At 31.7% G+C, this 57,671-nt stretch carries 54 protein-coding genes and 1 pseudogene (2 of these 55 only partly in view); 30 read left to right on the top strand and 25 right to left on the bottom strand.

Annotated features, from left to right (window positions below):
• Positions 1 to 407 carry the 5' portion of a glutathione peroxidase gene (locus A4F88_RS01075; RefSeq protein ID WP_068840692.1) on the bottom strand. 181 nt of this gene lie to the left of the window's left edge, so the window shows 407 of its 588 coding nt (coding positions 1-407); it begins with the start codon at positions 405 to 407; its stop codon lies beyond the left edge, outside the window.
• A 417-nt stretch (positions 408 to 824) separates the two neighbouring features.
• Entirely contained in the window at positions 825 to 947 is a 123-nt protein-coding gene (locus tag A4F88_RS25825; protein ID WP_262494445.1) for a hypothetical protein, read from the bottom strand.
• A 342-nt stretch (positions 948 to 1,289) separates the two neighbouring features.
• Here A4F88_RS25825 and A4F88_RS01070 point away from each other — a divergent pair, with 342 nt between their 5' ends.
• From A4F88_RS01070 to A4F88_RS01060, 3 genes are all read left to right on the top strand, one after another.
• Positions 1,290 to 1,820: an RNA polymerase sigma factor gene (locus tag A4F88_RS01070; protein WP_068840691.1), complete on the top strand. Its 531-nt coding sequence runs from the start codon at positions 1,290 to 1,292 to the stop codon at positions 1,818 to 1,820.
• Positions 1,820 to 2,608, top strand: coding sequence for an anti-sigma factor (locus A4F88_RS01065; protein ID WP_068840690.1), 789 nt, complete (start codon positions 1,820 to 1,822; stop codon positions 2,606 to 2,608). Before A4F88_RS01070 ends, A4F88_RS01065 begins: the two co-directional genes overlap by 1 nt.
• 105 nt (positions 2,609 to 2,713) lie before the next feature.
• A complete protein-coding gene (locus A4F88_RS01060) occupies positions 2,714 to 3,094 on the top strand; it encodes a DoxX family protein (protein ID WP_068840689.1) in 381 nt (126 codons plus the stop codon).
• A gap of 102 nt (positions 3,095 to 3,196) precedes the next feature.
• Here A4F88_RS01060 and A4F88_RS01055 read toward each other — a convergent pair whose 3' ends face one another.
• From A4F88_RS01055 to A4F88_RS01040, 4 genes are all read right to left on the bottom strand, one after another.
• Entirely contained in the window at positions 3,197 to 6,403 is a 3,207-nt protein-coding gene (locus tag A4F88_RS01055; protein WP_068840688.1) for a cytochrome c biogenesis protein CcsA, read from the bottom strand.
• 293 nt (positions 6,404 to 6,696) lie between these two features.
• Complete coding sequence (locus A4F88_RS01050) at positions 6,697 to 7,656, bottom strand: hypothetical protein (RefSeq protein ID WP_068840687.1); 960 nt, start codon at positions 7,654 to 7,656, stop codon at positions 6,697 to 6,699.
• Complete coding sequence (locus A4F88_RS25650; RefSeq protein ID WP_178368479.1) at positions 7,656 to 8,735, bottom strand: hypothetical protein; 1,080 nt, start codon at positions 8,733 to 8,735, stop codon at positions 7,656 to 7,658. Before A4F88_RS25650 ends, A4F88_RS01050 begins: the two co-directional genes overlap by 1 nt.
• A complete protein-coding gene (locus tag A4F88_RS01040) occupies positions 8,735 to 9,694 on the bottom strand; it encodes a hypothetical protein (protein WP_068840686.1) in 960 nt (319 codons plus the stop codon). Before A4F88_RS01040 ends, A4F88_RS25650 begins: the two co-directional genes overlap by 1 nt.
• Positions 9,695 to 9,883: 189 nt before the next feature.
• Between A4F88_RS01040 and A4F88_RS01035 the strand changes: the two genes are divergently transcribed.
• The 13 genes from A4F88_RS01035 to A4F88_RS00975 all read left to right on the top strand — a co-directional run bounded on the left by A4F88_RS01035 (position 9,884) and on the right by A4F88_RS00975 (position 23,490).
• Entirely contained in the window at positions 9,884 to 10,636 is a 753-nt protein-coding gene (locus tag A4F88_RS01035; protein ID WP_068840685.1) for a Rossmann-like and DUF2520 domain-containing protein, read from the top strand.
• Positions 10,629 to 11,156 (top strand): KdsC family phosphatase, encoded by a 528-nt coding sequence (locus tag A4F88_RS01030; protein WP_068840684.1) that lies wholly within the window; start codon positions 10,629 to 10,631, stop codon positions 11,154 to 11,156. The genes A4F88_RS01035 and A4F88_RS01030 overlap by 8 nt, the downstream gene beginning before the upstream one ends.
• Before the next feature lie 110 nt (positions 11,157 to 11,266).
• On the top strand, positions 11,267 to 12,193 hold the full coding sequence (locus A4F88_RS01025) for a geranylgeranylglycerol-phosphate geranylgeranyltransferase (RefSeq protein WP_073075418.1): 927 nt from the start codon (positions 11,267 to 11,269) through the stop codon (positions 12,191 to 12,193).
• Positions 12,186 to 12,770, top strand: a complete 585-nt coding sequence (locus A4F88_RS01020) for a Maf-like protein (protein ID WP_068840682.1) — start codon at positions 12,186 to 12,188, stop codon at positions 12,768 to 12,770. Before A4F88_RS01025 ends, A4F88_RS01020 begins: the two co-directional genes overlap by 8 nt.
• Before the next feature lie 10 nt (positions 12,771 to 12,780).
• Positions 12,781 to 13,311: a mechanosensitive ion channel domain-containing protein gene (locus tag A4F88_RS01015; RefSeq protein WP_068840681.1), complete on the top strand. Its 531-nt coding sequence runs from the start codon at positions 12,781 to 12,783 to the stop codon at positions 13,309 to 13,311.
• A 113-nt stretch (positions 13,312 to 13,424) separates the two neighbouring features.
• Complete coding sequence (locus A4F88_RS01010; protein ID WP_068840680.1) at positions 13,425 to 14,525, top strand: AI-2E family transporter; 1,101 nt, start codon at positions 13,425 to 13,427, stop codon at positions 14,523 to 14,525.
• A gap of 87 nt (positions 14,526 to 14,612) precedes the next feature.
• Complete coding sequence (locus A4F88_RS01005) at positions 14,613 to 16,442, top strand: BamA/TamA family outer membrane protein (protein ID WP_068840679.1); 1,830 nt, start codon at positions 14,613 to 14,615, stop codon at positions 16,440 to 16,442.
• A gap of 198 nt (positions 16,443 to 16,640) precedes the next feature.
• Positions 16,641 to 17,150 carry a hypothetical protein gene (locus A4F88_RS01000; protein WP_068840678.1) on the top strand — a complete coding sequence of 170 codons (510 nt, stop codon included), beginning with the start codon at positions 16,641 to 16,643 and terminating at the stop codon, positions 17,148 to 17,150.
• A 179-nt stretch (positions 17,151 to 17,329) separates the two neighbouring features.
• Entirely contained in the window at positions 17,330 to 19,861 is a 2,532-nt protein-coding gene (locus A4F88_RS00995) for a PIG-L family deacetylase (protein ID WP_068840677.1), read from the top strand.
• Positions 19,862 to 19,985: 124 nt separating this feature from the next.
• Positions 19,986 to 21,710 (top strand): sodium:solute symporter family protein, encoded by a 1,725-nt coding sequence (locus tag A4F88_RS00990; protein WP_068840676.1) that lies wholly within the window; start codon positions 19,986 to 19,988, stop codon positions 21,708 to 21,710.
• A gap of 15 nt (positions 21,711 to 21,725) precedes the next feature.
• Positions 21,726 to 22,103: a VOC family protein gene (locus A4F88_RS00985; RefSeq protein ID WP_068840675.1), complete on the top strand. Its 378-nt coding sequence runs from the start codon at positions 21,726 to 21,728 to the stop codon at positions 22,101 to 22,103.
• 53 nt (positions 22,104 to 22,156) lie between these two features.
• Positions 22,157 to 22,645: a hypothetical protein gene (locus A4F88_RS00980; RefSeq protein WP_068840674.1), complete on the top strand. Its 489-nt coding sequence runs from the start codon at positions 22,157 to 22,159 to the stop codon at positions 22,643 to 22,645.
• Between the two features lie 215 nt (positions 22,646 to 22,860).
• Positions 22,861 to 23,490 (top strand): MCP four helix bundle domain-containing protein, encoded by a 630-nt coding sequence (locus A4F88_RS00975; protein ID WP_068840673.1) that lies wholly within the window; start codon positions 22,861 to 22,863, stop codon positions 23,488 to 23,490.
• Positions 23,491 to 23,506: 16 nt separating this feature from the next.
• Here the strand turns inward: A4F88_RS00975 and A4F88_RS25095 are convergent.
• The 7 genes and pseudogenes from A4F88_RS25095 to A4F88_RS00945 form a co-directional block, all read right to left on the bottom strand.
• A pseudogene (locus A4F88_RS25095) lies at positions 23,507 to 23,920 on the bottom strand (DUF1348 family protein).
• Between the two features lies 1 nt (position 23,921).
• Positions 23,922 to 24,446, bottom strand: a complete 525-nt coding sequence (locus A4F88_RS00970) for a TetR/AcrR family transcriptional regulator (RefSeq protein ID WP_068840672.1) — start codon at positions 24,444 to 24,446, stop codon at positions 23,922 to 23,924.
• Between the two features lie 146 nt (positions 24,447 to 24,592).
• Positions 24,593 to 25,435, bottom strand: coding sequence for a DUF2911 domain-containing protein (locus A4F88_RS00965; RefSeq protein WP_068840671.1), 843 nt, complete (start codon positions 25,433 to 25,435; stop codon positions 24,593 to 24,595).
• 70 nt (positions 25,436 to 25,505) lie between these two features.
• A complete protein-coding gene (locus tag A4F88_RS00960; protein WP_068840670.1) occupies positions 25,506 to 26,168 on the bottom strand; it encodes an HAD family hydrolase in 663 nt (220 codons plus the stop codon).
• 96 nt (positions 26,169 to 26,264) lie between these two features.
• On the bottom strand, positions 26,265 to 26,978 hold the full coding sequence (locus A4F88_RS00955) for a tRNA threonylcarbamoyladenosine dehydratase (protein WP_068840669.1): 714 nt from the start codon (positions 26,976 to 26,978) through the stop codon (positions 26,265 to 26,267).
• Between the two features lie 62 nt (positions 26,979 to 27,040).
• Positions 27,041 to 27,697 carry a TatD family hydrolase gene (locus tag A4F88_RS00950; RefSeq protein WP_068840668.1) on the bottom strand — a complete coding sequence of 219 codons (657 nt, stop codon included), beginning with the start codon at positions 27,695 to 27,697 and terminating at the stop codon, positions 27,041 to 27,043.
• Positions 27,697 to 28,296, bottom strand: coding sequence for a DUF1684 domain-containing protein (locus A4F88_RS00945; protein WP_068840667.1), 600 nt, complete (start codon positions 28,294 to 28,296; stop codon positions 27,697 to 27,699). The genes A4F88_RS00950 and A4F88_RS00945 overlap by 1 nt, the downstream gene beginning before the upstream one ends.
• Before the next feature lie 97 nt (positions 28,297 to 28,393).
• Between A4F88_RS00945 and A4F88_RS00940 the strand changes: the two genes are divergently transcribed.
• The 7 genes from A4F88_RS00940 (at position 28,394) to A4F88_RS00910 (ending at position 35,387) form a co-directional block, all read left to right on the top strand.
• Positions 28,394 to 29,611, top strand: coding sequence for an MDR family MFS transporter (locus A4F88_RS00940; protein WP_068841423.1), 1,218 nt, complete (start codon positions 28,394 to 28,396; stop codon positions 29,609 to 29,611).
• A 166-nt stretch (positions 29,612 to 29,777) separates the two neighbouring features.
• Positions 29,778 to 30,146 (top strand): BlaI/MecI/CopY family transcriptional regulator, encoded by a 369-nt coding sequence (locus tag A4F88_RS00935; RefSeq protein WP_068840666.1) that lies wholly within the window; start codon positions 29,778 to 29,780, stop codon positions 30,144 to 30,146.
• A 5-nt stretch (positions 30,147 to 30,151) separates the two neighbouring features.
• Positions 30,152 to 31,801 carry a M56 family metallopeptidase gene (locus tag A4F88_RS00930; protein ID WP_068840665.1) on the top strand — a complete coding sequence of 550 codons (1,650 nt, stop codon included), beginning with the start codon at positions 30,152 to 30,154 and terminating at the stop codon, positions 31,799 to 31,801.
• 28 nt (positions 31,802 to 31,829) lie between these two features.
• The gene (locus A4F88_RS00925; protein WP_068840664.1) at positions 31,830 to 32,198 is read left to right on the top strand and encodes a BlaI/MecI/CopY family transcriptional regulator; all 369 of its coding nucleotides are present in this window, start codon (positions 31,830 to 31,832) and stop codon (positions 32,196 to 32,198) included.
• 5 nt (positions 32,199 to 32,203) lie between these two features.
• The gene (locus tag A4F88_RS00920; protein ID WP_068840663.1) at positions 32,204 to 34,006 is read left to right on the top strand and encodes a M56 family metallopeptidase; all 1,803 of its coding nucleotides are present in this window, start codon (positions 32,204 to 32,206) and stop codon (positions 34,004 to 34,006) included.
• Between the two features lie 288 nt (positions 34,007 to 34,294).
• Entirely contained in the window at positions 34,295 to 34,435 is a 141-nt protein-coding gene (locus A4F88_RS00915) for an SsrA-binding protein (RefSeq protein WP_068840662.1), read from the top strand.
• Between the two features lie 106 nt (positions 34,436 to 34,541).
• Positions 34,542 to 35,387 (top strand): EamA family transporter, encoded by an 846-nt coding sequence (locus tag A4F88_RS00910; RefSeq protein WP_068840661.1) that lies wholly within the window; start codon positions 34,542 to 34,544, stop codon positions 35,385 to 35,387.
• 69 nt (positions 35,388 to 35,456) lie between these two features.
• Here the strand turns inward: A4F88_RS00910 and A4F88_RS00905 are convergent, their stop codons facing one another.
• A complete protein-coding gene (locus A4F88_RS00905) occupies positions 35,457 to 36,011 on the bottom strand; it encodes a fasciclin domain-containing protein (RefSeq protein ID WP_068840660.1) in 555 nt (184 codons plus the stop codon).
• A 213-nt stretch (positions 36,012 to 36,224) separates the two neighbouring features.
• On the opposite strand from A4F88_RS00905, the gene A4F88_RS00900 reads away from it, so the two are divergent.
• Genes A4F88_RS00900 through A4F88_RS00890 form a run of 3 tightly spaced genes read left to right on the top strand, consistent with a single transcriptional unit; the run spans position 36,225 to position 37,870 of the window.
• Positions 36,225 to 36,758: an ExbD/TolR family protein gene (locus A4F88_RS00900; RefSeq protein WP_068840659.1), complete on the top strand. Its 534-nt coding sequence runs from the start codon at positions 36,225 to 36,227 to the stop codon at positions 36,756 to 36,758.
• Positions 36,759 to 36,771: 13 nt separating this feature from the next.
• A complete protein-coding gene (locus A4F88_RS00895) occupies positions 36,772 to 37,311 on the top strand; it encodes an ExbD/TolR family protein (protein ID WP_068840658.1) in 540 nt (179 codons plus the stop codon).
• A gap of 25 nt (positions 37,312 to 37,336) precedes the next feature.
• Positions 37,337 to 37,870, top strand: coding sequence for an ExbD/TolR family protein (locus A4F88_RS00890; protein ID WP_068840657.1), 534 nt, complete (start codon positions 37,337 to 37,339; stop codon positions 37,868 to 37,870).
• Positions 37,871 to 38,054: 184 nt separating this feature from the next.
• On the opposite strand, the gene A4F88_RS00885 is transcribed toward A4F88_RS00890, so the two are convergent.
• The 8 genes from A4F88_RS00885 to lon form a co-directional block, all read right to left on the bottom strand.
• On the bottom strand, positions 38,055 to 40,655 hold the full coding sequence (locus A4F88_RS00885; protein ID WP_245178994.1) for a DUF7619 domain-containing protein: 2,601 nt from the start codon (positions 40,653 to 40,655) through the stop codon (positions 38,055 to 38,057).
• Positions 40,656 to 40,777: 122 nt separating this feature from the next.
• Positions 40,778 to 42,556 (bottom strand): 30S ribosomal protein S1, encoded by a 1,779-nt coding sequence (rpsA, locus tag A4F88_RS00880; protein ID WP_068840655.1) that lies wholly within the window; start codon positions 42,554 to 42,556, stop codon positions 40,778 to 40,780.
• A 1,027-nt stretch (positions 42,557 to 43,583) separates the two neighbouring features.
• Positions 43,584 to 44,960 (bottom strand): nucleoside permease, encoded by a 1,377-nt coding sequence (locus A4F88_RS00875; RefSeq protein WP_068840654.1) that lies wholly within the window; start codon positions 44,958 to 44,960, stop codon positions 43,584 to 43,586.
• A 69-nt stretch (positions 44,961 to 45,029) separates the two neighbouring features.
• Positions 45,030 to 45,722, bottom strand: coding sequence for a (d)CMP kinase (cmk, locus tag A4F88_RS00870; RefSeq protein WP_068840653.1), 693 nt, complete (start codon positions 45,720 to 45,722; stop codon positions 45,030 to 45,032).
• A 47-nt stretch (positions 45,723 to 45,769) separates the two neighbouring features.
• On the bottom strand, positions 45,770 to 46,372 hold the full coding sequence (locus tag A4F88_RS00865) for a murein L,D-transpeptidase catalytic domain-containing protein (RefSeq protein WP_068840652.1): 603 nt from the start codon (positions 46,370 to 46,372) through the stop codon (positions 45,770 to 45,772).
• A gap of 134 nt (positions 46,373 to 46,506) precedes the next feature.
• The gene (locus tag A4F88_RS00860) at positions 46,507 to 47,109 is read right to left on the bottom strand and encodes a murein L,D-transpeptidase catalytic domain-containing protein (RefSeq protein ID WP_068840651.1); all 603 of its coding nucleotides are present in this window, start codon (positions 47,107 to 47,109) and stop codon (positions 46,507 to 46,509) included.
• Between the two features lie 4 nt (positions 47,110 to 47,113).
• A complete protein-coding gene (gene porQ / locus A4F88_RS00855) occupies positions 47,114 to 48,133 on the bottom strand; it encodes a type IX secretion system protein PorQ (RefSeq protein ID WP_068840650.1) in 1,020 nt (339 codons plus the stop codon).
• 165 nt (positions 48,134 to 48,298) lie between these two features.
• The gene (gene lon / locus A4F88_RS00850; RefSeq protein WP_068840649.1) at positions 48,299 to 50,752 is read right to left on the bottom strand and encodes an endopeptidase La; all 2,454 of its coding nucleotides are present in this window, start codon (positions 50,750 to 50,752) and stop codon (positions 48,299 to 48,301) included.
• Positions 50,753 to 51,036: 284 nt separating this feature from the next.
• Between lon and A4F88_RS00845 the strand changes: the two genes are divergently transcribed.
• The 4 genes from A4F88_RS00845 (at position 51,037) to A4F88_RS00830 (ending at position 54,013) form a co-directional block, all read left to right on the top strand.
• Positions 51,037 to 51,591, top strand: a complete 555-nt coding sequence (locus A4F88_RS00845) for an RNA polymerase sigma factor (protein WP_068840648.1) — start codon at positions 51,037 to 51,039, stop codon at positions 51,589 to 51,591.
• A gap of 87 nt (positions 51,592 to 51,678) precedes the next feature.
• Entirely contained in the window at positions 51,679 to 52,215 is a 537-nt protein-coding gene (locus A4F88_RS00840; RefSeq protein ID WP_068840647.1) for an anti-sigma factor, read from the top strand.
• Positions 52,199 to 53,257 (top strand): DUF4097 family beta strand repeat-containing protein, encoded by a 1,059-nt coding sequence (locus A4F88_RS00835; protein WP_068841422.1) that lies wholly within the window; start codon positions 52,199 to 52,201, stop codon positions 53,255 to 53,257. Before A4F88_RS00840 ends, A4F88_RS00835 begins: the two co-directional genes overlap by 17 nt.
• Positions 53,258 to 53,278: 21 nt before the next feature.
• Positions 53,279 to 54,013 (top strand): head GIN domain-containing protein, encoded by a 735-nt coding sequence (locus A4F88_RS00830; protein ID WP_068840646.1) that lies wholly within the window; start codon positions 53,279 to 53,281, stop codon positions 54,011 to 54,013.
• Positions 54,014 to 54,095: 82 nt separating this feature from the next.
• Here A4F88_RS00830 and A4F88_RS00825 read toward each other — a convergent pair whose 3' ends face one another.
• From A4F88_RS00825 to A4F88_RS00815, 3 genes are all read right to left on the bottom strand, one after another.
• The gene (locus A4F88_RS00825; protein ID WP_068840645.1) at positions 54,096 to 55,424 is read right to left on the bottom strand and encodes an MFS transporter; all 1,329 of its coding nucleotides are present in this window, start codon (positions 55,422 to 55,424) and stop codon (positions 54,096 to 54,098) included.
• 178 nt (positions 55,425 to 55,602) lie between these two features.
• Complete coding sequence (locus tag A4F88_RS00820) at positions 55,603 to 56,415, bottom strand: M48 family metallopeptidase (RefSeq protein ID WP_068840644.1); 813 nt, start codon at positions 56,413 to 56,415, stop codon at positions 55,603 to 55,605.
• An 86-nt stretch (positions 56,416 to 56,501) separates the two neighbouring features.
• Positions 56,502 to 57,671 carry the end of a glycoside hydrolase family 31 protein gene (locus tag A4F88_RS00815; RefSeq protein WP_068840643.1) on the bottom strand. 1,230 nt of this gene lie beyond the right edge of the window, so only the last 1,170 of its 2,400 coding nucleotides appear in the window; the start codon falls outside the window, past its right edge — the gene reads right to left on this strand; it ends in the stop codon at positions 56,502 to 56,504.

The raw sequence follows: 57,671 nt of genomic DNA, 5'->3' as shown, positions 1-57,671 counted from the left end.
CCTTTTACAGAAACTTTATCCATCATAGGAAAAGTTACACCATAGTTTTGCTGGCAAAATGTTTCAATTTCTTTGTTTGTTCCTGGTTCCTGTGAAGCAAAATTGTTAGCAGGAAAACCTACAATTACAAAACCTTTATCTTTATATTGTTTGTAAATTGCTTCAAGATCTTTGTATTGAGGTGTTAGTCCGCATTTTGAAGCGGTATTTACAATCATTACTTTCTTTCCTTTTAGAGAAGCAAAATCAAAAGTGTCTCCTGATAAATCTTCAACTTTAAATTGATAAATGGTTTCTTTTGCCATGACTTTATCTGTTTTAGATAATTTATTTTTACTGGTTTGAGCCTGAATTTGTGTACCGGCTAATAGTACAAGGCTACATGCTATAAATGCTATTTTTTTCATTGGATAATTTTTTATAAAATTAGTTAAAATCTGTTTTACAGCATGATTTGAAGGTCTTTATTTTTATTAAACATAAGTTAAATAAAAAATTGAAGCCTAGCGTTAATCAGACGCTAGGCTTCCCCCCATACAAACAAATCAAACCATGAATTAATTGTTATATTATTTTATATTTTTATTTTAAAATATAGCTGATGCCCCGGTTATATTGAAAATCTTACTTGGAATTATAATACCTTCTAAGTTCTATATTTTATTTCTGGCGTTTATATCTTAAAATTTACTAATTCTAATAATAAGATGAATCTGGTATTTTAATTTCTTATTTAAACTTTCTGATTGGAAGTCCAAGGACATCAACTATTCTTTATTTAAATGGAATTATATTTATACGCTAATCAAATATTTCAATACTATCTAAAATCTCAATTCCTGATTTCGGGCAAGTTCTTTGGTAAAATCACTTTTGCTAAAGCTTGCCAATGCTAAAACTGTTGTTAAACCCACAATCAATATTTTCAAATTATATGTGTTATTCATAATATCAACTTTTAATTTATTGAGATTTATTTTACAGTATTTTAGAAATCAATTGTTAAAATTTAATTTTCTTTAAATTTTAAATATCAGAATTTTCATTTCGTTTTAAGGCTTACTGCTATTTTACGGCCTTATCATCTGATGTTATAATAGCATATACGAAACTGGATTACTTTTGGTTTTAAAAAATTGAAAAAAAATCATATTTTTTTTAAAACCCCTTATTTTACTAGGTTTTAGCCTGTTAAAAAAAATGCAATTTTCACAAAAAAATAAATTACCTTTATCTTCAGGCATGAAAATGTTTCCAAAAAATTAGTTTAAGCTTAAAAATCCCAATCTATGAGTCAAGAAGAATTATTAGTATTAATTTACAAGAAAGACGAAAGAGCTTTTACCCATTTGTACGATATGTACTCAAAAAGTTTATTTTCAGTTATTAATGTTCTTATAAAAAATCGAGAAGAGGCTGAAGATGTTTTGCAGGAAGTTTTTGTCAAAATCTGGAAAAACATCGATTCTTATAACGAAAGTAAAGGTCGATTTTATACATGGATCCTTAATATTGCTAGGAATACCTCAATAGACAAATTAAGATCCAAAAATTTTAATAACAGCCAAAAAAACCTTTCTTCAGATAATTTCGTAAATCTGTTAGACGACAGTAATAAATTAACTAATAGAATTGATACCATTGGTATTCAGGAATTCGTCAAAAAACTGAAACCAAAATGTATCGAAATTATTGATTTATTATTTTTTAAAGGATATACCCAACAAGAAGCTTCAGAAGAACTGGCAATGCCATTGGGAACTATCAAAACGCAAAACAGAAACTGTATTAACGATTTAAGAAATTATCTAAAAATATAATGGAAGCACAAGAATATATAGAATCAGGAATTCTGGAATTATACGTTTATGGTTTATTAACCGAAACTGAAAATCTGGAAATAGCAGAATTGGCCAAGAAGAATCCGGATGTTGATCAGGAAATTATTTCGATAGAAAAAGCTATTGTTGCTTTATCATCAAGTTTTTCACCTTTTCACTCGGTAGCCAATTTCGAAAAGATAAAAGCCCGTTTAGAACTTAAACATGGCAAAGTAGTCGAAATGAAACCGGCTTCAAGCTGGACTCAATATGTGGGCTGGGCTGCTGCAGTACTTTTACTTTTAGGTCTTGGGTATCAAACTTTAGAACTTACAAAAACAAAAGAAACTATTGCAACTGTTGGTAACGAGAAAAACAAAATCCAAAGAGATTATGCTTTCTTAGATCAACAAAATAAAGAAACCCAGAAAAATCTAAGTATCGTTAGGGATATTAAAAACACTGGTGTTACGCTTGGCGGACAGGCAGTTTCTCCAAGTTCATTTGCAAAAGTGTACTGGAACAAAGACACAAAAACAACTTATATTGATGCTGCTGGTTTACCAACACCTCCAAAAGGAATGGTTTATCAAGTGTGGTCTTTAAAATTAAGTCCGGTACTTACTCCAACAAGTATAGGTTTACTGGATAATTTTGAAGCAAACAGTCAAAAAATCTTTGCTGTAAGTCAGACAGATTCGGCAGAAGCTTTTGGAATCACACTGGAACCAGCCGGAGGAAGTTTAACGCCTACAATGACACAATTATATACTTTAGGAAAAGTTTAAAAGTAAACTTGTTATAGAACCCAAAAACGCATATTAATCTATTTAATGTGCGTTTTTTATTATTTTTAATTTGAATAACCCAGCTATAAATCAAAACACTAAACCATGAACGGAACTTTACTCTTGCGACTCGCTGTTGCCCTTATCCTCCTCACCCATTCTGTTTTTGGAATGTTTGATAACGGAATTAATGATTTTGGAAATTTATATTTAAATCAAATTGGATTTGCGCCTTTTGGTGTTCTTCTGGCCTGGCTCATTAAACTATCTCATATTATTGCTGCTATACTTTTAATTCTTAACAAATACATCAAGCTTGCAGGATTTGTAACCATTTTTGTTTTGATTATGGGAATTGTATTAGTTCATTTTAAAGAAGGTTGGTTTGTTGTAGGCGGCGGAAGAAATGGCGTAGAATATAATTTCTTACTCATTATCGTGCTTCTGGCAATTATGTTCCCAAATGGATTAAAAAAAAGTAAATAATTAAAGAAAGCTTATTGACTTATTTTATTCGAGAATTTAAATACAAAAGGTTCAACCGTAAAGTTGAACCTTTTGTATGAATTAATAAAACTATATATCTTATTATTTTTTCTTTTTATAGTACTTACGATACTTTGGATATGTTATAGCACCAATTGCGGTAATTGTTCCTAATGTATACCAGATCCAACTTAATGAATGTGCTTCTCCGGTTGCATAAGAATGTAAACCTACTAAATGGAAGTTTACTCCGTAATACGTAAATAAAATCGAAACAAAAGCGTACATACTCATTAAATTAAAGAACCATTGTCCTCTTAATGAAGGTACAAAACGAGCGTGAATTACAAAGGCATAGACCATAATAGAGATTAAAGCCCAGGTTTCTTTTGGATCCCATCCCCAGTAACGTCCCCAGCTCTCATTTGCCCATTGCCCTCCTAAGAAGTTACCAATAGTTAACATGATCAAACCAATTGTAAGGGCCATTTCATTGATATATGTAATTTCTTTTATGTTCAGATCCATTTTGACTTTGTTCTTTTCGGTAGTAAAGAAAGTTAATACCAATCCCACAAAGCCTAAAATCATACCCAGTGCAAAAGGACCGTAACTTCCAACAATTACAGCTACGTGAATCATTAACCAATAAGAATTAAGAACCGGTTGTAAATTTGCAATTTCAGGATCGATCCAGTTCATATAAGCTGCCATCAAAATCATAGCCGTAACAAAGGCAGATGAAGCAACAGTAAGTTTTGATTTTCTATCAAATGCTAATCCAAAGAACATGGTTGCCCAGGCTACATATATAATCGATTCATAAGCATTACTCCATGGTGCGTGACCTGAAATGTACCAGCGTGCTATTAATCCTAAAGTATGAAGTGCGAATAGCAAACCTACAAGAATATGAAAGCCATTTACTGTAATACGAAGCCATTTTTTCTCAAAGAAGATATTTAAAATCGTAAATAACAACATTAATAAAGAAACTGTTAAGTACCAATACGGAAGTTTCATGAAAACATCGTATTTGTTGTAGGCGATTTCAGCATCAATTTTTTGTTCACTTGGGTGCACTTTGCTTCCAAATTTCTTTTGAAATCCATTAATGCTTTCAACCAGGTGGTCTGCAGTATCAAAGTTTTTAGAAATTGAACCGTTATTTAATGCACTAAAATACATTGGTAGAATTTGTGCCACATAAGTAGAATCCATTCCTTTAAAACCTCCGTTTTGTCTTTCTAAGAAAGAAACCCATTTGTTGCCCGGGTCATTCGGAATAGGGAATATTTTTAATATACTTCCGCTTAAAGCAGATTCCATTAAGTTTACTCTTTTATCTGTTTCGATAAAATCTTTTTCAAACTGATTTGGATTTCCGGCTTTATATGCTGCATCTAAATAAGGAGAAAGTTTGTAGTTTCCATTTGCATCGAAAAACTGAATAAACGGAGCACGTTTTGCTTCTTTATCTACACCAATAATTTTACGAATACTATCATTTCCTGCTCTTAAATGAATAAGCGGAATCTGTATCCAAACCTGAGCGTATTGAGTCATAGACAGAAATACCTGATCAGAATTCATTCCGTTATAAGTATCACTTTGGCTAACTTTTCTTAATAACTCTGATGAGAAAGTATTAATAGGTTTCATTCTGCCTCCGGCATCCTGAATAATCAAACGTCCAAATTTAGCAGCATGAGCTTCCGGAGCTTTATAAATAGTCAATAAAGAATCCAGTTGTTTTTGGCTTGGCGGAGCTGTAACATGATTCGCATGATCGTTTGGATCTGCTGAATGTGCGTGATCATGATCGTGTGAATGAACATGTGGGTTTTGTTGTGCAAAACCACTTAAACCAATCATTAATACCAGAATGGTAATCAGTTTTTCTTTTTTCTTTTTAACGTTTTCCAATTTACGTTTCAAATCACCAAAACGAGAATGTTTTGTAAACATAATTGCCATTAAACCTAAATAAAGCATAAAATATCCAAAATAAGTAATGTTAGTTCCCCAGAAATCATGGTTCACTGATAATACAGTTCCTTTTTCGTCCGGATCAAATGAAGATTGAAAAAATCGGTATCCTTTATGATCTAAAACGTGATTCATATAAATATCAGCATTAAAAGTTTCTGTTGAATCCAAAACGGTTACTTTACTTTCAAAAGCAGAATAACTTTTATCGGTTCCCGGATATTTTGTAGCAATAAAATCGTTTAGTTTTATTTTAAACGGTAATATGTAGGCTTTACTTCCATAGAATAAACTATATTCAATTTTACCAATTTTCACCGTTTGAGCCTCCCCTACACTACCTTTGGAACCTAAAAGTCTTACTTCTTTTTCCTGTCCATCAGCTTTAACTTTTACAACCAGGGCATCATGATGCGATTTGGCTTTGTAATCATTATTAGACTCGTAATCTACCACCCCTTTTACAGCAGGATCCGGAAATACAATTCTGATATCACCAATGCTATATAAGGAACGCATCATAAGAGGCTGAACATTATCTTTGGTTACAGTTCCTTTGAGTTTATCTGCCATTCGCATAAACTCTCCTTCAAAAGGGGTCTGAATCGTATATTTTTCGCCAGTTGTATTGATGTTAATAGCACCTTCAGTTTGTTTATTCAAAGCAAACAGTACATTATGAATGTTCTGAACTTCTCCTTCTTTTAGGAAATGCTCTTCACGTCCGCCTGCTCCTGCTTCGACTAATTTAAGATATAAAGCTCCGTTTGCAGCCGGTTTGATAGTTTCTTTTGCTCCCATGATGTAGTTTACATAGGTAACTTCAAAAGGAGTTTCGTCAAATTTACCAGAAAGTGTAAAATCATTATTAGTAACAGGTGAAAACAATACGTTTTTTTCAAAAACTCTGCGTTTCATTTCGCCCTTATATTCACCATCTGCAAAAACAGTTAAGAATGTCTTATCTGAATAGACTTGGTTTTCGGCAGCACCTTCACGAATTGGCATCATCCCTTCGTAACTAATGTAACGTGTAATAAATGCTCCTAAAAGAATAAAAATAAAGGCAATATGAAGTATAAGTGTTGCCCATTTTTCTTTTTTATGTAATTGATAACGTTTAATATTTCCGAAGAAATTGATCATAAAAAAGACCATAATCGCTTCAAACCACCAGGTGTTATAAATTAAAATTCGGGCTGTGTCTGTATTGTATTTACTTTCGATAAAAGTACCAACACCCATGGTGATTGCAAATGTTAAAAAAAGAACAGACATTAATCGTGTAGAAAACAAAAAAGAGAATATTTTTTTATCCATTTTTGAGGAATTACATTGTATAAAAGTGGCACAAAAATACTTAAAAATGTTGATTCGAGATAGGTGTTATTTGTTAATAAAAACCAAATAAGGAATACTAAAACTGATCAATTTATCAAAAATGTAGACTTAATTTTACAAAAACATAATTATATAATTTTATGAAATTTATTTTTGATGACAATAGATTGTAGTGTTTAAAACATTTTTTTGTGCACCCGAACACTATAAATTAATATTATGAGTAAAAATGCAAATACTTGTAATCTGTTGTCAAATTTTATGCAGTAAAACTAATTAAGCTTTTCCTCAATTTTAGCAAGCCTTTCAGATAGTTTTTTAAAGGATTTATTCTCTTCTTTTAATGATTCTATTTCTTTAGCTTGTTGTATAGAGTATAATGTTAGCTCTTCTATTTTTTGTAATAATTTAGCGTTCATTTCTCCTAGGTTAATGCCATTTTTTAATACCTCTTCTTCACTTGGTATATTTTCCAAATGTCCTTTTTCAGCAATATGCTTTTCAACTTCCGTAAGAGATGGCAAATTATATTCTTTTTTAAAAACAAAATCTGACCATCCAAGCATGTCGACTTTAACCTCTTGGGAATGAATCACTCCTTTTACCTCTAGTTTATTTTTGGGATTGGTTATACCAATACCAATATTTCCATTACTTAAAATATTAAAATAATCTGTAGAATTGTATCTTAGACTAAACATATAATCAAAAGCTACTGGATATCTTATTATTGACCATTGTCCTACTCCCGTTCCTGAATCACCTGCAACAGCACCTAATACAATCGATGAAAAATCTCCTGTAGTTGAAGGCAATAATCGCAAATTTTCGTTATAATTAGCATTTGCTGATTGAATTTTAAGAGTACCTATCATATTCTGACTACCTATAAAATTATTTGCGCCTCTTGTTGCTAATTCAGTCCAAGTAGGATTTGATGGAGTTAAATCACTTGCGATTTTTCGAAAAAAGATTCTATCATTTTCAGAAAATGAACTTGCTATCTGTAATTGGTGATTATTATTTGGATTTCCATGTCTAATTACAAATATATGATTCCAACCATGGCTAGCGTCAGGAATCCCACCTATAGCATTTGTACCACTATAAACTCCTGATGTAAGAGGAATTGTATAATCGCCTATACCAGGTGCATAACCATCACTGATTTGTTGTGAAAATGAGTTTGATATTGCGAGTAGGTTTAAAATTATTATAACAATCTTTTTCATTACTTTAACTTATTTGTAAGTTCTTTAACTTTGTTTTCTAATTGTATTTGTTTATTTTTTATTTCAGTATTTTCCTTTTTCATTTCTATATTTTCCTTTTTCATCTCTATCATATAAAGCGTTAGTTCTTCTATTTTTTGCAACAATTTAGCGTTCATTTCTCCTAAGTTAATGCCGTTTTTCAACACTTCTTCTTCACTTGGTATGTTTTCTAAATGTCCTTTTTCGGCAATATGTTTTTCAACTTCTGCGAGAGATGGTAAATTATATTCTTTCTTAAACACAAAATCAGACCAGCCAAGCATATCTACTTTTACTTCTTTAGAATGAATTGTTCCATTCACGTCTAATTTATTATTTGGGTTTATAAGACCTATGCCCACATTACCTAAGCTATTAATTATCATTTGTTCACTCCAAAAATCATTAGTTGCACTTCTAGTTGCAAAAACCATTGCTGTTGCTGGTTTTGAACTTGTTGATGAATTCTCTGTTCTCATAACTAAATAACCTGCTCCTTTAAAGTTAGAAGTTGTATTTGGTAATGCCCATGTCATAGTTCCTATAGAACTATTAGGAAGATTTGCTCCTGACGACAAAATAATATGTGATTGAGAATGTACAGTCGTGTTTGAATTATATATCTCTAAAAATTTATTATTCCCACCATGTTCATAAGAAGATGGTGTTATTGTTCCAAGACCAACATTTCCATTAATAACCTGGTCTCCTATAAAAGTATTAGTCCCTCTTGTTGCAACTTCAAACCATTTAGAATTAGAAGGTGTTAAATCATTAGCAATTTTTCTAAAAAAAAATCTATCGTTTTCTGTATAGGACGATGAAAGTTGTAATTGATGATTATTATTTGAATCTATATGTCTTATTAAAAATAGATATTGTCTAGGGCTACTAGTATCCGGTCCTGCTCCTAAAGCATTTAGACCTGTATAAAGTCCTGACTTAAGAGGAATATTGAACTCATTTATAAATGGTGCGTATCCATAATCTCCAATTTGCTGAGAAAAAGAATATGAAGCAGTAAAAAATACAGCAACAAGTGTAATTATTTTTTTCATTATTTTAATTTACTATTAAGTTCTCTAACTGTATTTTCAAGCTCTACTTGTTTATTCTTCATTTCAGTATTCTCTTTTTTTATTTCTATCATATAAAGTGTTAACTCTTCTATTTTTTGCAATAATTTAGCGTTCATTTCTCCCAAGTTAATGCCATTCTTCAACACTTCTTCTTCACTTGGTATATTTGCTAAATGTCCTTTTTCAGCAATATGCTTTTCAACTTCTGTAAGAGATGGTAAATTATATTCTTTTTTAAAAACAAAATCTGACCAGCCAAGCATATCTACTTTTACTTCCTGAGAATGAATTGATCCATTTACATCTAATTTATTTTTAGGGTTTGTTATGCCAATACCAATATTTCCATTGTTAAGAATATTAAAATAATCCGTAGAATTATATCTTAAGCTAAACATATAATTACTGATAGCAGGATATCTAACTATTGTCCATTGCCCTATTCCGGTTCCTGAATCACCTGCAACTGCTCCTAATGCAATGCTTGAATAATCTCCTGTAGTTGAAGGTAGTAAACGTAGATTTTCATCATAATTTGAATTAGCAGATTGAATTTTAACAAATCCATTTATTTGTTGTTTTCCAGTAAATTCATTAGCCCCTCTTGTTGCCAATTCTATCCATGTAGAATTTCTTGATAATAATCCTGTCGCAGCAATTTTTCTGAAAAATAATCTATCATTTTCTGAAAAAGAAGAAGCTATTTGCAATTGATAATTATTATTTTCGTTGCCATGCCTAATAACAAATAAATGGTTCCAATCATTGGAAACATCCGGAACTTTTCCTGCAATTTGCCCATATCCGCCATATGTTCCTGATTTTAATACTCCTGAAAAGTCTGTGATATAAAAAGGTGCAAATCCATCTCCAATTTGTTGGGCAAAGCCAATTGCTGTAATTAAAAATAAAGCAATGCTGATAATACTTTTTTTCATTTTAAATTTCTTGTTTTTAAATATAGAATTTCATTTTAATTGCAAATATATAGGAAAAAACATAACAATATTAACAATTCTTTATTTACAAAAAATATTATTCATCATTTATAAATTAGAACCAGATTCATTTTATTTCTCTTAAATTAAAAGACAATACTTTAAAAAAAATAATGCTAATTTTGCGCTATGATTCGAATAACCCTAATTGGTTCCGGAAATGTTGCCCAGCATTTGATAAAAGCTTTCGCGAAAAGTGAACTTGTCGAAATTGTACAGGTATATGCCAGAAAAAAGGAAACTTTAGCTTCTCTAGTTGATTTTGATAAAATTGTAAATGATTTTGAAGACTTAAAAGAAGCTGATATCTATATTATTGCAGTGTCGGACAAAGCGATCTCAGAAGTAGCGAAAAAATTACCTTTTCAAAATCGGGTCGTTGTTCATACTTCAGGAGCAGCTTCCCTTGATGTTTTGGATTCTAAAAACAGAAAAGGAGTTTTTTACCCGCTTCAGACATTTTCAAAAAATAAAGAAATAGATTTCTCTACCATCCCAATGTGTCTGGAGGCTGAAAATACGTTTGATTTTCGTGTTTTAGAAAGTCTGGCCAAAAGTATCTCAAATGCAGTTTATCCAATCAATTCAAATCAAAGAAAGGCTTTGCATGTTGCTGCTGTTTTTGTAAATAATTTTACAAATCATTTATACCAAATCGGACAGGAAATTTGCGAAGAACATCAGGTTCCTTTTGATGTTTTAAAGCCTTTAATTCAGGAAACTTCAGAAAAAATAAAAACTCTCAATCCGGTTGATGCACAAACCGGACCTGCGAAACGTCATGATGCAACAACAATTGAGGCGCATTTAGAGTATTTAACCAATGAAAATCAAAAAAACATATATAAAATTCTAACCCAATCTATACAAAATAATGGCTAAACATTTTAAAGAAATAATGAACGACATCACAACTTTTGTTTTTGATGTTGATGGCGTACTTACAGACAGTTCGGTTTTTGTAACCAATGAAGGAGAAATTCTTCGTACCATGAATATTCGTGACGGTTATGCAATGAAAGCAGCAGTTGAAAGCGGCTATAATGTATGTATTATTTCTGGCGGAAGTAATGAAGGCGTTCGTGTACGTTTACGTAATCTTGGAATTAAAGATATTCATTTAGGAACTCCTGACAAAGTTGTAACCTTTAAGGAATATACTGATTTATATAACATTAATCCGGAGCAGGTATTGTATATGGGTGATGATATTCCTGATTTCCATGTAATGAAACTGGTTGGATTGCCAACTTGTCCGCAAGATGCAAGTCCGGAAATTAAAAATATTTGCCGTTACATTTCGCACGTAAAAGGCGGAAAAGGCGCTGCACGTGATGTTATCGAGCAAGTAATGAAGGTTCAGGGGAAATGGATGGAACATTTTAGTGGAAAACACGATTAAATTAATTGTGAATCATGAGTTATGAATTTGGTCCTTAATTTTAATTAAATTTCAGAAACTCAAATAGACTTAGAACCTTAGTAACTTAGCCACTCAGAACCTTTAAAAAAATGAAATTCCTCAAACTCATTCGATACAAGAACCTGCTTATGCTTGCTTTTATGCAGCTATTATTTCGTTATGCTTTTTTAAAACAAAAAGATATTCCATTAGCCTTAACAGACTGGCAATATGGATTATTAGTTTTAAGTACTGTTTTAATAGCAGCAGCGGGTTATGTAATTAATAATATCTATGATGTTGCCACAGATTCAATTAATAAACCGGAAGATGTGGTAATAGGAAAAGGAATTTCTGAAACTGCAGGATACAATATCTATATCGGACTTAATATAACAGGGGTTGCAATTGGGTTTATTTTATCTAATATTATATCAAAGCCTGGTTTTGCTTCACTTTTTATTTTGATTGCGTCGCTACTTTACTTTTACGCCACAACCCTGAAACAAATCATGATTTTAGGAAATTTTGTAGTGGCTTTATTGCTTTCTGTAAGTGTCATCATAATTGGGGTTTTTGATCTTTTTCCAGTAACTAATTCAGAGAATCAGGCTCAAATGGCAAGTCTTTTTTCTATTTTAACAGATTATGCTTTGTTTGCCTTTATGATTAACTTCGTTCGTGAAATAGTTAAAGACATCGAAGATGTAAATGGAGATTACAATCAAGGAATGAGTACTTTACCAATTGCAATTGGAATTAGCAGAGCATCTAAAATAGCTTTAGGATTTGCTATAATTCCGTTTATTTTATGTTTGCTGTATATTAATACTTATTTTGTTCAGAATAGTCTTTTTATCGTAACATTTTATGCTTTTGCTTTTGTTTTGGCTCCTCTTTTGTATTTTATTGTAAAAATATTTACAGCAAAATCTAAAAAAGATTATCATCATTTGAGTACTGTTTTAAAACTGATTTTGTTTTTCGGAATTTTATCTATTCTGGTTATTACCTTAAATATCAAATACAATGCTTAAAGAAAAACTAAAAAAATATACTTTAATTCTGGCATCGGGATCACCACGCAGACAGCAGTTTTTTAAGGATTTAGATCTTGATTTTGAGATCAGACTAAAAGAGATTGAAGAAATCTATCCTCCGGAATTAAAAGCAGTTGAAATTACCGATTATTTGGCAGAATTAAAAGGAAATGCGTTTGAGGGAGAATTAAAAGAAAATGAAATTTTAATTACCAGCGATACAATTGTCTGGCACCAGAATAAAGCCTTAGGAAAGCCAAAAAATGCCCAAGAAGCCTTTGATATGATCAAATCAATGTCGAATACTACTCATGAAGTATTCACATCGGTTTGCTTTAGAACAAACAATACTTCTACCCTTATCAATGATGTTACAAAAGTAACTTTCAAGGATTTATCAGACGAAGCAATTTTATATTATATCGAAAACTATAAACCTTATGACAAAGCCGGGGCATATGGCATACAGGAATGGTTTGGTTTTATGGCAGTTGCAAAAGTCGAAGGCTCTTATACAAACGTTATGGGATTGCCAACAGCTAAAGTTTACGAATATTTGAGTACTTTAGTGTAAAAATTTATTTATGTTTTCTTTTAAAGAATATACTCAGGAAATCTTAAGCACTTTAGTCATTCTTATTGTATTACTGGCCTTAAGAGTGATCGTAGCAAAATTAATTCGTCGTTTTGCCAGTACAAGTCATTTGTTAGAGCATCGTACTAATTTAGCAATTAAATATATTCATGTATTAATGAATATATTGGTCGCAATTACTTTAATTGTAATCTGGGGAGTTCAAACCAAAGATATTTTTATTACAATTTCTTCAATTGCAACTGTTATTGGTGTTGCAATGTTTGCACAATGGTCTATTTTGAGTAATATTACTGCTGGGATGATATTATTTTTTTCATTTCCTTTTAGAATTGGCGATACGATCAAAATTCATGATAAAGATTTTCCAATTGAAGGAGAAATTGAAGATATAAGTGCTTTTCATGTTAATTTAAGAACTAAAGAAGGAGAACGCATTATCTTTCCAAATAATCTTTTACTACAAAAAGGAATCTCAATTATGCCGCCGCAATACGAGGACAAGGAATTTTTCGATTAAAAATCATAATGGGAATTTTATAAACTATTAAGAAAAAGCTAAAACGCTATTTTTCGAATATAATATCATATTTGTTTAACCAAATTCTAGTTTTTACTAAATCACTAAACAAAATGATCAATTCCATAAAATTACCGTTTTATGCTAAACTTGCCTTTATATTAGTTAGCTTTATTAGTTTTGCTTTTATTTTCTGTATTGGAAAAGATGTTATTACTCCCGTATTAATGGCATTTTTATTTGCGGTATTATTAGTACCTATATTTACCTTTTTGCATTCCAGATTAAAATTTCCCAGACACCTTGCCGCAGCTTGTTGTATTTTGGTTTTTGCTTTGTGTATTGTAGGCATTCTGGTATTTATCTCCTATCAGGTTAGTGATATCGCCAACGATTTTGATACGATAAAAAAAAATGCAAACTCTTTTATAAATGATATTCAAAAATTTATAAAAGAATATTTTCATGTAAGTATTGGCGAGCAGAAAAAATATCTTGATAATATCACAAAAGATTCCGTTCAAAACGGAAAAGCTACGATAGGCTCTGCAATCATATCTATCACAGATCTTTTATTAGATTGTACCCTTATTCCTATTTATACCTTTTTATTTCTTTTATATAAAGATCACTTTATTTTATTTCTGGCTAAATTAATCAACAAAGAAGATCATCCAGCTTTAAAAGATATTTTATCCCAAATAAAAGTTTCAATCAATAATTACATCCTGGGTTTAATATTTGAGATGATTGTCGTTTCAATTCTAACCAGTTTAGGGCTTTTGATTATAGGAATTAAGTATTTTATTTTATTAGGACTCATCACAGGAATATTAAACATGGTTCCTTATATTGGTATTTTAATTGCCGGAATCATTACCGTTTTAGCTTCTTTAACAGGAACACCGGAAGCCTCAATTATTTTAGGAATTCTAATTGTAAATATTGTGGTTCAGTTTATTGATAATAACATCCTTGTGCCTTTAATTATTAATTCAAAAGTCGAAATCAATGCTTTTGTTTCTATTATAGGAATCATTATTGGAGGTGCGGCCGCCGGAATTTCAGGAATGTTTTTAGCTATTCCGCTTCTGGCAATTCTCAAAATCATCTTTGAAAGAATAGAATCATTAGAACCCTGGGGATATTTAATGGGAAATCATATGCCTAAAAAGTTTACCTGGAGAATTAGAAAACTAAAGGTCGAAAACTAAATACTATATTATTTTAAGAAAATAGTCCTATTAATTCCTTATATTCATAGTACATAATCAATTTTTAAGCCTGTCATTTAAATTCTAATGTTTATAAACAAAAAAATAGTCGTTTTAATCTTATGCTGCTTTTGCTTACAAAGCACCTATGCTCAGATCAATAAGTCAAAAACGGCTCCAAAAGAAAAAAAAGACAGTACAGAGGTTTACACCAAAATTAAAAATTATTCAAAAAAGAATAAGTTTACACAAACACTCCACAAACTACTCTTTAGAACCAATAAACCCAGAAAAAAAGAAGAAATTCTGGTACAAAATGATACCACTGATTTTAGTGGAAAAATCATCCGAAACATCAATATCATAACTTTGGATCCTTTTGGGCATTCGGTTACAGACACGACCCAAATGCCAAGAAACTGGGGTGAAAGAACAGGAAACAGGTTGCATTTAAAAACAAAAAGAATAGCCATTCTGAATTTATTGCTTTTTAAAAAGAATGCGCCTTACGATACTTATAAAGTACAGGAATCGGAACGTTTGATACGATCTCAAAAATATGTAACAGCGGTACGAATAACCAACAAACTTGCCGGAGTAGCTTCAGATTCTGTTGATGTTACTATTCGGGTTTTAGACTCATGGAGCACTATTCCAAAATTTTCTATTTCCAGCAATCAGTTTTCTTTAGGAGTAAAAGAAAAAGACTTCTTTGGTTCCGGACAGCAGCTTGAATACCGATATACGAGTAGGTTTGATGATGGGCGAAACGCAAATGAGGTAACTTACACCATTCCGAACATTAAAAACACTTATATCGGAACCACTTTATATTACAAAATGGATCTGGACAATAATTACACGAAAAGTATTAATATTGAACGACTCTTCTACTCTCCTTTAACCAAATGGGCCGGAGGTGTTTTAGTTGGTCAGAATTTTAGAAAAGATACCCTCCAGGCACCTGATATGACGTATGCTTTTCAGCCCTTTAAAAATAACTTCCAGGATTTCTGGGCCGGACATGCCAGTAAAGTATTTGAAGACGAAAACGGTATTACAAATTTAGTAGCTACCGGACGTTTTTTGAATCTTGATTATACTGAAGCGCCAACGGATCTCTACGATCCAACCCATTTTTATTCTGATGAAAAACTTATTTTAACCGGAATCGGACTTAACAGACGTAAATTTATCAAGGATAACTACATTTTCAGAAACGGACAAACTGAAGATGTACCCATTGGAAGAATATACGGAATAACACTAGGCTATCAATACAAAAATACCTTTTGGCGGCCGTATGTTGGAGCACAGTTTTCTTTTGGAAATTACTATAGATTAGGATTTTTAAGTATGAATTTTGAAGCAGGAACCTTCTTTCATCAGTCTAAAACCTATCAAACAGCGTTTTCGATGGAAACCAACTACTTTACAAAATTATATAGTATAGGAAGATGGAAATTAAGACAATTCGTTAATCCGCAATTAATCATTGGTGTCAATCGTGAAAATATCATTGGCGATCAGCTTAATATAAATCAACAAAATGGTTTAGCCGGTTTTAATAGTGCGGTTTACGGTACCAATAAAATGGTATTATCACTTCAAACCCAAACGTACTCTCCTTATGCACTTTTAGGTTTTCGTATAAATCCATTTTTTAATTATGCCATTGCCGGATTAGGAAGTCCGCATAATACAATGGAAAAAAACAAAGCCTATCAAAAAATAACATTAGGCCTATTAATTAGCAATGACTACTTAGTATTCAGTTCATTTCAGCTTTCTGTTTCTTATTATCCAACAATTCCGTATCAGGGAGATAATGTATTTAAAACAAATACTTTTGAAACTACAGATTTTGGTCTTCAAAGTTTTGAACTGGCCAAACCAAGAATCGTAGATTATAAATAATTGAAAATAACTTCTCATTTTTTTTTTAATCGTAATATTTTTAAAACGTTTTAAAAATCAAATATTTACGCTAAAATATATTTTTATTTTAATCGTTAAAATACTTATTTATCCGATGAAATGCATTTGCTTTTTATTTTTGGCACAGTATATGAATATCCCTAATCAGGAATAACATTAATATTAAAACTAAAAAAAATGAAAACAATAAAAATAGCAATCGTAGGATTATTTCTGATCGTTGCAAACGCCACACAAGCCCAAATATCTGTAAATGTAAATATAGGAACACCTCCGGCTTGGGGACCTGCAGGATATTCTCAAATGGAATATTATTATTTACCAGACATTGAAGCTTATTATGATGTGAGAGCTTCTCAGTTTATTTATTTTGGAGGAGGAAGATGGATTAGAACGACTTATTTACCAAGACAATATAGAAACTATGATTTATACGGAGGTTACAAAGTAGTTTTAACTGATTATCACGGAAGAACTCCTTATACCTATTTTGAACGTGACAGAGTAAGATATTATAAAGGATATCACGGAGCTCCTCAAAGACCATACAGACCTAGAGAAGTTTACGGTTACAATGAGCGTCGTTATGATCGTAGAGATTACAAACATTATGACAACAGAGGTCATGATAAACACGACAAACACGACAAGCACGACCATGATGATCATCGTGGTGGAAGAAGATAAATTTATAAAATCGCAATTTTCAACACGAGAGAGTATCAGAAATAATGATACTCTCTTTTTTTTGAATCAATTTTCTTAAAAAAGGAAATCAATAACCAAACATTAACATTTCATTTAAACATTGTTCAAAGATATAATTAGTATTTTTGAAGCTCTTTCAAAAAACATTTAACCAGACCATGCGAAAAATTCAGATCCAGATTCTTCTTATTTTTTTAACAGGGATTTCCATTTCTTTTGCACAACAACCACAAAAACTAAGTTCCGTTGAAATTTACAATCAAATCAAAAAATTAAATTTTTTAGGTTCTGTTTTGTATGTTGCAGCACATCCTGACGACGAAAATACCCGTTTAATATCTTATATGGCCAATGAACTGAATGCCAGAACAGGATATTTATCCTTAACTCGTGGCGACGGAGGTCAAAACTTAATTGGTCCGCAATTACGTGAATTATTGGGTGTAATAAGAACTCAGGAATTAATCGAAGCCAGAAAAATCGATGGCGGCGAACAGTTTTTTTCAAGAGCAAATGATTTTGGTTATTCAAAAAATCCAAATGAAACTTTAGACATCTGGAACAAAGACAAAGTGCTTGCTGATGTCGTATGGACTATTAGAAAATTTCAACCGGACGTTATTATAAACCGATTTGATCACCGTTCTCCGGGTACAACTCATGGACATCATACATCATCGGCAATGTTGAGTGTTGAAAGTTTTAAATTAACAAATGATCCTAAAATATATCCTGAACAATTAAAATATGTAAAACCATGGCAGGTAAAACGTTTGTTTTTCAATCCTTCATGGTGGTTTTACGGAAGTCAGGAAAAATTTGATGCTGCCAATAAATCAAAATTTACCAAACTGGAAACAGGAGTTTATTATACCGGAATAGGCAAATCGAATCAGGAAATTGCGGCATTGAGCCGAAGCCGACACCAGTCACAAGGTTTTGGAAGTACCGGAGCCCGTGGTGAAGAAACAGAATATTTAGAGCTTATTAATGGAGACAGTCCTATTGAACGTGACAATTTGTTTGATGGAATTGATACTTCATGGAACCGCGTTAAAAACGGAAAACCAATTGGAGATTTAATTTCTACAATCATTGCAAAATATGATTTTAGCAACCCTTCAGCCAGTATTGCGGATTTGATAAAAGCATACACTATGATTGAAGCTTTAGAAGATGATCACTGGAAAACCTTAAAATCAGCCGCTATAAAAAATATAATAGCGTCTTGTACCGGATTGTATCTTGAAGCAGCTGCAAGCGAACAGGAAGCAACTCCCGGAAGCACAATCAAATTAAGTATCGAAGCCATTAACAGGTCTCCTGTTGATATGCAATTGACCAGTATTACTTCTTTACCTGATAATAAAAACTCGGTTCAGAATATTCCTTTAAAGAATAACAATGATCAGAAACTGGTTCTAAATGTCCAGCTTCCAAACTCGATTGAATATACACAGCCTTATTGGTTAAAAGAAAAAGCAAGCGTAGGAATGTATACCGTTTCGAATCAGGAAAACATTGGAATTCCTGATATTATCAGAGAAGTAAAAGTGGTATTTAATATCAAAATAAATGGTGTTGAAATTCCGTTTGAGCGAATTGTGGTTTACAAATACAACGATGGTGTAAAAGGCGAAATGTATAATTTTCTGGATATTGTTCCGGAAGTTACCACTTCAATCCTTGAAAAAGTTTTAATTTTTGGAAGTACAAAAAGTAAAATGATTCCGGTAAAAGTTCGTGCAGGAAAAGACGGTATTAAAGGGAATCTACAATTGGAATTACCAAATAGCTGGAATGTTTCTCCAAAAGAAATCCCTTTTGCTTTAGATAAAAAAGGAAACGAACAAATCTTTTATTTTGAAGTAACACCACCTGTAAATCCGGAAGAAGCTGTTGTAAAAAGCATTGCAATTGTAGACAACAAACGTTTTGATAAAGACCAGACTATTATTGATTACAGTCATATTACTAAACAAATGGTTTTAAAACCGGCTGAATCAAAATGCATTCGAATAGATTTAAAAACAAACGGAGATTCTATAGCTTACATTATGGGTGCCGGCGACGAAGTTCCGGAGAGTCTGGCTCAAATGGGATATAAAGTAACCATTATAAAACCTGAAGAAATCACTCCGGAAAAACTGGATTCTTTTAATGTTGTAATTACGGGAGTTCGTGCTTACAACACCGTAAACGCTTTGGCGCACAAGCAAAATATTCTTTTCAACTTTGTTAAAAGCGGAAAAAACATGATTGTACAATACAACACTTACGGTAAAACGGTAACGGATCAGATTGCTCCGTATTCGTTAAAAATATCAAACGATCGTGTGACTGAAGAAAACGCAAAAGTTACTTTTTTGGCTCCAAATCACCCTATTTTAAACACACCAAACAAAATTAGTACTAAAGATTTTGAAGGCTGGACACAAGAACAAGGATTGTATTATCCTGATCAGTATGATCCTGCTTTTACCCCTATTATATCATCGCATGACAAAGGTGAGTCTCCTAAAAATGGCGCATTGTTAGTAGCTCCATACGGAAAAGGATATTATATTTACACAGGTTTAAGCTTCTTTAGGGAATTACCTGAAGGTGTTGCAGGAGCTTATCGATTATTATCGAATATGATTTCCTTAAAACAGCCTGTAGAAGCTCCAAAACAAGAAATAAAGAAATAAAAACATTCAGAATATGGAAGCTAAAAAAGTAAAAAAATGGAAAAAAAGCTATACCTACGTTTTGATAGCTAATGCTATTTATATTTTGATTTTTTTCTTAATCATGCAATTATACTCATAACCTATGCAACTATTTGATTGGATCGTACTGATTGTTACACTTTTATTTATTGTTGGGTATGGATCCTGGAAAACTAAAGGAAGTAAAAACGTCGAAGATTTTATTTTAGGAAATAACGAAACACCCTGGTATACTGTTGGACTTTCGGTAATGGCCACACAAGCCAGTGCCATTACTTTTTTATCTACTCCGGGACAAGCTTATCATGACGGAATGGGCTTTGTGCAATTCTATTTTGGATTGCCTATCGCGATGATTGTGATTTGTTTGACTTTTATTCCGTTATATCATAAAAACAAGGTGTTTACGGCCTATGAATTTTTAGAAAAACGATTTGATCTTAAAACACGTTCTCTTGCAGCAATCCTTTTCTTAGTGCAAAGAGGTTTAGGAACCGGACTTACGATTTATGCTCCGGCAATCATTTTATCAGCGCTTTTGGGATGGAATTTAACCCTAATGAACATTATTATTGGTGTTCTTGTAATTATATACACTTTCTCAGGAGGTACAAAAGCGGTAAACGTAACACAGAAACAGCAAATGTTTGTAATCATGTCCGGAATGTTTATTACATTTTTCCTGATTTTACATTATTTGCCAAATGATATGACTTTTACAAGTGCGCTTCATATTGCAGGTGCCAATGATAAAATGAATATTGTAAACTTCTCTTTTGATCCCGAAGAAAAATATACTTTCTGGAGCGGAATCACCGGTGGTTTTTTCCTTGCCCTCGCCTATTTTGGTACAGATCAGTCTCAGGTTGGACGTTATTTATCCGGAAAATCAATCCGTGAAAGTCAGATGGGATTAATCATGAACGGTCTTTTAAAAGTACCTATGCAGTTTTTCATTCTGTTAACCGGAGTTATGGTTTTTGTGTTTTTTCAATTCAATCCGGTTCCTTTAAATTTTAATCCGAATAACAAGATTATTATCGAAAAGTCGGCTTATAAAGAAGAATATCATGCATTAGAGAAAAAATTAAGTACTCTTTCTGAGGACAAAAAAGTAATTAATTTATTATATATCGATCAGTTAAATCAGGATTTCGACAATCCTATTTTACGAAAAGAATTGGTCACATTATCCAATAAAGAAAAAGACTTGCGTGACCGTGCTAAAGAAATTATTTCAAGGGCAGATAGTACCAGCGAAACAAACGATAAAGATTATGTGTTTTTTCACTTTATCCTGCATTATTTACCAAAAGGTCTTATTGGTTTATTATTAGCCGTAATTCTTTCGGCTGCAATGTCATCAACAGCTTCCGGGCTAAATGCATTAGCTTCTACAACAGCGATAGATATTTATAAACGAAATTTAAAGACTGAAAAATCAGAGAAACATTACCTGAATGCAACGAAATTTTTTACCTTGTTTTGGGGAGTTGTAGCAATACTTTTTGCCTGTGTGGGAACTTTATTTGAAAATTTAATTCAGTTGGTTAATATTATTGGTTCTATTTTTTACGGAACTGTTTTAGGTATCTTTTTGGTTGGTTTTTATCTTCGTCGTGTAAAAGCAAAAGCAATGTTTTTTAGTGCTATAATCAGTCAGACTACAATTTTTGTTATTTACTATTTCATGATTTACAGACAGGAAAAATTAGGTTATTTATGGCTGAATTTCATTGGTGCGATATTGACTATCCTGCTGGCATTTTTTATACAGATTTTATTTTTTAGAAAAGAACCGGATACTGATAATGTAATTTTAGAGTAATTTAAACCAAAAGAAATGAAGCTGATTTTAGATACAATTATCCTATATGTTCAGGATGTAAACAGATTAAAATCTTTTTATACTACAACTTTTGGTTTTGAAATACTTGAAGAATACGAAGCAGAATGGGTGCTTTTGAATGCCGGTAATGGTAAAATAGGACTTCATAAAATTGGCGGGCAATATTTAGCTCAAATTAAATCCGGTCATAAATTTGACAATAATACCAAAGTCGTTTTTGAAATTAATGAAGATATTTACGAAACGAGACAATTACTTCTCGATCAAAAGGTATTGATGAGAGAGGTGAAAACTTTTGATCATTATGATTACTGGCTTTGCGACGGAGAAGATCCTGAAGGGAATATGTTTCAGTTGAAGCAAAAGAAATAAAGGTTAGAAAAGCTTTTTTATTAAAACTATGTAACTGATTCTCATAAAAAATTATGTTTAAAAATTTAATTTTAGTCTTATCTTTTTTTCTTTGGTTTCAGGTTGAAAGTCAAAATACTACTGAAAATAATGAAATCATAGACAATTCAATTTCAGAACAGCTATATACCAAATGTTTTGAAAATTTAAATCAGGGAGCTGAGATTTTTGAAAAATATCCCACACTAAAAGAAAACCTTTTTTGCTCTATCATTAGATGTAGCATTTTGCTGACATACAATGAAAAAGATATACAATTTGCCGGAGAGAATAGATTAATCGGAATTGCAACTCAATTGTTTAAAGAAGGAAATCCAGTCTATTTAACTGCAGGAATGGAAAATTATTTGTGGGTTGAAAAAGAAAATAAAAATCTGGAAGACGATAATCATATCGTTTATATCAGTTACGGAGAATGTACAAATCCTTATTATTTAAACAAAGCTGCAGAAATTGTCAATAAGCAAACTAAGTTACTAATTAATCAAGCTTATTCTAAATAATATTTTTCTTCTAAGTCGAAATGTTTTAGCCTTGATGGAAGCGGCATCCTTTTGTGCCGGGGTTCGGCATAAAAGATATAGCGGACAGCAGGAATAGCTACAAAAAACGAAACCATGAAATTCTAATCTATGGTCTTAAAATTTGAGTTTTTAAAAGACTGGGAATTCTTTTCAAATTCTCTATCTTTGAAAAAGTTACCTCTTAAATAAGCACCATGAAAGACCTTAAAAAATACAGCAATAAAACTAAAGCTGCTTTTATTTTACTTATTGTAATGCTGGTAATTTTATTGGGTAATTTTAATACTTTGCTTAATTCTAAAAATGTAAACGAAAATATCAATGCCATATACAATGACAGATTGGTTGTGGCTCATTATATTTTTCAATACTCTAAAGAACTTCATTTTATAAAAGCAGAAGCTGAAAAACTGGATTTAAGCGACAACATCAAAAAAGATGAAATCATTCATACACTGGACATTATTCATAACATTGATGATTTGTATGCAAAAACGGTTTTAACCAATAAAGAAAAGCAATATTTCGATCTTTTTTTGAGTTCCTGTAAAGAGATCAACAGACAGGTTGAAAATAAAAACTGGAACAAAATTGCTGCTTCGAGTGCCAATGCGCTTAAAACTTTAGAATCATTGTCTCAAATTCAGATTGAAGAAGGAAAATCAAAACTGGCAAATGCTAATGCTATGTACAGCAAAAACAATAGTTTAGGGCAATTGCAAATTGCATTACTGATTATTTTGGGCGGTATTACTTTTTATTTGCTGATTGTCAAAAAAATAAAAAGGAATATCAAAATTCCGGAACCGCCAAGTATGAATTAACTTTCTATTCCTCTATTTAGCTCAGTTTTCTTTCTGCTTCACTAATTGAAAGGTCGTTAATACTGGCAAACCTTTTTTGCATTAAGCCATTAGAATCAAATTCCCAGTTTTCGTTTCCGTAAGCTCTAAACCAATCTCCATTAGAATTTTGATATTCGTATTCAAATCGAACCGCAATTCTGTTTTCGGTATGTGCCCAATATTCTTTTTTTAATTTATAGTTGTGTTCTTTCTTCCATTTTTGAGTTAAAAAACGAACGATTTCCTCTCTTCCGTTTACAAATTCATTTCGGTTTCTCCATTCACTGTCAATCGTATACGCTTTTGAGATACGTTCAGGATCCTGACTGTTCTAGGCATCGTCTGCTAACTGAATTTTTTCTAATGCCGTTTCATACGTGAAAGGTGGCAAAGGTAGTTTCTGCTCCATTTTAAAAAATTAAAGTTTGAATGATTTTTTTTGATTGTTCGATAAGCTGATTGGATTTAAATAACTGACTTTCTATGATACTGCTTTCAAATAGTAAATAAACATGATCAGCTAAAAGATCATCAGCAAGTATATTTTTAAAATAATTGCGTAAATCTGCTTTATGACTTTGAATAACCTGAAGTATTTTAATATTATCCGAAGAAATTTCAGAAAGAATATTTAAGAAACTACAGCCTCTAAAGTTTTCCTTTTGATTCATAAAAACCAAAAAATTAAATGACGCCAAAACTTTTGATTTTGGATCTTTTTCATTTGATGTGAATTTTTCTAATGCATCAAACCAGAATGAATGTCGCTGGGTTAAAAAAGCAATACATAAATCTTCTTTGGACTTAAAGTGTTGGTAAAAGCTTGCTTTTGCCACTTTTGCCTCTTCAATAATCTGGTTAATTCCTGTAGAATTATATCCTTGATTATGAAACAAAACAGAGACTATATCTAAAATTCTTTCTTTGGGTTGCATTGGTAAATTGTATTGATATGCCAAAGATATAAAAAACAGACAAGTCTGTCTATATTATATTCTAAAAAAAATCCAAATTCTCAAACTTTAATAAAGCTTTGAAATTTGGATTTTTTTTATTTGTAATTTAATACTTCAGTGAATTATTATCTGCTCCACTCAGCGATACTATCTTTATTTAATTTTACGTAATCCTGATTTTTGGCAGCTTCGGCAGCAGCAAGTGAAGCTTTTGCAGTTTCTATAGCTCCTTTTTTATCTCCTTGTTTTGCTTGAATTTGTGATTTTAATCTTAAAATAAAATAAGGCTTATCAGTACTCATGTCTAGAGATTTATCTACATAAACTCTCGCTGTTTCGATATTTCCGTTTGATTGAAATAAATACGTTGCAGCGGCAAAATAATCATTTGAAGATGGTCCGCCTAAAACTTTTTCGATACTTGCTGTAGCAATTTTAGCTGTTGGAACTTCAAATTTTAAAGCAATATGAGAGTTTTCCCAAGCCATATCTAAGTAAGCAAAATTAGGATCTATACCACTAATTCCAATTGTAAATGTTTCTACCGGAGTTGGTAAAGCATCTTCTTTTACCGTAGTTCTTAAAGCTACATATGCATCGCTCCAGTTTTCAGGCAATCCCCAGTTGTCAGTAGAAAGGTAAAAAATCACTTCCCAGCTTTCGATTTTTGGAATGGTATAAATTGCATATTTTCCTTTTTTCAATGTTTTACCATCGATTACTACATCATCACTAAAATTAATGATAGTGTTTTCGTTAGCTCCGGTTCTCCATAATTTTCCAAACGGAACTAAATTTCCAAATACCGCTCTGCCTCTAGCACCAGGTCTTGAATAAGTTACTTCGACATCTGTTAGTCCAACTGTTTGTTTGATATAAGCTTTAGGACTCGCTTGTGGTGTTTTTATTTGTGCTTCTGTAGCAAACGGCGCCAAAATAATAGCGAATGCAATAAGTAGTTTTTTCATTATTAGAGTTTATTTGTTTTGTTCAAATTTACAAATTCAATTACCGAACAAATGTTAAATTTTATATAATTCAGCCCTTTAGCTGTGATATTTTTTGAGCGTTTAATTCCTTAAAATGATTGATAATCATATCAGCATCTGATAAATCCTGTAATTTAGAATGCAGGCTATTGTAACCAACACAATATATTCCGGCCGCTTTTGCAGCTTTTACACCATTTGTACTGTCCTCAATGATAATGCAATTTTCCTTTGGAGCAATCGACAAAGAAGCTGCATGAAGAAAAATAGCAGGATTTGGTTTTGATTGCGGAAAATCTTCACCACTTACAATATCCGTAAAATATTGATGCAGATTAAATCTGGTGAAGACACGTTCAATTGTTACTTTTGAAGCCGACGAAGCCAAAATCAATTGTATTCCGTTAGCGTACAAATCCTTAATCAAATCTTCAACACCTTCTAATAGATACAAATCTTCTTTGGTATCGAAGGCATCGTTAAAAATATTTCTTTTTCGTTGGATCAAATCTTCTACTCCATACTCTATTTTTGGAAAAAATCCTTTCAGGCTTTGAAACGTATTTCGGGTAGAAAACCCTGTAAACGAAGTGTACATTTCCTCGCTTACTTCGATATTTAATTCTGAAAATTGTTTGTAATAAGCATTACGGTGAACTGGTTCAGTGTCTACAATTACACCATCCATATCAAAAATTACTGTTTTTATCATTTTTTTTCTTTTAAGGTACTAAGGTTCTGAGGGACAAATGTTCTAAGGTTTAGTTTTAAAAAACTTAGAACCTTAGAGACTTAGTGTCTTAGATCCTTATTTTGTAAGTAAATGTCTTATCACAGTTTCGGCTACATGAAGACCAAATAAACCTGGCATATAACTATTTGTTCCGTAGAATGATTTTTTAAAGTTTTTCCCATCGGTTAATTTTAAGCTTTTTTCGTCCTGAATTTCAGATGAGAAAACTACTTTCAGTTTATTGATTTTTTCAGCTTTCAGACGTTTTCTAATGGTTTTAGAAAAGTAACAGTTGATTGTTTTAGAAATATCAGTCACTTTTACTTTTGAAGCCAGCATTTTTCCGCCTGCACCCATAGAGCTTATAATTTTAACTCTTTTACGCTTGGCTGCAATAATTAAATTTAGTTTTGGAGTAATACTATCAATACAATCCAGTACATAATCAAACTCCGGAGAAACAATTTCAAAAGCTCTTTCAGGAGATAAAAATTCCTGTACACGTGTTAGTTTCAATTCCGGATTAATATCCATCAAACGATCGCCAACAATTTTAATCTTTGGTTGTCCAACAGTTGAATGCAAGGCTGGCAATTGCCTGTTAATATTAGTAATATCTACAACATCTCCATCTACAATAGTCATGTTCCCTACTCCTGCTCTTGCCAAAAACTCAGCTGCAAAAGATCCAACTCCACCTAAACCTACTACTAAAACATTTGAGTTTTGTAAATTTTGTAATCCTTCTTTTGTAAATAAAAGCTCGGCTCTTTCTGTCCACTCTGCCATATTATATTTTTTGTTTATTTTAATTTTTAATGTTTTTCAGATTCACATATTGAAAAACCTATTTATATTTCTCTCTGCTTAAAAACATCTTTATAATTACTTGATATAATTTCCTGTAATTCTTTAAGTGTTATTCTTTTATATTGGGTTGCTACATCATAAACCTGTTGAATATTCTCTTCAATTGTATCTGTTTCTAAGAAAAAACGATCGTTTGGGATGCTCTGAAAAACAGTTTTTAATTCGGGATTTTTGAGCAGGTATTTTCCAAACGAAACATACAATCCTGATTTAATTAACTGATTCGCAATTTGACTGTTTTTTGAAAAACCATGAATAATCATGGGAACAGAAATCTTCAGTTTCTTTTTTATTGCAATGACTTCCTGAAAAGCAGCAACACAATGTATAACCACTGGTTTTTTATATTTTTCGGCCAAAGCCAATTGTTTTTCAAAAACAATAATTTGTTGTTCCAGAGGAATTTCAATGCGTTTATCTAAACCACATTCTCCAATTGCCAGGCAATTATTGGTTTGCAATTTTTCTTCGATAATTTTCAAATCACTATCAATTTGATCTTCCTTTATATACCAGGGATGAATACCAATTGAATAGAACGGGATTAAAGCATCAAATTCTTGTGGATATTGATTCACCAATTCCAGAATACCGGATTGATTTGTAAATTGATGGGTATGAAAATTAAAGAATTCCATTAATGAAATGTTTTAACCCCAGCTTTGATTTCTACATTCAAATCATTTTCTAATGGAACCAAAGGACAAGAATACTTATGATTGTAAGCACAATACGGATTATATGCCTGATTAAAATCGACTGCAATAGTATTTCCTTTTGGGATTTTTAAATCGATATATCTTCCGCCAATATAACTTTCTTTACCTGAAGTTAAATCTGAGAAAGGCAGGAATAAATGATCTTTGTATTCCTTGGTTTTTGAAAGTTCAATATTACGGTATACATTCAGTTTTAGTGCAACGCCATCAATTGTAAAATATAAGGTTCCGTATTTAATATATTTTGGCGTTCTTGTTCCGGTAGTTTTCATTTCGAAAACTTTTTCGTTTTGCGCTTTTTCGAATTTTGCATTTACAAAATACTTCCCGTTAACAGGATAAAAATCTAAACTTTTGAAAGTTTTCAGATCTTCTTCCATTAGCGGACTTGTCTTAGGATCAGCATATTCACTATTAATTGTCTTTTGAAATTTTTCAGTTGCTGCCTGGTCAAACTTATTTTGACTAAACCCGAAATTAACTAATAACAATATTAGAAAAGTAATAACATTTTTCATCTTGGAAATTTTGAGCAAAAATAGTTTAAAAGAAACAAAGCAGCAACCGCTGATCCGTACAAAGTTCCTTAACTTTGTTGCAAATAACTTATTTATAATGCTCAAAGCTGCTTTTAGCCACTACATCAATAATTTTAAAGGATTTTCGAGAGAAATTTGGATACTTACAATCGTAACATTCATTAATCGGGCGGGTACAATGGTACTTCCTTTTTTATCTAAATACTTAAAAGAAGACCTTCAATTTACTTATAATCAGGTTGGCTGGATTATGGTTGCTTTTGGTTTAGGATCGATGCTGGGTTCATGGCTGGGCGGAAAACTATCAGACAAAATTGGATTTTACAAAATCATGATTTTTAGTTTATTTACCAGTGGAGTTTCTCTTTTCTTTATCCAGTATATCACAACTTTTTGGGCATTGTGCATTGCCATGTTTATTTTGATGGTTATTGCTGATATGTTCAGACCTGCAATGTTTGTTTCTCTGGGAGCTTACGCCAAACCAGAAAACAGAACCCGCGCTTTGACTCTGGTACGTTTAGCAGTAAATTTAGGTTTTGCTGCAGGACCTGCTCTGGGCGGTTTGATCATTATGGGAATTGGATATTCTGGTTTATTCTGGATCGATGGTGCTTCCTGTATTGTTTCTATCTCTATTTTTGCTCTATTAGTTAAGGAAAAGAAAAAATTAATTCATGAAGATAAAACTGAAAGCGCAACAGATACAAAATCAGTTTTTCATGATCGGATCTTTTGGGTTTTCTTATTTGTGAGCTTTGTAACCGCTATGATTTTCTTTCAGCTTTTTACAACTTTACCTTTATATCATAATGAAAAGTTTGGTCTGACTGAATTTCAAACGGGTTTACTAATGACTCTAAACGGACTTTTGATCTTTGCTCTTGAAATGCCTACTGTGGGATTTTTAGAACGAAAGGCTTTTCCCAAAATCAGAATCATTATTTTGGGGTCATTTGTAATGGCTTCCAGTTTCTTTTTGCTATTAATTAATATTTGGGCAGGAATGTTGGTTATTAGTATGATCTGTATTTCAATTGGCGAAATCCTAACTTTTCCTTTTTCGAATGCATTTGCTTTAAGCCGTGCTCCTCGTGGTCAGGAAGGACGATATATGGCACTTTATACCATGAGTTTTAGTCTCGCTCATATTATTAGTTCAAAAATAGGATTCGAAATCATCTCTCGTTTTGGCTACCAAATCAATTGGTTTTTTATGGCATCTATAGGAGTTGTTGCTACACTTTGCTGCTTCTGGATCAAAAAAGCTCTGTTAGACGAAAAAGTTTCTTAAATTCTTTCATACATACAAAAACACTGTATTTCAATTACTTATATTTATAATCGAATCGATTTTCTATGCTATTAATTCAATTCAAACTTGTTTTTTAGTTAAATAACTATTTTTATAGTTGCGTAACTAGAAAAATAGTTGTAGGTTTGAATTAAAATTAGAAAACATGCAAAAGTTAACGAACAAGGAAGAGGAAATAATGCACATTTTATGGAAATTAAAAAAAGCATTTGTAAAAGAAGTTCAGGCAGAAATTACAGAAGACCAGCCGCATTACAATACTTTATCTACTATTGTGCGCAATCTTGAAGAAAAGGGTTTTGTGGGGCATCATGCATTTGGAAATACGCATCAATATTACCCAATCATTACTTTAGAAGCGTACAGCAAAAAATACATGAAAACCGCTATTGACAACTACTTTAATAGTTCTTATAAAAATATGGTTTCATTTTTTGCCAAAGAAGAAAAAATTTCTGCAGCAGAATTACGCGAAATCTTAGCTATGATTGAATCTCCAAAAGAAGAAAAATAATCGTTATGGAAGCACTTTTTATTTACATCATTAAATCTGGCGCATTACTATTATTGTTTTATTGTGCTTATTATTTTTTACTGCGCAAAGAGACATTTTTTAATAGTAACAGATGGTTTTTACTGGCTGGTTTGTTTACATCAGTAATTTTACCTTTTATTGTTTATACTAAAACTGTCTGGATAGATCCTGCTCCAGCTTTGGAAAATTATCAAATATACACACCTCAAAATCATACACAGGAAGCTTTTACTATCAACTGGAACATTGTTTTAGTTGCCGTTTATAGCATTGTTTTGTTGGCTTTACTAATAAAATTTGCTATTGATTTCTACAGTCTTAATTCGGTTTTAAAAGGTAAAAAAATCCAACAACAAGCCGATTTTAAATTTATTGATGTAAAAGAAAACATTGCTCCTTTTTCTTATTTTGATTACATCGTTTACAACTCATCACTGTACAGCGTATCAGAATTAGAAAGTATTATTGAACATGAAAAAGTGCATAGCGAGCAAAACCATACTATTGATGTATTACTTTCCAGAATATTTTGTGTATTGTTTTGGTTTAATCCTATCATCTGGCTTTACAAAAAATCTATTCTGCAAAACCTTGAATTTATTGCTGATAATGAAGCTGCACAAAAAATATCAGACAAAAAAGCGTATCAGTACGCACTTTTAAAAATAACAACACATGAAAACTGTGTTGCCATCACCAATCATTTTTATCAATCATTAATCAAAAAACGAATCGTTATGCTAAACACAAATCAATCAAAAAAGAGAAATTCATGGAAATTTGGCGTTGTAATACCAGCTCTTGTTGCTTTTGTTATTCTATTCCAGGTTGAAGTAATTGCCAAAGAAAAACAACAAACAGTAAAAGTTTCAGGAGAAAATAAATCTGTAGACGTTTACAAAATCAAGAAAAACTCGACAAATGCTGAACTAAAAGAAATCAAAGAAAAATTAAAATCGATTCATAATGTTGATTTTGAAGTTTCGGAAATTAAAAGAGATGCTAATAATAATTTAACTTCTATCAGAGTTGATGTAAAGAATGGTATACAACAAGCGCAATCTATTCAAAACGCCGGGAAAAATGTTATTCAGGATTTTGGTGTAATTGTTATTACCGACAAAGAAGGAAAGAAAAAAATTGGCATTCAAACTTTTGAAAATGAAAAAACTTCTAAAGGTTCTAAAGTTGCCATTAGCAAAAAAATCACAACTGTAGATTCAGACACTGAACCTGATCAATCTTCTAATTCAAATATTATTATTACTAACAATCCAAACTCTAAAACCGATACCAATGTTAACATTGATTCTTTTACTAGTACAAAAACTAATAGTGATACTAATACAAGTGTTAGCACTGTTATAACCACAAACAATAATAACGATGTTACTACTATAAGTACATCTTCAGGCACAAGTCCAAAAATTATTATCTCAAATTCAGGTAAAGCTGAAATCAACGGGGATAAACTTATCATTATTGATGGAAAAACAATGTCTAGCGGCTATAATCTAGAAGATCTTAAACCACGTCATATTAAAACTATGCATGTATATAAAGGAACTGATGCAATTACAAAATATGGAGATAAAGGCGCAAATGGTGTAATTGAAATCGAGACTTACAAATAGAAGGTTTTCAATTTTAATAAAAGATACAATGCAAAAGCTAACGAATAAAGAAGAGGAAATCATGCATATTTTATGGAAGCTCAATAAAGCATTCGTAAAAGAAATCCAGGCAGAGATTACCGAAGATCAGCCACATTACAATACACTGTCTACTATTGTGCGTAATCTGGAAGAAAAAGGCTTTGTAGGACATAATGCTTTTGGAAACACACATCAGTACTACCCAATAATTACTTTAGAAGTGTATAGCAAAAAATATATGAATATTGCGATAGATAATTATTTTAATAGTTCATATAAAAATATGGTCTCATTTTTTGCCAAAGAAGAAAAAATTTCAGCAGCAGAATTACGCGAAATCTTAGCTATGATAGAATCTCCAACTGAAGAAAAATAATCATCATGGAAACACTTTTCATTTTTATCGCAAAATCAAGCGGATTATTAGTACTTTTTTATTGTGCCTATTATTTCTTACTTCGCAAGGAAACCTTTTTTAGCAGCAGCAGATGGTTTTTATTAGCCGGATTAATTACTTCAGTCATTTTACCTTTTTTGGTTTATACGAAAGTTGTTTGGATCGAGCCTGCTCCTATTTCTTCGGAAATTGCAGTAAATTCCGCTTCACCCTTAAACTACTCTCCGGTTTATGTTCCACAGCATATTCCAAATGAAACTTTTGAGATAAACTGGAATTATGTTGTTCTGGCAGTTTATGCTTTAGGTTTTCTGGCTTTGGTTGTAAAATTTGCTCTTGACTTTTATAGCTTAAACTCTGTCTTAAAAGGTAAAAAGGTACAACAACAAGCTGATTTTAAATTTATCGATATTAACGAAAATATTGCTCCATTTTCTTATTTTGATTATATCGTATACAACTCATCAATGTATACAAGCTCAGAATTAGAAAACATTATTGAACATGAAAAAGTACACAGCGATCAAAATCATACAGTCGATGTATTGATTTCAAGAGTATTCTGTGTCTTGTTTTGGTTCAACCCTATTATCTGGTTATACAAAAAAGCCATTTTGCAAAATCTTGAATTTATTGCAGATAGTGAAGCTGCCAAGAAAATATCAGATAAAAAAGCGTACCAATACACGCTTTTGAAAATTACAACACATGAAAATTGTGTTGCTATAACCAATCATTTTTATCAATCATTAATCAAAAAACGAATCGTCATGTTGAACAAAAATCAATCAAAAAAACGAAATTACTGGAAATATTATGCCATAATTCCGGCACTTATAGCTTTTGTGCTTTTATTTCAAATAAAAACAATCGCGCAGGAAAAAGAAAGAAAAGAAAATCAGGAAGTTACTGAAAAGAAAGATCCAGTTGATGTTTACAAAATTCAAAAGAACACAACAGATCAGGAATTAAAAGAAATTGCTGAAAAAGTAAAGAAAAACCACAATATAGATGTTGTTATTTCTAATGTAAAAAGAAACACTCAAAAAGAACTAACCGCTATTAAAGTAGATATTCAAAGAGGAAACGAAGAGTCGCAAACGATTCATATCGAAGGCAGCAAACCTATAAAAAGCTGCGGAATTGTTATCAGATCTGGTGATAACGGTTCAAAAAAGATTGAGCTTATTGCTGACGGAGCTCCCGAAAAACCGATGATTATTGATAATCGCATTGCCGATATGCATGAGCCTGGTATTTCTAATCCTAATGTTGCTCCACCCGTACCTCCTGCTCCGCCAATGCCGCCAACATTTTCTAATGGATTAGTTCCTCCAGCTCCGCCTGTAGAAATGTCTAAAATGCCAAAACCTCCTGTACCTCCTACAAATCACAGAGATAAAGCAGCAATGGCTAAATTTGAAAAAGAAATGGCTAGTTTTCAAGAGAAAATGGAAACGATTGAACCTAAAATGGCTGCTTACCAAAAACAAATGGAAGAAATAATGTCTCAAAAAGAAGTTGTTTTTGAAAAAGAAATGGCTAAATATGAAGTTGCAATGGAAAAATTTAATTCAGAAATGGAAAAATTTAATGTAGACATGCAACAAAAATATGGCAAAGATTCAAAAGAGTTAGAAGTGAATATGAAGCAGTATGAAATTGATATGAGACAACACGAACTAAACATGAAGCAGCATAACAAAGACATGAAACAACATGAAAAGGATATGAAACTTTATGAAAAGGAATTAAAAAAAATGGAGAAAGAAAGTAAAAAATCTTAATTAGAAAATTGTAAATCAATCTCCGTTAATAAACAAAAAAAGAAAAAGCAGGAAAAGAGAAAGCACTCTTCTTCCTGCTTTTTTTATATCCAAAAAACAGTTTAAATAAAGAATGAAACCAATTGAATTAAAGTTTAAAAATATATCATAAATACAGAAAATGATGCTTATAAAAACTTAATTTAAAAAGTGAAACAACTTCATACTTATTACATTGAAAAACAACAGAAAAGACTTTGCCGGACCGCAAAGTCTTTTTTTTATATCTTTGAGGAAAATTAACCTACTATGTATAAGATTTTAGCCCGGATAAACAAAGCACTTTTACCTAGTTTTACGAAGCAAGGTTTAGATATTTCAAAAGCAAAAAAATGGCAAATGGCTATTATTGGTTATCGTGCTTATGTAACGAAACGCGCTTTAGGATAATAAAAAATATCTTATTGATAAATCGTTGAAACTAATTTCAACAAACACTTTAAGAGATAAGGGATTTTTTATTAGAAATGAATTTCTTATCTCATTTCTATTTCTCATGAAAAACAAAAATTTCAATTTACCTCCTGTTTATGCTGTGCTTCTGTCAATTATCAGCGTGCAATGCGGGGCTGCAATCGCGAAAAGTTTATTTCCTGCTATTGGAGCAGCAGGAACAGCATCTATAAGAATTGGGCTTTCGGCAATTATTTTATTAATAGCGTATCGGCCAAACTTAAAAGCGATTACTCCTAAACAATGGAAAATAGTTGCTCCTTATGGCTTATGTCTGGGGGCCATGAATTTAATTTTTTATATGGCGATAGAACGAATTCCTATTGGATTATCTGTAACGCTGGAATTTATTGGTCCTTTATTGGTCGCTATAATTGGTTCAAAACGTTTAATCGATTATTGCTGGGTTTTGCTCGCAGCAACCGGAATTGTTTTAATTGCTCCGTGGACAAATGATCGTGTAGATACACTAGGAGTTATTTTTGCACTTTTGGCTGGTGCTCTTTGGGCAGCTTATATTGTTTTGGGTGGAAAAATTTCTCAGATTATGAACGGCGGTCAGGCTGTTTCAACCGGAATGTTATTTGCGGCAATTTTAATTTTGCCTTTTGGTTTTTACGAAAACGGATTGGCTAATCTTACTCCCAAATTATTTGGAATGGGAATCGCATTGGCTCTTTTGTCAAGTGCAATTCCGTTTACACTAGAAATGAAAGCTCTTGGACAACTTCCGCCTCGAACCTTTAGTATTTTAATGAGTTTAGAGCCTGCTGCGGCCTCTATTTGTGCTTTTATTTTTCTACAGGAACGTTTAAACATCTATGAAATTTTGGCTGTTATTTGCGTTGTTATAGCATCTGCAGGATCAACATTGACAGCTAAACGATAAATTTTAAGATCTCAACTAAATAAAAAAAGTCCTGCAATACAGGACTTTTTTTTGATCTTGCGATACTTATTATTTTTTTGGTAATAATACAGTATCAACTACATGAATTACACCATTAGATTGATTAACATCTGCAATTGTAACTTTAGCATTGTTTCCGCTTTCGTCGCTGATGTATAAATCTTTTCCTTTCATCCAGGCAGTTAAAGTTCCGCCGCTTACAGTTTTAAGAGTTGCTTTTCCTTTTCCTGCTTTAATAGCTTTAGCAATATCAGAAGCATTCATTTTTCCTGCAACAACATGATAAGTCAAGATTGTTTGAAGCATTTTTTTGTTTTCTGGTTTCAACAATGTTTCAACAGTTCCTTTTGGTAATTTGTCAAATGCTGCATTTGTTGGGGCAAAAACGGTAAATGGTCCTTTTCCTTCTAGTGTCTCAACTAATCCGGCAGCTTTTACAGCAGCTACTAGTGTAGTATGATCTTTTGAGTTTACAGCATTTTCAATAATATTTTTATTTGGGTACATTGCAGCTCCACCAACCATTACAGTTTTTTGTGCAAATGATGTAAATCCAAATCCTAATGCTAAGATTGCTACGGCTAAAAATTTTCTAGTTTTCATAATTAATTATTTTAAGTTATAAGCTCATTTACGCGGTAATAATTGTTTTGGTTTTATTAAATCTTCAAAAAATATTTAAAAAAGTTATAATATCTTCAAATACTCCTGTAAAACAAGCCTTTAGTCCCTAAAATTATTTTTGATTATTTTTAAAATTAGCAGTTCAACTGTGTTAAATTTATTATTACATTTAGTAAAAAAAAATACTTCATTATGGAAAATCTGCCTAAAAAAGTAAGAAGCAAAAAGCTAAATTCAAGAGTTGATTTAACAGCTATGGTCAGCGTTTCTTTTTTGCTGATTATATTTTTTATGCTTGTAGGTGAATTATCGAAGCCAAAAACTATTTCCTTAAACTTACCTGATAGATATCGAGGATGCGGTGGCGAACGGTCTATCGGATGTTATACAGGAGATCGTTTTTATACTGTACTTTTAGCAGATAATAATAAATTAATAACATATGCAGGTTTATTAAGCAGTCCAAAAGAAAATCCAAAGAAAACTAATTACAGTAAAAATGGTTTTCGAACCGATCTTCAACATATTAATAAAAGAATCCTTGAGTATTCTGCTGCTATAGGTAAACCAAATCGAGGTGTAATTGTTTTTATAAAACCATCTAGTAAAAGTAATTACGGAAATTTAGTAGATATTTTAGAAGAAATGAGGCTAGCGAATATACAGTCTTATACAATTGTAGATGAATTCACTCCTGAAGAATCAAAATTATTAGCTTCAAACTAACAAATCAATCCACATGAAAAATTTATCACAAAAAGTTAGAAGCAAAAAGTTGACTTCTAAAGTTGATTTAACAGCTATGGTCAGCGTTTCTTTTTTGCTGATTATATTTTTTATGCTTGTAAATGAATTAGCTAAACCTAAATCCATGGATTTAAGTTTACCAGAAAAGTATATTGATGAAGAATGGAATCATGTTATCGTTTGTGGTGGCGGTGGTTATGAACGTACCATAACAGTTCTATTGGATGAAAATAATAAAATTATTACATATACAGGTTTTTTGTTTAACCCTATAAAAGATCCTAAAGAAGTAAACTATGGAAAAAATGGAATTCGAAAGGAGCTTTTTAGTCAAAAGAAAACAATTTTGGAATACTCTTCAGCGCTGGGAAGGCCTAAAAATGGTCCAATTGTGATAATAAAACCTAGCAAAAAAAGTAATTTTAAAAATCTAATCGATATTCTGGACGAAATGGCAATTGTAAATATTGAGACTTATGTAATTGTAAATGATTTTTTACCAGAAGAAACAAAACTTTTAGCTTCAAAATAATTCAGATTAACCTAAACTTAAATTCATGAATAATTTATCTCAAAAAGTTCGAAGCAAAAAATTAAACTCAAAAGTTGATTTAACTGCAATGGTCAGTGTTTCTTTTTTATTGATTATATTTTTTATGGTAACTATAGAGTTAGCAAAGCCAAAAGTAATGAGTTATGATTTACCTGGCTGTAGTAATGAACGTCTATTCTATGGGTGTTATATGCCAGATGAAAACAGATTCATGACAGTCCTTTTAGATGATAATAATAAAATAATTACATATTCCGGATTATTATTTGTTCCTATTCAAGCACCAAGAAAAGTAGAATATGGAAAAAATGGCATTAGAAAAGAATTAGTAGAAAGAAATAAAAAAGTGCTGGAATATTCATATCAACGTGGCAAGCCTGGTCGAGGAGTTACAGTTATCATTAAACCAAGTAAAAACTCAAATTATGGTAATTTAGTTGAAATTTTGGATGAAATGAAAATAGCAGGCATAAACTCTTATTCTATTGTAGATTATTATACTCCTGAAGAAACAGAATTGTTGGCTGCAAATAATTAACCTTTTTATAATAACGATTGTCTTAGCTCTGATATCTATTTTCTTTGATTAAGCACAGTTGGGAAAAATGTAATAGATAAAAGGTTTTGAAAATTTAAAGTCGGGCCAAAACTAGAACTTAAATCCTGAAACAAAAAAATATAAAAAAGTCCCACATTGCAGCGGGACTTTTTTATTTAAATTGCTATTTTTTAATGAATTTTATATTCGAACTTCCTTTATCTGATTTTACTTTTACAAAATAGTTACCAGTTCTAAGCTTTGAAACATCAATATTAGAAACCAATTTTGCATTTGGAACCGCAATGACTAATTGTCCTAAAACATCATAAATTGCTAATGATTGTATTTCGATATCTTGTTTAGCATTAATATTCAAAATATCACTTGCAGGATTTGGATACAACGTGAAATAATTTAAAAACTCAAAATCTGACGTTCCTAATGTTGTTTCAAATTTAGAAGTCGCCTTATTGGTTAAGATTGGAAAATTGTAGTCGAAGTAAATATTGGCTTCATTAGTAAATGTATCTCCAACTCGCAAAGTAGGTTTTGTTTTGATTTTAAAAGCTATATAACCGTCATTATTAGCATCATCAAAAGGAAGTTTTATGTTTTCGAAAATAAATTCCACTTTGTTTCCTTCTGAAATTTTAGTAACAAAAGAATGGCTTGAACTGGTTGGAATCAAGGTTGAAATATCAAATTTATTTGGATCAATCATATCTTTCACCACAATATTTTGAGCCGCATATGTTCCTGTATTTTCAAAACGAATCATGTAATGCACATATTCCCCTATTAGTTTTGAGGTAATTACAGAACCTTCCAAACAAGTTTTATCATTTGGATCATAAGAACCAACAACTGTTTGATTTAATGTAAATGCATTATCTGTTGGCGTTTCATCATTTTCCTGCAATAAAACAGCAGCTGTAAATTTTAAAATATCTCCATTATTTACAGCAGGAGATTCTGTTGGTGAATTTATTCTAATTGTTAAAGTAATTTCCTTAGATTCAAATGGTTTTAGATTCAAAAATTCCCACAATAGAACATTCATGGTTTGAGAAGATGCCGACGGTTTTACTGAAATCACATTTAAAACAGAATCATCAAAAGTTAAATTTACTGTTCCAGATTGAATTGTATTTCCTTTGTTTTTATATATAACTTTATATGTAGCATTAAATCCTGGTCTTGCAGCATTGATTTGCAAAATGACTACTTCTAAATCGGAATGTCGTCCATTTGGTGTAATACAAAAATTTTGATTCAATGGACTCACCTGCGATGGAAAATTAATATTTACAACAGATGGTGAAATAGAAAAGTATGCAGGATTTTCTAAAACAGGAGTTATAACGTGTGACCCAGCTGGTAAAGAAATAGAATAATTATTTTCATTGGCAATAAAACCAGAACTGCTAGTTCCATCAGATAAATTAAACTTTAAATTTGGTAAACTTAAATCTTGACTATCACAACCGTTGTTATCTTCATCTACTCTACTATCCCCTTGAATAGTGTAATATTCTCCGACCGGATTAAAAGAGCAATATGCATTAACATTGCAATTAGTATAACCATAGCTATCTATAAGATCCTGAACTTGAGAAAGTTGCCCTTCATCTACACAAATATACTTTAGGTCAGGATTTTTTGAAAAATTTAGCTCTGTTTCATTACTGCCATTTTTAATGAATAATGTATTAAGCTGGTTCTGATCGCATCTTAAGCGCTTTATTTTTTTTAAATCACTTAATTCTAAAGTTTTAAGTTGATTAAGATAGCATTCAAAAATTGTAATATTAGTTAATCCTTTTAAATCTAAAGATGAAAATTGATTGGCAGCGCATCTTAAATCAACAAGTTTTTTTAAAGCATTTAGATCTAATTGTTGCAATTGATTTACACCGCACCAAAGAGATTCTAAATTTGTTAAATTATTCAAACTTAAAGCTGACAATTGATTAGACTGACAATTTAGATTTTTAAGATTATTTATTCCATTCAATTTTAACTCAAAAATTTCATTGAAACTGCAATCTAATGTTGTAAGGTTTGATAAATTGCTGGCATCTAATTTAAATAGTTTATTATTACTGCATCCCAGTCCTTTAAGATTCGTTAATTGGGTTAAATTTAGTGATGTTAATAAATTACCACCGCATTCTAAATCTTCAAGATTAGTTAAAGCGTCAATATTTAATGTTGCTAATTTATTAACTTGACAATATAGTTTTTTTAAACTTGTTAATCCTTCAATCTCTAACGATGTCAAAGCATTATTTGAAGCCAACATTTCGGTTAGATTTACAGCTCCATTTACACTTAATGTTGTAAGTTTAGGATTACCTGTGCATTCCAAAAATTCTAAGTTTGTAAGACCTTCAATTCGTAAGGTAGCTAAATTTGGTAGACCTGTAATTTTTAAATATCTTTTTGATTGAATAGAAGAATAATTTAAATAAACTAGTTTTTTTAAATTATTAAAATCAATATCCCTATTTATTGGGTTATTACTGCAATTTAAATATTCGAGATTGACAAAATTTTCTAATCCTTCAAAAGAACTAATGTTTGAATTGCTTAAATCTAAAAAATTTAGACTTAAGGCTTCACTAACCTCTATTTGAAAATTAGAATTTGTATCCACATTAAGTGCTATTAATTTCATTTTAAAATTAATATCTGGAATATTGATAATTTGGGCATTGCCTAAATTAAAGAAGCAAAATAATAAAAGTAAAAAGTAAAGTTTTTTCATATGTGGTATTTTCATACAAAAATAACTTTTTAAGACAATAACACAACTTTATTTGTTAAAATATCTTAAAATCAAAAAAAGGGATAAAAAAAAGTCCCACATTGCTGTGGGACTTTCTATTTAGAGGAAACTAAGAATTATTTTTTCTCAGTTTTTTCCATTTTAGCTTTTAATGCAGCTAATACATCATTGTTATCTCCTAAAGTTGCAGCTGGTGCATTAGTAGTAGAGTTAGATGAAGTATTTTCAGTTGCAGCTTTCACGTTTTTCTCTTCTTCTTCACGGAAGATAGCAGTGTGAGAAGCAACTACTCTTTTGAATTCTTTGTTGAATTCGATTACTTTGAAATCAGCAGTATCACCTTTTTTCAATTTCTTTCCGTCTTCTTTTTCAAGGTGACGAGTTGGAATGAAAGCAACGATATCATCTCCGAATTCTACAGTAGCTCCTTTGTCAACGATTTCAGAAATCTCACCATTGTGGATAGTTCCTACAGCGAAAGAATCTTCGTATTGATCCCAAGGATTAGCAGTAGTTTGTTTGTGACCTAAAGATAATTTACGTCCTTCAACATCTAATTCTAATACAACTACATCAAGTTTTTCACCAACATTTACAAATTCAGATGGGTGTTTGATTTTCTTAGTCCAAGAAAGGTCAGAAATGTAGATTAATCCATCAATTCCTTCTTCTAATTCTACGAAAATACCAAAGTTTGTAAAGTTTCTAACGATACCTGTATGTTTAGAACCTACTGGGTATTTAGAAGTAATATCAGTCCATGGATCTTGAGTCAATTGTTTGATACCTAATGACATTTTACGGTCATCTCTATCTAAAGTTAAGATAACAGCTTCAACAACATCTCCAACTTTCACGAAGTCCTGAGCAGAACGTAAGTGAGTTGACCATGACATTTCAGAAACGTGGATTAAACCTTCAACACCTTCTGCAACTTCGATGAAAGCACCGTAATCAGCGATTACAACTACTTTACCTTTTACTTTATCACCAATAGTTAAATTAGCATCTAAAGCATCCCATGGGTGAGCGTTTAATTGTTTCAATCCTAATTGAATTCTTGTTTTCTCATCATCGAAATCAAGGATTACAACGTTTAATTTTTGGTCTAATTCAAGAACTTCACTTGGGTGATTGATTCTGCTCCAAGAAAGGTCAGTAATGTGAATTAATCCGTCAACACCACCTAAGTCAATGAACACACCATAAGAAGTAATGTTTTTAACAACACCTTCTAATACTTGTCCTTTTTGTAATTGACCGATGATCTCTTTTTTCTGTACTTCAATATCAGCCTCGATAAGCGCTTTGTGAGATACAACAACGTTTTTGAATTCGTGGTTAATTTTTACCACTTTGAATTCCATCATTTTGTTTACATATACATCGTAGTCTCTAATTGGCTTAACGTCAATTTGAGATCCTGGTAAGAACGCCTCGATACCGAATACGTCAACGATCATACCTCCTTTAGTTCTACATTTAACAAAACCGTTAACGATTTCTCCAGTTTCATTAGCTGCAATAACTCTATCCCAAGATTTGATAGTACGTGCTTTTCTGTGAGATAATACTAATTGACCTGTTTTGTCCTCACGGATGTCGATTAATACTTCTACTTTGTCACCTACTTTTAAGTTTGGGTTGTAACGGAATTCGTTTAAAGAAATAACACCTTCAGATTTAGCATTGATATCAACGATAACGTCTCTATCTGTAATTCTAACAACAACTCCTTCAACTACTTCTTCCTGATCTGTAGCGATGAAAGTTTTTGATACTAGTTCTTCAAACTCTTGTAAGTTTTTCTCATCAACTGCATCAATTCCTTCTTGGAAGTTGTGCCAGTTAAAATTTGCTAAAAACTCTTCTTGTGATTTTAATTGTTCAGACATGCTGATAAAAAATTTGTATTCTGTTTTCCTCGAGTTTCATAAAGCAGTAGAAAATACAGAAGTTGTTTTACATAAATAGTTGATACCTAAAGGAAACTCTTCTTTGCCAAAAGGTTTGCAAAATTACTACAAATATTTATAATAACAAAACAATTCTAAATGATTATCAGTCAATTGTTCAAAAGCAGATCTTGTAAGACTTTTCAAGAACTTCAGTCTCGCTTTTGCCAGTATTCTTTTTCCGTCCAAAAAACTAGAAAAAGAATACTGGCTCAAATGAAATCCACTGAACTCCAATTAAAATAAAAATCAAGTGAAATAATCGGGGCTAGATTTGATCTTTTTAGTTTTTCAAGCACTTATTGTAAAAAATCCAACAGGTTTATCCCGAAGCTTTGGGACTATAGGGTTTGCCATTCGTGACTATCTTTGTCAAAGTTTAAAACTTTGACATCCAAATAGAAATGTTTTTCTTTATTTTTACTTAATGACTTTATGACTCGACGAAATAGAACAGAAAACAGAATGCTTTCACAAAAACCAGAAAGACAAGCTCATTAAAAAATGAAAGAAAAAACAAAAAAAAATCAGTATTCCTGTATTGCTTCTTATTATTATATCAATATTCTTTAGTTTAAAAAAAACTTATAAGCAGTACGACGATCGTAAGAAAATAGATTCGTCCACAATGATTACATCCGGATATATTACTGATTATTACGAAATAGGATTAGCTAATTATTATTTAAAATACCATTATAGCGTTGATGGTGATATTTATAACAACGAAGTGATACCTAGTAGACTCTACAAAAAATGTGAAGACGATCACTGGTGTATCAATAAAAGAATATTTATAAAATATTACCGTAAAGACCCTTCTATAAGCATTCCTATATTAGATAGTATTTCGAATTAAATTTAATCAACTTACCAAAACTGGATTATTATAATAAAAGACAACACAATAAACCCGACAGGTTTTAAAAACGTGTCGGGTTTAGTATATAAAAGCAAAACTTTTGTCTTAATGACTCAAATTCTCAATTTCCTTCGGGTCATGTTTATGCTTAAATAAAACTGCAAAAGCAATTGCTATAACTAATGCATAAGCTGCAAATGACAACCAGATAGTATGCCAGTCTTTCATTAAGATTGGATTTGTAAAAATCCCTTCTGCAGAAATTGAATTTCCTTGTCCTTTTACAAATTCCAACATTTTAGAATTTGAAGCATCTGTTTGTAAAAATCCCGCTAATTCTGTTGTATTAGTAAACGATTTTGTAAAGAAACGATCAATTGCCCAACCAGAAGTTAAACTTCCTAAAACAGCTCCTACTCCATTGGTCATCATCATAAACAAACCTTGTGCTGATGAACGAATTTTAGAATCGGTATTGCTTTCTACGAATAAAGAACCTGAAATATTAAAGAAATCAAATGCCATTCCGTATACAATACAAGAAAGAATAATCATCCACAATCCTCCTACTGGATCTCCAAAAGCAAACAATCCGAAACGTAAAACCCAAGCCAGCATACTAATCAACATAACTTGTTTAATTCCAAAACGTCTTAAGAAAAACGGAATTGCCAGAATAAATAAAGTTTCAGATACTTGAGAAATTGACATAATAATAGTCGAATACTGAATTACAAACGAATCTGCATATTTTGGAAAATGTTTAAACTCATCCAGGAAAACATCTCCATAAGCATTTGTTAACTGAAGCGCTCCTCCTAAAAACATAGAGAACACAAAAAACAATGCCATTTTATAATTTCCAAACAATTTAAAAGCCTCTAATCCAAGAGTTTCTACCAAAGAAGCATCTTCTTTAGTTAAACGTTGTGGTTTACATTTTGGCAATGTAAAAGCATAAATTCCAAGGATTAAAGCTCCTACCCCGGCAATATAAAACTGGTATTCAGTGGCTTTACTTCCACTTAAGTTTGTGATCCACATCGCAGCAATAAAACCGATAGTTCCCCAAACACGAATAGGCGGAAAATCTTTTACTATATTTTTATTGTTTAGTTTAAGTGATGTATATGAAATCGAATTACTCAATGCAATTGTTGGCATATAACAACACATTGCAGCAAACATTACATAAATAAAATTGTCCGGTGTTGTTACATGAGCAATACTAAACAAAACTACTGCATAAACGATATGCAAAAAACCATATAATTTTTCAGCATTTATCCATCTGTCAGCAATAATCCCCGTTAATGTAGGCATGAATAAAGAAGCAATTCCCATGGTACCGAAAACAAGACCAAATTGGGTTCCCTCCCAATTTTTAGTACCAAACCAATAATTTCCAATTGTTATAAGCCAGGCTCCCCAAACAAAAAATTGAAGAAAGCTCATTATAATCAACCTATTTTTAATTCCCATATGATGAAATTGTCTTTAAAGTAAAAATGAAGCGGTAAAACTACCATTAAAAATGATATCTACAAAAAATTAAACTGTTTTAACAACATCATTTACTAATTCTAATACTGCTGCGAATTGCTCTTCTTTATTTAAGTAAGAATTATCTATTTCAATAGCGTCATCAGCAATCACCAAAGGAGAATCTTCACGGTGTGTGTCTATATAATCTCTCTCGACAACATTTTTTAAAACTTCTTCATACGAAACATTATCGCCTTTTTGTTGTAATTCATCAAAACGTCTTTGCGCACGGGTTTCGGCACTTGCAGTCATGAATATTTTAAGTTCGGCATTCGGAAAAACAACTGTTCCTATATCCCTGCCATCCATAACAATAGCTTTATTTTTTCCCATTTCCTGTTGTTGCTCAACTAATTTTGAGCGTACTTCAGAAACTTCCGCTACTTTGCTTACGAAATTTGAAACTTCGATGGTACGGATTTGTTTTTCAACATTTTCTCCATTCAAATACATCTCAGCAAAACCTAAATCTGTATTAAATTTAAATTCTAACTGAATTTTTGGTAAGGACACAATTAAGGCTTTTTTATCAAAAAAATCAGTTCCAATAAACTGATTCTGCATGGCAAAATAAGCCACAGCACGGTACATCGCTCCGGTATCCACATAAACATATTCAAGCTCTTTTGCTAATTGTTTTGCTAAAGTGCTTTTTCCTGTTGATGAGAACCCATCAATTGCAATGGTAATTTTTTTCAATTTTTTATATTTTAAGTTTAGTCCTTATTAATTGTTACGGTATTACCTTAGTAGTAAATATTCATCACAATAGGCAATTTAGACTGGTCTATTATTCTTGCTATTCTTTCAAAATATTTTTTGCTTACCATTGGACAGCCATAACTATTGCAAATATAGTTATCCTGTTCTTTATACGGAACATCAAAATAATAATGAAACACAATATCTCGATTAAAGGCATTACTATTGGTGTCGTCTAAGCCGTAAAGTTTATAAGCTTTTCCGAACTTTCCGTAATAATAATTTCCTATGGAATATTTGCCTAATGAAGTACTTAGCGAATTTGGAACATTGCTAAATTTTAATTTTCCTTTGATTTTAGTCTCAGAACCGGAGCCATGAGCAACTAATCCTTTATCAATAATTTTATTTAATTTTAAATCGTAAACAAAAAAGCGATTTTTACCGGATGGTATTTTCATATCAATAAAAAAAGCAATTCTGTTATTGTATTTTTGATTGCTGCGAACTAGTTTTTTTACTGCTTCAATCTGAGAAGCATCGATATTTTTAGTTTCTGAAAAGGAAAAATTACAGCTATTGAAAGCAATTTTATATCCAATAAAAACAAGTATTATCAAAAGAAAAACAAAAAAGATCTTCTTCATATTATACTTGTAATTAAATTATTGTGAATTAAAATTGAATATAAAAAGAATAACTGCCACATATCAAAGTAATCTCCTGTGTCTGGAGAATGTTTGTAGCAGTTAAAATAGGTTTATTTTATCTGGAAGTTTTCTTAGTAATAAATATCTAAAATAATATTCGACTTAGAACTATCAATTATTTTTTCAATTCGTTTAAAGAACTGCTCATTAACCATTGGACAACCGTGACTGTTGCTGATATAATAATCCTGCTCATCACAAGGTACTGCAGAATAATAATGTAGTACTATCGCTCTTTGCAAAGCATTGTTATTAGTTTCTTCAAGCCCGGCTAATTTATAAGCTTTTCCAAAAATACCTTTATAAGTTTTACCAATTGCATATTTTCCTAAAGCTGTGCAGTTAGAATTTGGCAAGTTGCTAAACTTAAGCATTCCTTTAACTCCGGTTTCTGAGCCTGAGCCGTGTGCTACTAAGCCCTGATCGATAATTTTGTTATTCTCCAGGTCGTAAACAAAAAAGCGATTTTTACCCGATGGTATTTTCATATCTACCAAAAAAGCGATTTTAGTGTTGTATCTGTGATCAACGCTAATCGTATTTTTTATATCTTCTATTCTGCTGTTAATTCTTTCAATTTCAGCATCTGTAATAGTAGACTCTTCTTTATAATAGTGTTTTGCTCCCGTAAAAACACCCATAGTCATGAACAAAAATAGAGTAAATATCTTCATACAACTATTGAAAATTTAAAGTTAAACCAAAAAGACTTGTATTTGCCGCCAATGTATATCTAGAATACGAATAGTTAAATTTTAATCTATTCATCTTCAAACCGAATCCTAATGAAACTCCTGAAAAATTACGCTGATCTTCCACTCTTAATTCTTCTCCTCTTCTAAAATTATATCCTAAACGCAAATTAAATGCTTTTTTGGGGAAAAGCTCCACTCCAAAAACAACATGTCGCAATGCATTATTAACAAACGAAACTTTCTCGTTACTTGTTGATCCATCAATGTTGGTTCCCCCACGAACGGGATTGGAAAAAGAGAGATTCCATTGTTGCAAATTTTCTAACGAAAGATGCCAGCGAATGGGTACGTGCTCTAATTCTTGTGAGACACCAGCAGTGATTTCAAATGGTAATTTTTCATATATACCTGAATAAGTTGTAAACTGAGTTCCAATATTACGAATTACCAGCGCCAAATTTACATCATTTTTTTCAATTACATACAAAAAACCTAAATCAATTGCACCTCCAATAGAATTATAACTCTCTAAGGTCGAAGATATTAACTTAACATTAGCTCCAATATGTAAATCTGTAAAAGGAACATTATAAGCGTATCCCAATAATAATGCGCCTTCGCTTCCTGTAAAATTCGATGTTGCCTGACCATTTTCATCATATCCGTCAAAAGAACCGTAGTTCACATAATTCACTCCGGCATAGAATGTTTGCACGTGTCTGTCGTAAGTATAAGCATAAGAAGCAGTTCCGTAAGAAGCTTCTCCGTAATAACTCCCATAATTCATTGCAAGATGATTGTCCATATCTTCATTTAAAACTGCCGGATTAGACATTGCCTGGTTGACATCTTCGTCGTAAATCGTTATTATATTTCCACCTAACGCTGCCTGCCTTGGTGAAGACGTTAAATTAAGAAACTGATAGGTGTAGCGTCCACCAATTTGTCCGAAAGAAACCGAACAAACTAGTATAAAAAAAAGTAAAACCAATCGTTTTAACATGCTTTTGGGGCGATTCCTATATGGGGATAACGCAAATGCGAAGATAAAATTATATAACGGATAAAATAAAATTAAAGTTAAATTCCAATAAAAAAAAAATCCAAGTCCCAATCTTAGTTAAAAATTGGAATTTGGATTTTAGATTTAAAAGCTCTTAATAATAGCTTATTTCAGTGTTTTGGCATTTTTAACACTTTGATCTGTTAAAGCTAAAGCCAGAACTTCACTCATTTCTTTTACATAATGAAAAGTAAGACCTTCCAAATATTCTGCTTTGATTTCATCAATATCACTTTTGTTTTCATGACATAAAATGATTTCTTTGATACCAGCTCTTTTTGCTGCTAAAATTTTCTCTTTAATTCCGCCTACAGGTAATACTTTTCCGCGAAGCGTAATTTCTCCGGTCATAGCAAGGCTTTTCTTTACCTTTTTCTGAGTAAGTAATGAAACCAAAGAAGTTAACATTGCGATACCCGCACTTGGTCCGTCTTTTGGCGTTGCTCCTTCCGGAACATGCAGGTGAATGTTGTATTTTTGAAACAATGCAGTATCTAATCCTAGTTTCTTAGCATTTGCTTTAATATACTCTAAAGCAATTGTTGCTGATTCTTTCATAACATTACCTAAATTTCCGGTAATCGTCAAAGAACCTTTTCCTTCAGAAATTAAAGATTCAATAAACAAAATATCTCCGCCTACGCTTGTCCAGGCTAAACCTGTAACAACTCCGGCAACATCATTATTTTCGTATTTGTCACGTTCTAATCTTGGTACCCCTAAAACTTTAACAATATCTTCGTCTGTAACTTTTTTATTATACTCCTCATCCATCGCTACAGATTTTGCGGCGTTACGAATAACCTGAGCAATTTTAGTTTCTAAATTACGAACTCCTGATTCGCGTGTATAACCCTCTACAATTTTCTCCAGTTGTTTTTTGCCAATGGTCAAATCTTTAGCTGTTAAACCGTGAGCTTCTAGTTGTTTTGGAAAAAGGTGTCTTTTTGCAATTTCTACTTTTTCTTCAATAGTATAACCTGACATCTTTATTACTTCCATTCTGTCACGCAAAGCCGGCTGAATTGCTGCCATGTTATTCGAGGTAGCAATAAACATTACTTTAGATAAATCATACCCCATTTCAAGGAAATTATCATAAAAAGCATTGTTTTGTTCCGGATCTAAAACTTCTAATAAAGCAGAAGACGGATCGCCACTATTACCGCTTGACAATTTATCAATCTCATCTAAAATAAAAACCGGATTTGAAGTTCCTGCCTTTTTTAAACTTTGAATAATTCTTCCCGGCATAGCACCAATATAGGTTTTTCTATGTCCGCGAATTTCTGCTTCATCACGTAAACCACCTAAAGAAATACGAACATATTCACGTCCTAAAGCTTCGGCTACAGAACGTCCAATAGAGGTTTTACCAACACCCGGAGGTCCTGTTAAGCAAATAATTGGCGATTTCATATCGTTACGAAGTTTCAATACTGCCAAATGTTCGATCATTCTTTTCTTAACTTCTTCAAGTCCGAAATGATCTTTATCTAATATTTTCTGAGCATGTTTTAAGTCGAATTTATCTTTAGAATATTCACCCCAAGGCAATTCTAAAAACAACTCCAAATAATTACGCTGAATACCAAAATCAGGTGATTGCGGATTCATTCTGCGCATTTTTGATAATTCTTTTTCGAAATGTTTCTGCGTTTTTTCGTCCCATTTTTTGGTTTTCGCCTTCAGTCCCATTTCATCCATTTCTTCTTCCTGCGAAACGCCACCCAATTCTTCCTGAATGGTTTTCATTTGCTGATGAAGAAAATATTCACGTTGCTGTTGATCTAAATCAAAACGAACTTTTGACTGAATGTCATTCTTTAATTCTAATTTCTGCAACTCTACATTCATATAACGTAAAGTTTCAAGAGCTCTTTCTTTTAATCCGTTTATAGATAGCAAACCTTGTTTTTCTTTTACGGATAAATTCATATTAGAAGAAACAAAATTGATTAGAAACGATTGGCTTTCAATGTTTTTAATAGCAAAAGTAGCTTCTGACGGAATATTTGGACTTTCTTTGATAATCTGAATAGCCAGTTCTTTTACTGAATCTAAAATAGCTGTAAACTCTGTATCGTTCTCATCCGGACGTTCTTCTGAAACTTCTTTAATGGTTGCATTGATATAAGGTTCTTCTGTAACTACTTCGTCGATTTCAAAACGTTTTTTTCCTTGTAAAATAACCGTAACATTTCCGTCAGGCATTTTTAAAACACGTAGAATTCTCGCTACTGTCCCTATTTTATGAATATCATCTTTTGACGGATCTTCATCTTCTTCATTAATCTGTGAAACTACACCAATGATTTTTCCGCCTGCATTGGCATCATTGATTAGTTTTATAGACTTATCTCTTCCGGCTGAAATTGGAATAACAACTCCCGGAAATAAAACGGTATTTCTTAAAGGTAAAATGGGTAACGAAACTGGAAGTTCTTCGTTATTCATTTCTTCTTCGTCTTCCGGAGTTAATAATGGAATTAATTCTGCCTCTGAATCGAATTCCTGAAGTGACAGATTGTCAATTGTAAGTATTTTATGGTTTGACATAATAATATATAAGTCGTTTTGTCATTAAATTTTAAATCCTAACTTCAAATGTAACTCCTCATTGCTTAATTTTCAATAAAACCAGCTCAGGTGTTTCATTTCATGATAGGCGGTAAAAATAGGCAATCATTATGCCAAAAGCAACAAAGACAGTTTTGAAATTGAGCAAACAAAACCAACAAACTCCGGAAAAACATTATTTTTAGAAAAAATTATATTTTTTTCATCAAAACTGTAACAAACCAAAAAAAGTAAAGTCATTATAAAAAACTAGCAACTATTACTTGAGTATAACTAACCAAAATATCGAAGAATTAATCACGCTTTGTAAAGAAAACAATCAAAAGGCTCAATTCGAAGTTTACAATCGTTACTGTAAAGCAATGTACAATGTGGCTTATCGCATTGTAAAAGATGAACATTTTGCACAAGACGTCATGCAGGAAGGTTTTTTAAAGGCTTTTACAAAAATAAATGACTACAAACAAGAAGTGGCTTTTGGGGCATGGTTAAAAAAAATAATTATCAATTACAGTATTGATTTTTATAAAAAGAATAACGCTTTTCAGGTAGAAGATCTGAGTAAGACTCTTTATAAGATAGAAGAGAATGACAGTTTATTTACTGAAAATTTAGATTTGAATTCGCTAAAAGTAAAACAGGTTTTAGATTGCATCTCAAACCTTAAGGATAATTACCGTATGGTCTTGACGCTCTTTTACATTGAAGGTTATGATCAGGAAGAAATTAGCGAAATCCTGAATATTAGTTATGCAAATTGCCGAACTACGTTAAGCAGAGCAAAGGAAGGCTTAAGAAAAAAATTAGAAGAAATATGAAAAGGCAATTGCGAAGAATTTTGTGCGCACAAAGAACAAACAAAAAAGCCTGTTTAGTATCAATTCTGAATAATAAATATTAGATATATGAAAAAGGAAAATGACGATTTAGATCAATTATTTGAAAAATTTGAAAATCAATGGGATGTGCAGGAATTAAATCCTGATCACCAAATTGATTTCTTAAACAAATTAAATAAAAAACAGCCTAAGAAAAAAAATTATGCTGTCTGGGCAATTGCTGCTTCAATTGTAGTATTACTGGGTGTTTCTCTATTTTATAATAATGCCCAAAAACCTAAACAATTCAAATTTGCATCTAAGGAAACTAAACGAACCGATTCGATCTTTAGTATCTTAATTGATAATGAGCTAGTAAAATTAAAAGAAAAAAGTTCGCCTGAAAACGAACAAATTATAAATGACGCATTAAAACAAATGAAAGTCTTCGATGCCGATTATGCAAAAATCTTAAAAGAGGTTCAGAAAAATGGCGAAAACAAACAAATTATTTATGCCATGATCAGCAACTTACAAACGCGTATCTCTTTTTTACAAACTGTTTTGCAACGTATCGAAGAAAATGAAAAATTTAAAAACTCAACTCATGAAAAAACATTATAACATTCTTATTTTATTTCTTTTGATTCCTTTTTTAGGATTCTCAAATGATGATAATTACATCTCAAAACAAAAAAACATCAAGAAAACCTATATCGTTAATTCAAACGCGGGAATTGATATTGACAATAAATATGGTAATATCACTGTAAGTACCTGGGATGAAGACAAAGTAGATCTTGATATTACAATTAAGGTTACCGGCACAAATGAAAGCTGGGTAAATGACAAATTGAACAGTATTGATGTAGATATTACAGCTTTAAAATCATTAGTTACTGCTGTTACCAACATTTCTAATTCGTCTTTTAAAAGCAAAGGAAGCAGTAATTTTTTTGAGATCAATTATGTGATAAAACTTCCAAAAAACGGAACCGTAAAACTTAATAATAAATACGGCAACATTACAACTCTAAATTTAGAGTCAACTACTGACATTTCCTGTAAATATGGTAAACTAATAAGCGGAAAACTGAATGGTGGTACTAATAAAATCACACTTGGTTATTGCCAAAACTCTACGATTGATTATATTAAAAATGGTACTATTGAAGCACGTTATTCTAGTTTGAAAATCAATGAATCCGGGAATTTAAACATTGATGCAAATTATACTGACATTAGCTTGCAAGATGGAGAAAACATTAAATACGATTCCAACTATGGTACCTTTAAATTTCAAAAAGTAAACTCACTTGAGGGGTCCGGAAATTATTTGACGGTTTCTATTGGAGATATTTCCAAAGACCTGAACATTAACACTACTTACTCTAAAATAAATGTTGAGTCTTTGAACGAAAAGCCAAAAAATGTTACGCTCAATACAGCATATACTAATATGACGTTAAATTATAATACTAATTATGCTTTTGATTTTGATATCAATACAAAATATGGAAGTATTAAAAATGATAGTTCTTTAGACGTTTTAGTTACTGAAACTAAAAGTTCATCTAAAAAAGTAAGTGGCTTCAATAAGAAAAAAGGACAAAGTAAAATTGTTGTCAATTCAAGTTATGGCAATGTAACTTTAGTTAAAAAATAACAACCTTAAAACAATCAAAAGATGAAAAAATCAGTTCAATTATTAGTTTGCGGAGCATTTTTAATGAGTTGTATCGCAAATGCCCAATGGTCATCAAATAATAAAATAAGCGGAAATGGTAATGTGGTTACCGAAACAAGAACAACTTCTGACTACGATGCTATAAAGGTTTCAGGGTCTTTTGATGTGGATTTAGTATCAGGAAAAGAAGGAAAAATTATTGTAAAAGGTGAAGAAAACCTATTGCCTTCAATAAAAGTTGTTGTTGAAGACAATACACTAAAAGTATATGTGGAAAAAAACACTAATATTAGACCTAGTGCGGGTAAAAAAATCCAGATTACCATTCCGTTTGAAAAAATATCAGAAGTAAGTTTAGCCGGTTCAGGAGATATTCAGTCAAAAGACACCATCAAGAATGATAAATTTCTGGCTAAATTATCAGGATCCGGAAACTTTGATTTAGCTGTTGATTCTAATAATCTGGAACTTAATTTAAGTGGTTCAGGAAATGTACAGTTAAAAGGAAATACAAATAATTTTACAACCAAACTTTCGGGCTCAGGAGACATTAATGCTGCAAATTTAAAATCTAAAAATGTTGATGTGAATGTTTCAGGTTCAGGTAATAGCCGTGTAAACTGTAACGAAAGTTTAACTGCGAGAGTTTCTGGATCCGGAGATATCAAATACACAGGAAACCCTGAAAAAAGAGATGTAAAAGTTTCCGGATCAGGAAAAATTTCAAAAGCTTAATTAAAGAAAAATAAATCATCATCAATCAAATCATAAGCTTTATTGTTTTATGTAAAGCTTAAAATCAAAAAAAGGCACTTTATTAATTTAAAGTGCCTTTTTTAGGTATTCTTCTTAATAGAATAATAGCCGTTATAAAGAAAATACCTAATACTACAATTGCTGAACGCGGGCTTCCTGTAATTTGGTCGATGATACCATAAACACACATTCCGATTACAATTCCTATTTTTTCTGCCACATCATAAAAACTAAAAAACGAAGCAGTATCTTCTGTTTCCGGTAATAATTTAGAATAAGTAGAACGTGACAGTGCCTGAATCCCTCCCATTACTAATCCGGCTACTGTAGCCATTGCATAAAAATGTATTGGTAATGAAATGAAATAAACAATCACGCAAAAAACCACCCAAACACCATTGATAACGATTAACGTTGGGATATTACCAAATTTTGCCGACGCTCTTGAAGTCAAAACAGCTCCAATTATAGCCACCAATTGTATCAATAAAATACAAATAATTAACCCAATAGTACTTTCTTCTTTTGATGACCACTGAATTTCCTGTGCCCCAAAATAAGTCGCAACCAGCATTACGGTTTGTACTGCCATACTCGAAACAAAAAATCCTCCTAAATAACGCTTTAATGGAATGTTTTCTTTCAGTAGCGCCCAAACCTTCTTTAGTTCTTTAAAACCATTGAATATAATATCTTTAGATACTTTTTGTTTGGTTTCTTTACGCCCTTTAGGTAAATAATAATACGTATATTGACTAAATACGATCCACCAGATTCCTACCATTACAAAAGAATATCTCATGGCTATTTTTGCGGCTCCTTCTTTCTCATTTCCAACAATACTAAAAATTTCCGGTTTCATGATCATCGCCAAATTAATAATCAGTAAGATAACACTTCCTATATATCCTAACGAATATCCTTTGGCACTAATTTTATCCTGCTGTTCTTCAAAAGCAATATCCGGTAAATAAGAATTGTAAAACACTAAACTTCCCCAGTAGCCAATTAGTCCAAAAAAATAAAATACCAATCCGATATAGATATTTTCAAGATCGAACCAATATAGTCCTACACAAGACAAGGCTCCAACATAACAGAAAAATTTCATGAATGATTTTTTGTTTCCTACATAGTCAGCAATTCCTGATAGAAACGGAGATGTAAATGAAACAACTAAAAATGCTAATGCAGTTGTAAAACTAATTAAGGCTGAATTTTTTAAATGCAATCCAAAAACATCTATATAATGGTCACGCTCTGCAAATAAAGCTTCGTAAAATATAGGAAAAACTGCTGATGCAATAGTAAGAGAATAAACAGAATTGGCCCAATCATAGAATGCCCACGCATTTAATAGCTTTTTATCTCCTTTTTGTAAATCTTTCATAAAAATGTTTTAGTTAACAGGCTACGAATTTATCTAATTTTTATGATAATCAAATAGAATTTTAATAAATCGTACATTAATAAATTATGAATATTTCAGGCTCTTATTTTACATAAAAAAAGCCATTCACCGTGGCAAATAGCTTTTAAAATATATAATATTGTTTAGAAGTTTGTTTTTATCTGATAACACCAACTTTAAGCGCTGTAGCTTTTGCTTCTGGAATTAAAGCTTTCAAATTTGCAATTCTCGTCGCATCAGAAGGGTGTGTACTCATAAATTCAGGTGTTCCTGAAGCGCCTGATTTTGCAGACATTCTGCTCCAGAATGCAATAGCATCATCCGGATTATATCCTGCAATTGCCATAAGTGTTAGACCTATTTTATCTGCTTCGCTCTCGTTACTTCTGCTAAAAGGAAGCATTACTCCTACTTCTGAGCCAACTCCGTAAGCTTGTGCAAATATTTGTCTCGTTGCTTCAGATTTAGCACTTGTAGCTGCATCCAGAGCTGCACCACCTATTTGCTGTAATTGTGCAGCACTCATTCTTTGTGCACCATGATTAGCTAATGCATGCGAAACTTCATGTCCCATAACAGTTGCCAAACCAGATTCATTTTGTGTTACTGGTAAAATACCGGAATAAACTACTATTTTTCCTCCTGGCATACACCAGGCATTTACTTCTTTATTATCAACTAATTTATATTCCCAACGATAATCGTTTAAATATTGAGATTGCCCTAAATAAGTTAAATATTTTTCTGCTGCTTTTCTGATTTTAAAACCAACGTTTTCTACCAGTTTAGCATCTGCTGTTCCGGTTATGACTTTATTTTCAGCTATAAACTGACTGTATTGCTGAAAAGAAGATGGAAATAATTCGCTGTTTGAAACAAAGTTAAGCGTCTTTTTTCCGGTAACAGGATTTGTTGCACAACTATATACTAAGGCAGCTCCCAAAAGCCCAATTATTAAATGTTTTTTCATGATACTTGATATTTACAACACACAAAAATACAATTATTATTATTTCTATTTTTTATATAATTCTCTTAAAATTTATCAGAATTTATTTATTCACCAATAATATGTAACTCATTGAACTCTTTATCAACAATTAAGAATTTATTTGTCTCAAAAGCAATTTGATCAAATGTTACTTTTTCGTTGTCGATTTCGATTTCAGTCACTTTAAAAGGTAATCCGATTAAATTGATTTTATATTTACTGTATGGGGTTTCATACTTTCCTTCTTTATGTAATTGTACGATAAGCTCCTTTTCTTTTCCAATTGTTTTTAAAGATAAAAAGCTGTAACGTCCTTTTTTATAATCGTATCCATCTTGCGCATCTTCATAGACTACTGATTTTTCTTTACCCAGTTTAAAATATAAATCAAGCGTTAATTCATCAAATTCTAATTCTCCAACATATTGCTGAACGGGATATTTTGGAATAATAGATCCCGCTTTTACAAAAACAGGAATTTCATCAAATTTAGTATCAATCCACACTTCCCTTCCTCCAACAGAAAACTCATTTGTCCAGTAGTTATACCACTCACCTCTTGGGATATACATACGTCTACCTACAGCATTAGGTTCAAGGATTGGACAAACTAATATTTGATTCCCAAAGATAAACTCATCATTACGATAATGTGTTTGTGTATCATCCTGATCGTAATAAACCAACGGTTTTAACATTGGAATTCCTTCTTCAATATATTGCCAAAACATCGTATACAAATAAGGCAATAACTGATATCGTAAACTCACAAATTTTCTGGTAATATTAATCACTTCTTCATCAAAAGCCCAAGGCTCCTGATTACCATGGTCACCTGAAGAATGTGTTCTGCAAAAAGGATGAAAAACACCAAGCTGAATCCAGCGTGCATATAATTCTCCCGTTGGCTGTTCTGCAAAACCTCCAATATCAGAACCGGTAAAGCCCATTCCTGAAATAGACATTCTTTGTACCTGAATATTAGCAATCCATAAATGTTCCCAGGTTGCTACATTGTCACCAGTCCAGGATGAAGTATAGCGCTGTGCTCCTGAATATGCTGATCTTGTAATTACAAATGGTCTTTTAGGGTAAACGAAACGTTTTACACCATGATAAGTTGCTCTTGCCATTTGGGTCCCATAAATATTATGGGCTTTTCTGTGACTGCAGGGGTTTCCATCATAAATATGACGAACATCCATGGGAAATGTTTTGTTAGGAACTTCCATCAC

It is taken from the genome of Flavobacterium chilense (assembly GCF_001602525.1).
Lineage (GTDB): Bacteria > Bacteroidota > Bacteroidia > Flavobacteriales > Flavobacteriaceae > Flavobacterium > Flavobacterium chilense.
This window is presented reverse-complemented; position numbering and strand designations above follow the sequence as displayed.

What these genes read in the sequence shown, in the direction of transcription:
- A4F88_RS25825 (WP_262494445.1), bottom strand. Translation starts at nt 947, where the DNA reads ATGAATAACACATATAATTTGAAAATATTGATTGTGGGTTTAACAACA.
- A4F88_RS01070 (WP_068840691.1), top strand. Translation starts at nt 1,290, where the DNA reads ATGAGTCAAGAAGAATTATTAGTATTAATTTACAAGAAAGACGAAAGA.
- A4F88_RS01065 (WP_068840690.1), top strand. Translation starts at nt 1,820, where the DNA reads ATGGAAGCACAAGAATATATAGAATCAGGAATTCTGGAATTATACGTT.
- A4F88_RS01060 (WP_068840689.1), top strand. Translation starts at nt 2,714, where the DNA reads ATGAACGGAACTTTACTCTTGCGACTCGCTGTTGCCCTTATCCTCCTC.
- A4F88_RS01055 (WP_068840688.1), bottom strand. Translation starts at nt 6,403, where the DNA reads ATGGATAAAAAAATATTCTCTTTTTTGTTTTCTACACGATTAATGTCT.
- A4F88_RS01050 (WP_068840687.1), bottom strand. Translation starts at nt 7,656, where the DNA reads ATGAAAAAGATTGTTATAATAATTTTAAACCTACTCGCAATATCAAAC.
- A4F88_RS25650 (WP_178368479.1), bottom strand. Translation starts at nt 8,735, where the DNA reads ATGAAAAAAATAATTACACTTGTTGCTGTATTTTTTACTGCTTCATAT.
- A4F88_RS01040 (WP_068840686.1), bottom strand. Translation starts at nt 9,694, where the DNA reads ATGAAAAAAAGTATTATCAGCATTGCTTTATTTTTAATTACAGCAATT.
- A4F88_RS01035 (WP_068840685.1), top strand. Translation starts at nt 9,884, where the DNA reads ATGATTCGAATAACCCTAATTGGTTCCGGAAATGTTGCCCAGCATTTG.
- A4F88_RS01030 (WP_068840684.1), top strand. Translation starts at nt 10,629, where the DNA reads ATGGCTAAACATTTTAAAGAAATAATGAACGACATCACAACTTTTGTT.
- A4F88_RS01025 (WP_073075418.1), top strand. Translation starts at nt 11,267, where the DNA reads ATGAAATTCCTCAAACTCATTCGATACAAGAACCTGCTTATGCTTGCT.
- A4F88_RS01020 (WP_068840682.1), top strand. Translation starts at nt 12,186, where the DNA reads ATGCTTAAAGAAAAACTAAAAAAATATACTTTAATTCTGGCATCGGGA.
- A4F88_RS01015 (WP_068840681.1), top strand. Translation starts at nt 12,781, where the DNA reads ATGTTTTCTTTTAAAGAATATACTCAGGAAATCTTAAGCACTTTAGTC.
- A4F88_RS01010 (WP_068840680.1), top strand. Translation starts at nt 13,425, where the DNA reads ATGATCAATTCCATAAAATTACCGTTTTATGCTAAACTTGCCTTTATA.
- A4F88_RS01005 (WP_068840679.1), top strand. Translation starts at nt 14,613, where the DNA reads ATGTTTATAAACAAAAAAATAGTCGTTTTAATCTTATGCTGCTTTTGC.
- A4F88_RS01000 (WP_068840678.1), top strand. Translation starts at nt 16,641, where the DNA reads ATGAAAACAATAAAAATAGCAATCGTAGGATTATTTCTGATCGTTGCA.
- A4F88_RS00995 (WP_068840677.1), top strand. Translation starts at nt 17,330, where the DNA reads ATGCGAAAAATTCAGATCCAGATTCTTCTTATTTTTTTAACAGGGATT.
- A4F88_RS00990 (WP_068840676.1), top strand. Translation starts at nt 19,986, where the DNA reads ATGCAACTATTTGATTGGATCGTACTGATTGTTACACTTTTATTTATT.
- A4F88_RS00985 (WP_068840675.1), top strand. Translation starts at nt 21,726, where the DNA reads ATGAAGCTGATTTTAGATACAATTATCCTATATGTTCAGGATGTAAAC.
- A4F88_RS00980 (WP_068840674.1), top strand. Translation starts at nt 22,157, where the DNA reads ATGTTTAAAAATTTAATTTTAGTCTTATCTTTTTTTCTTTGGTTTCAG.
- A4F88_RS00975 (WP_068840673.1), top strand. Translation starts at nt 22,861, where the DNA reads ATGAAAGACCTTAAAAAATACAGCAATAAAACTAAAGCTGCTTTTATT.
- A4F88_RS00970 (WP_068840672.1), bottom strand. Translation starts at nt 24,446, where the DNA reads ATGCAACCCAAAGAAAGAATTTTAGATATAGTCTCTGTTTTGTTTCAT.
- A4F88_RS00965 (WP_068840671.1), bottom strand. Translation starts at nt 25,435, where the DNA reads ATGAAAAAACTACTTATTGCATTCGCTATTATTTTGGCGCCGTTTGCT.
- A4F88_RS00960 (WP_068840670.1), bottom strand. Translation starts at nt 26,168, where the DNA reads ATGATAAAAACAGTAATTTTTGATATGGATGGTGTAATTGTAGACACT.
- A4F88_RS00955 (WP_068840669.1), bottom strand. Translation starts at nt 26,978, where the DNA reads ATGGCAGAGTGGACAGAAAGAGCCGAGCTTTTATTTACAAAAGAAGGA.
- A4F88_RS00950 (WP_068840668.1), bottom strand. Translation starts at nt 27,697, where the DNA reads ATGGAATTCTTTAATTTTCATACCCATCAATTTACAAATCAATCCGGT.
- A4F88_RS00945 (WP_068840667.1), bottom strand. Translation starts at nt 28,296, where the DNA reads ATGAAAAATGTTATTACTTTTCTAATATTGTTATTAGTTAATTTCGGG.
- A4F88_RS00940 (WP_068841423.1), top strand. Translation starts at nt 28,394, where the DNA reads ATGCTCAAAGCTGCTTTTAGCCACTACATCAATAATTTTAAAGGATTT.
- A4F88_RS00935 (WP_068840666.1), top strand. Translation starts at nt 29,778, where the DNA reads ATGCAAAAGTTAACGAACAAGGAAGAGGAAATAATGCACATTTTATGG.
- A4F88_RS00930 (WP_068840665.1), top strand. Translation starts at nt 30,152, where the DNA reads ATGGAAGCACTTTTTATTTACATCATTAAATCTGGCGCATTACTATTA.
- A4F88_RS00925 (WP_068840664.1), top strand. Translation starts at nt 31,830, where the DNA reads ATGCAAAAGCTAACGAATAAAGAAGAGGAAATCATGCATATTTTATGG.
- A4F88_RS00920 (WP_068840663.1), top strand. Translation starts at nt 32,204, where the DNA reads ATGGAAACACTTTTCATTTTTATCGCAAAATCAAGCGGATTATTAGTA.
- A4F88_RS00915 (WP_068840662.1), top strand. Translation starts at nt 34,295, where the DNA reads ATGTATAAGATTTTAGCCCGGATAAACAAAGCACTTTTACCTAGTTTT.
- A4F88_RS00910 (WP_068840661.1), top strand. Translation starts at nt 34,542, where the DNA reads ATGAAAAACAAAAATTTCAATTTACCTCCTGTTTATGCTGTGCTTCTG.
- A4F88_RS00905 (WP_068840660.1), bottom strand. Translation starts at nt 36,011, where the DNA reads ATGAAAACTAGAAAATTTTTAGCCGTAGCAATCTTAGCATTAGGATTT.
- A4F88_RS00900 (WP_068840659.1), top strand. Translation starts at nt 36,225, where the DNA reads ATGGAAAATCTGCCTAAAAAAGTAAGAAGCAAAAAGCTAAATTCAAGA.
- A4F88_RS00895 (WP_068840658.1), top strand. Translation starts at nt 36,772, where the DNA reads ATGAAAAATTTATCACAAAAAGTTAGAAGCAAAAAGTTGACTTCTAAA.
- A4F88_RS00890 (WP_068840657.1), top strand. Translation starts at nt 37,337, where the DNA reads ATGAATAATTTATCTCAAAAAGTTCGAAGCAAAAAATTAAACTCAAAA.
- A4F88_RS00885 (WP_245178994.1), bottom strand. Translation starts at nt 40,655, where the DNA reads ATGAAAATACCACATATGAAAAAACTTTACTTTTTACTTTTATTATTT.
- rpsA (WP_068840655.1), bottom strand. Translation starts at nt 42,556, where the DNA reads ATGTCTGAACAATTAAAATCACAAGAAGAGTTTTTAGCAAATTTTAAC.
- A4F88_RS00875 (WP_068840654.1), bottom strand. Translation starts at nt 44,960, where the DNA reads ATGGGAATTAAAAATAGGTTGATTATAATGAGCTTTCTTCAATTTTTT.
- A4F88_RS00865 (WP_068840652.1), bottom strand. Translation starts at nt 46,372, where the DNA reads ATGAAGAAGATCTTTTTTGTTTTTCTTTTGATAATACTTGTTTTTATT.
- A4F88_RS00860 (WP_068840651.1), bottom strand. Translation starts at nt 47,109, where the DNA reads ATGAAGATATTTACTCTATTTTTGTTCATGACTATGGGTGTTTTTACG.
- porQ (WP_068840650.1), bottom strand. Translation starts at nt 48,133, where the DNA reads ATGTTAAAACGATTGGTTTTACTTTTTTTTATACTAGTTTGTTCGGTT.
- lon (WP_068840649.1), bottom strand. Translation starts at nt 50,752, where the DNA reads ATGTCAAACCATAAAATACTTACAATTGACAATCTGTCACTTCAGGAA.
- A4F88_RS00840 (WP_068840647.1), top strand. Translation starts at nt 51,679, where the DNA reads ATGAAAAAGGAAAATGACGATTTAGATCAATTATTTGAAAAATTTGAA.
- A4F88_RS00835 (WP_068841422.1), top strand. Translation starts at nt 52,199, where the DNA reads ATGAAAAAACATTATAACATTCTTATTTTATTTCTTTTGATTCCTTTT.
- A4F88_RS00830 (WP_068840646.1), top strand. Translation starts at nt 53,279, where the DNA reads ATGAAAAAATCAGTTCAATTATTAGTTTGCGGAGCATTTTTAATGAGT.
- A4F88_RS00825 (WP_068840645.1), bottom strand. Translation starts at nt 55,424, where the DNA reads ATGAAAGATTTACAAAAAGGAGATAAAAAGCTATTAAATGCGTGGGCA.
- A4F88_RS00820 (WP_068840644.1), bottom strand. Translation starts at nt 56,415, where the DNA reads ATGAAAAAACATTTAATAATTGGGCTTTTGGGAGCTGCCTTAGTATAT.